Annotated in this window: 59 protein-coding genes, 1 tRNA gene and 2 pseudogenes (1 of these 62 cut by a window edge); 18 read left to right on the top strand and 44 right to left on the bottom strand. The window is 68.9% G+C overall.

Features of this window, described 5'->3' with window-relative positions:
• From AB0J87_RS37050 to AB0J87_RS37010, 9 genes are all read right to left on the bottom strand, one after another.
• On the bottom strand, nt 1-44 hold the 5' end (the start) of the coding sequence (locus tag AB0J87_RS37050) for a hypothetical protein (RefSeq protein ID WP_350738645.1). The gene continues 325 nt to the left of window position 1, outside the view; only the first 44 of its 369 coding nucleotides appear in the window; the start codon lies at nt 42-44; the stop codon falls past the left edge of the window.
• 113 nt (nt 45-157) lie between these two features.
• The gene (locus AB0J87_RS37045; protein WP_350738643.1) at nt 158-748 is read right to left on the bottom strand and encodes a hypothetical protein; all 591 of its coding nucleotides are present in this window, start codon (nt 746-748) and stop codon (nt 158-160) included.
• 91 nt (nt 749-839) lie between these two features.
• A complete protein-coding gene (locus tag AB0J87_RS37040) occupies nt 840-1187 on the bottom strand; it encodes a hypothetical protein (protein ID WP_319713235.1) in 348 nt (115 codons plus the stop codon).
• A complete protein-coding gene (locus AB0J87_RS37035; RefSeq protein WP_319713236.1) occupies nt 1184-1735 on the bottom strand; it encodes a hypothetical protein in 552 nt (183 codons plus the stop codon). The genes AB0J87_RS37040 and AB0J87_RS37035 overlap by 4 nt, the downstream gene beginning before the upstream one ends.
• Nucleotides 1732-2262 (bottom strand): MauE/DoxX family redox-associated membrane protein, encoded by a 531-nt coding sequence (locus tag AB0J87_RS37030; protein WP_363973103.1) that lies wholly within the window; start codon nt 2260-2262, stop codon nt 1732-1734. The genes AB0J87_RS37035 and AB0J87_RS37030 overlap by 4 nt, the downstream gene beginning before the upstream one ends.
• Nucleotides 2262-2696, bottom strand: coding sequence for a hypothetical protein (locus tag AB0J87_RS37025; protein WP_363973100.1), 435 nt, complete (start codon nt 2694-2696; stop codon nt 2262-2264). The genes AB0J87_RS37030 and AB0J87_RS37025 overlap by 1 nt, the downstream gene beginning before the upstream one ends.
• 222 nt (nt 2697-2918) lie before the next feature.
• Nucleotides 2919-4694, bottom strand: coding sequence for a selenocysteine-specific translation elongation factor (gene selB, locus AB0J87_RS37020; protein WP_363973097.1), 1776 nt, complete (start codon nt 4692-4694; stop codon nt 2919-2921).
• The gene (selA, locus tag AB0J87_RS37015; protein ID WP_350738626.1) at nt 4685-5947 is read right to left on the bottom strand and encodes an L-seryl-tRNA(Sec) selenium transferase; all 1263 of its coding nucleotides are present in this window, start codon (nt 5945-5947) and stop codon (nt 4685-4687) included. The genes selB and selA overlap by 10 nt, the downstream gene beginning before the upstream one ends.
• Nucleotides 5948-5991: 44 nt before the next feature.
• A tRNA-Sec gene (locus AB0J87_RS37010) sits at nt 5992-6085 on the bottom strand.
• An 18-nt stretch (nt 6086-6103) separates the two neighbouring features.
• Here AB0J87_RS37010 and selD point away from each other — a divergent pair.
• A complete protein-coding gene (gene selD / locus AB0J87_RS37005; protein ID WP_363973093.1) occupies nt 6104-7105 on the top strand; it encodes a selenide, water dikinase SelD in 1002 nt (333 codons plus the stop codon).
• Nucleotides 7106-7685: 580 nt separating this feature from the next.
• On the opposite strand, the gene AB0J87_RS37000 is transcribed toward selD, so the two are convergent.
• Genes AB0J87_RS37000 through AB0J87_RS36990 form a run of 3 tightly spaced genes read right to left on the bottom strand, consistent with a single transcriptional unit; the run spans nt 7686 to nt 8367 of the window.
• Nucleotides 7686-7832, bottom strand: a complete 147-nt coding sequence (locus AB0J87_RS37000; RefSeq protein ID WP_363974083.1) for a hypothetical protein — start codon at nt 7830-7832, stop codon at nt 7686-7688.
• Nucleotides 7820-8050 carry a DUF6262 family protein gene (locus AB0J87_RS36995; protein WP_363973089.1) on the bottom strand — a complete coding sequence of 77 codons (231 nt, stop codon included), beginning with the start codon at nt 8048-8050 and terminating at the stop codon, nt 7820-7822. The genes AB0J87_RS37000 and AB0J87_RS36995 overlap by 13 nt, the downstream gene beginning before the upstream one ends.
• Nucleotides 8047-8367, bottom strand: coding sequence for a hypothetical protein (locus AB0J87_RS36990; protein ID WP_363973086.1), 321 nt, complete (start codon nt 8365-8367; stop codon nt 8047-8049). Before AB0J87_RS36990 ends, AB0J87_RS36995 begins: the two co-directional genes overlap by 4 nt.
• A gap of 62 nt (nt 8368-8429) precedes the next feature.
• Between AB0J87_RS36990 and AB0J87_RS36985 the strand changes: the two genes are divergently transcribed.
• Nucleotides 8430-8594 carry a hypothetical protein gene (locus AB0J87_RS36985; protein ID WP_363973083.1) on the top strand — a complete coding sequence of 55 codons (165 nt, stop codon included), beginning with the start codon at nt 8430-8432 and terminating at the stop codon, nt 8592-8594.
• On the opposite strand, the pseudogene AB0J87_RS36980 reads toward AB0J87_RS36985, so the two are convergent.
• Nucleotides 8577-8939 (bottom strand): annotated as a pseudogene (locus tag AB0J87_RS36980) (hypothetical protein); the annotation flags it as partial. The gene AB0J87_RS36985 and the pseudogene AB0J87_RS36980 sit on opposite strands and share 18 nt — an antisense overlap.
• A 5-nt stretch (nt 8940-8944) precedes the next feature.
• Between AB0J87_RS36980 and AB0J87_RS36975 the strand changes: the two are divergent.
• The gene (locus AB0J87_RS36975; RefSeq protein ID WP_363973080.1) at nt 8945-9151 is read left to right on the top strand and encodes a hypothetical protein; all 207 of its coding nucleotides are present in this window, start codon (nt 8945-8947) and stop codon (nt 9149-9151) included.
• Nucleotides 9152-9704: 553 nt separating this feature from the next.
• The gene (locus AB0J87_RS36970; protein WP_363973077.1) at nt 9705-11069 is read left to right on the top strand and encodes an LCP family protein; all 1365 of its coding nucleotides are present in this window, start codon (nt 9705-9707) and stop codon (nt 11067-11069) included.
• Between the two features lie 320 nt (nt 11070-11389).
• Here the strand turns inward: AB0J87_RS36970 and AB0J87_RS36965 are convergent, their stop codons facing one another.
• Together AB0J87_RS36965 and AB0J87_RS36960 are read right to left on the bottom strand one after the other, a co-directional pair.
• Nucleotides 11390-11512, bottom strand: coding sequence for a hypothetical protein (locus tag AB0J87_RS36965; protein ID WP_363973074.1), 123 nt, complete (start codon nt 11510-11512; stop codon nt 11390-11392).
• Nucleotides 11513-11523: 11 nt separating this feature from the next.
• On the bottom strand, nt 11524-11760 hold the full coding sequence (locus AB0J87_RS36960) for a hypothetical protein (RefSeq protein WP_363973071.1): 237 nt from the start codon (nt 11758-11760) through the stop codon (nt 11524-11526).
• Nucleotides 11761-12053: 293 nt separating this feature from the next.
• Here AB0J87_RS36960 and AB0J87_RS36955 point away from each other — a divergent pair, with 293 nt between their 5' ends.
• Together AB0J87_RS36955 and AB0J87_RS36950 are read left to right on the top strand one after the other, a co-directional pair.
• Complete coding sequence (locus AB0J87_RS36955; RefSeq protein ID WP_363973069.1) at nt 12054-13394, top strand: hemolysin family protein; 1341 nt, start codon at nt 12054-12056, stop codon at nt 13392-13394.
• Nucleotides 13391-14404, top strand: coding sequence for a hemolysin family protein (locus tag AB0J87_RS36950; RefSeq protein WP_363973066.1), 1014 nt, complete (start codon nt 13391-13393; stop codon nt 14402-14404). Before AB0J87_RS36955 ends, AB0J87_RS36950 begins: the two co-directional genes overlap by 4 nt.
• 117 nt (nt 14405-14521) lie before the next feature.
• Here the strand turns inward: AB0J87_RS36950 and AB0J87_RS36945 are convergent, their stop codons facing one another.
• Nucleotides 14522-14899, bottom strand: coding sequence for a hypothetical protein (locus AB0J87_RS36945; RefSeq protein WP_363973063.1), 378 nt, complete (start codon nt 14897-14899; stop codon nt 14522-14524).
• 26 nt (nt 14900-14925) lie between these two features.
• Complete coding sequence (locus AB0J87_RS36940; protein WP_363973060.1) at nt 14926-15123, bottom strand: hypothetical protein; 198 nt, start codon at nt 15121-15123, stop codon at nt 14926-14928.
• 99 nt (nt 15124-15222) lie between these two features.
• Between AB0J87_RS36940 and AB0J87_RS36935 the strand changes: the two genes are divergently transcribed.
• Entirely contained in the window at nt 15223-15468 is a 246-nt protein-coding gene (locus AB0J87_RS36935; protein WP_363973057.1) for a hypothetical protein, read from the top strand.
• Between the two features lie 244 nt (nt 15469-15712).
• On the opposite strand, the gene AB0J87_RS36930 is transcribed toward AB0J87_RS36935, so the two are convergent.
• From AB0J87_RS36930 to AB0J87_RS36915, 4 genes are all read right to left on the bottom strand, one after another.
• Nucleotides 15713-16144 (bottom strand): nitroreductase family deazaflavin-dependent oxidoreductase, encoded by a 432-nt coding sequence (locus AB0J87_RS36930; RefSeq protein ID WP_363973054.1) that lies wholly within the window; start codon nt 16142-16144, stop codon nt 15713-15715.
• 462 nt (nt 16145-16606) lie between these two features.
• A complete protein-coding gene (locus tag AB0J87_RS36925; protein WP_363973051.1) occupies nt 16607-16828 on the bottom strand; it encodes a hypothetical protein in 222 nt (73 codons plus the stop codon).
• 13 nt (nt 16829-16841) lie between these two features.
• Nucleotides 16842-17924 (bottom strand): MFS transporter, encoded by a 1083-nt coding sequence (locus tag AB0J87_RS36920; RefSeq protein ID WP_363973048.1) that lies wholly within the window; start codon nt 17922-17924, stop codon nt 16842-16844.
• A 144-nt stretch (nt 17925-18068) separates the two neighbouring features.
• Nucleotides 18069-18830, bottom strand: a complete 762-nt coding sequence (locus AB0J87_RS36915) for an SDR family oxidoreductase (protein WP_363973045.1) — start codon at nt 18828-18830, stop codon at nt 18069-18071.
• Nucleotides 18831-18988: 158 nt separating this feature from the next.
• On the opposite strand from AB0J87_RS36915, the gene AB0J87_RS36910 reads away from it, so the two are divergent.
• The gene (locus AB0J87_RS36910) at nt 18989-21535 is read left to right on the top strand and encodes a BTAD domain-containing putative transcriptional regulator (protein ID WP_363973042.1); all 2547 of its coding nucleotides are present in this window, start codon (nt 18989-18991) and stop codon (nt 21533-21535) included.
• Entirely contained in the window at nt 21453-22280 is an 828-nt protein-coding gene (locus tag AB0J87_RS36905; RefSeq protein ID WP_363973039.1) for a hypothetical protein, read from the top strand. Before AB0J87_RS36910 ends, AB0J87_RS36905 begins: the two co-directional genes overlap by 83 nt.
• A 192-nt stretch (nt 22281-22472) precedes the next feature.
• On the opposite strand, the gene AB0J87_RS36900 is transcribed toward AB0J87_RS36905, so the two are convergent.
• Nucleotides 22473-22814 (bottom strand): DUF4158 domain-containing protein, encoded by a 342-nt coding sequence (locus tag AB0J87_RS36900; protein WP_363973036.1) that lies wholly within the window; start codon nt 22812-22814, stop codon nt 22473-22475.
• Between the two features lie 620 nt (nt 22815-23434).
• A complete protein-coding gene (locus tag AB0J87_RS36895; RefSeq protein ID WP_363973033.1) occupies nt 23435-23683 on the bottom strand; it encodes a hypothetical protein in 249 nt (82 codons plus the stop codon).
• A 76-nt stretch (nt 23684-23759) separates the two neighbouring features.
• Here AB0J87_RS36895 and AB0J87_RS36890 point away from each other — a divergent pair, with 76 nt between their 5' ends.
• On the top strand, nt 23760-24485 hold the full coding sequence (locus AB0J87_RS36890; RefSeq protein WP_363973030.1) for a hypothetical protein: 726 nt from the start codon (nt 23760-23762) through the stop codon (nt 24483-24485).
• A gap of 893 nt (nt 24486-25378) precedes the next feature.
• A complete protein-coding gene (locus tag AB0J87_RS36885) occupies nt 25379-25981 on the top strand; it encodes a DsbA family protein (protein WP_363974050.1) in 603 nt (200 codons plus the stop codon).
• Between the two features lie 377 nt (nt 25982-26358).
• On the opposite strand, the gene AB0J87_RS36880 is transcribed toward AB0J87_RS36885, so the two are convergent.
• The 7 genes from AB0J87_RS36880 to AB0J87_RS36850 form a co-directional block, all read right to left on the bottom strand.
• Entirely contained in the window at nt 26359-26697 is a 339-nt protein-coding gene (locus AB0J87_RS36880; RefSeq protein ID WP_363974047.1) for an ATP-binding protein, read from the bottom strand.
• A gap of 70 nt (nt 26698-26767) precedes the next feature.
• Nucleotides 26768-28057 (bottom strand): PP2C family protein-serine/threonine phosphatase, encoded by a 1290-nt coding sequence (locus AB0J87_RS36875; protein WP_363973027.1) that lies wholly within the window; start codon nt 28055-28057, stop codon nt 26768-26770.
• A 491-nt stretch (nt 28058-28548) separates the two neighbouring features.
• Entirely contained in the window at nt 28549-31968 is a 3420-nt protein-coding gene (locus AB0J87_RS36870; RefSeq protein WP_363973024.1) for an alginate lyase family protein, read from the bottom strand.
• A 102-nt stretch (nt 31969-32070) separates the two neighbouring features.
• Complete coding sequence (locus tag AB0J87_RS36865; RefSeq protein ID WP_363973021.1) at nt 32071-33693, bottom strand: extracellular solute-binding protein; 1623 nt, start codon at nt 33691-33693, stop codon at nt 32071-32073.
• Nucleotides 33694-33726: 33 nt separating this feature from the next.
• Nucleotides 33727-34683, bottom strand: coding sequence for a carbohydrate ABC transporter permease (locus AB0J87_RS36860; RefSeq protein WP_363973018.1), 957 nt, complete (start codon nt 34681-34683; stop codon nt 33727-33729).
• Nucleotides 34684-34694: 11 nt separating this feature from the next.
• Entirely contained in the window at nt 34695-35606 is a 912-nt protein-coding gene (locus tag AB0J87_RS36855; RefSeq protein ID WP_350740490.1) for an ABC transporter permease subunit, read from the bottom strand.
• Complete coding sequence (locus tag AB0J87_RS36850; protein WP_363973015.1) at nt 35599-36888, bottom strand: polysaccharide pyruvyl transferase family protein; 1290 nt, start codon at nt 36886-36888, stop codon at nt 35599-35601. Before AB0J87_RS36850 ends, AB0J87_RS36855 begins: the two co-directional genes overlap by 8 nt.
• A 79-nt stretch (nt 36889-36967) precedes the next feature.
• Here AB0J87_RS36850 and AB0J87_RS36845 point away from each other — a divergent pair, with 79 nt between their 5' ends.
• A complete protein-coding gene (locus AB0J87_RS36845) occupies nt 36968-37972 on the top strand; it encodes a LacI family DNA-binding transcriptional regulator (RefSeq protein WP_363973012.1) in 1005 nt (334 codons plus the stop codon).
• Between the two features lie 84 nt (nt 37973-38056).
• Here AB0J87_RS36845 and AB0J87_RS36840 read toward each other — a convergent pair whose 3' ends face one another.
• From AB0J87_RS36840 to AB0J87_RS36830, 3 genes and pseudogenes are all read right to left on the bottom strand, one after another.
• Complete coding sequence (locus AB0J87_RS36840; protein ID WP_363973009.1) at nt 38057-38455, bottom strand: integrase core domain-containing protein; 399 nt, start codon at nt 38453-38455, stop codon at nt 38057-38059.
• 67 nt (nt 38456-38522) lie between these two features.
• A pseudogene (locus AB0J87_RS36835) lies at nt 38523-38861 on the bottom strand (helix-turn-helix domain-containing protein); the annotation flags it as partial.
• Nucleotides 38862-39102: 241 nt separating this feature from the next.
• Nucleotides 39103-40179 (bottom strand): LacI family DNA-binding transcriptional regulator, encoded by a 1077-nt coding sequence (locus AB0J87_RS36830; protein WP_363973006.1) that lies wholly within the window; start codon nt 40177-40179, stop codon nt 39103-39105.
• Between the two features lie 152 nt (nt 40180-40331).
• Between AB0J87_RS36830 and AB0J87_RS36825 the strand changes: the two genes are divergently transcribed.
• The 4 genes from AB0J87_RS36825 to AB0J87_RS36810 are packed head-to-tail and all read left to right on the top strand — an operon-like array spanning nt 40332 to nt 46725.
• Complete coding sequence (locus AB0J87_RS36825; RefSeq protein WP_363973003.1) at nt 40332-43505, top strand: hypothetical protein; 3174 nt, start codon at nt 40332-40334, stop codon at nt 43503-43505.
• Nucleotides 43506-43520: 15 nt separating this feature from the next.
• Nucleotides 43521-44891 carry an extracellular solute-binding protein gene (locus AB0J87_RS36820; RefSeq protein ID WP_363973000.1) on the top strand — a complete coding sequence of 457 codons (1371 nt, stop codon included), beginning with the start codon at nt 43521-43523 and terminating at the stop codon, nt 44889-44891.
• A gap of 14 nt (nt 44892-44905) precedes the next feature.
• A complete protein-coding gene (locus tag AB0J87_RS36815; protein ID WP_363972997.1) occupies nt 44906-45838 on the top strand; it encodes a sugar ABC transporter permease in 933 nt (310 codons plus the stop codon).
• Entirely contained in the window at nt 45835-46725 is an 891-nt protein-coding gene (locus AB0J87_RS36810) for a carbohydrate ABC transporter permease (protein ID WP_363972994.1), read from the top strand. Before AB0J87_RS36815 ends, AB0J87_RS36810 begins: the two co-directional genes overlap by 4 nt.
• A 55-nt stretch (nt 46726-46780) precedes the next feature.
• On the opposite strand, the gene AB0J87_RS36805 is transcribed toward AB0J87_RS36810, so the two are convergent.
• Together AB0J87_RS36805 and AB0J87_RS36800 are read right to left on the bottom strand one after the other, a co-directional pair.
• Nucleotides 46781-47629 (bottom strand): phytanoyl-CoA dioxygenase family protein, encoded by an 849-nt coding sequence (locus AB0J87_RS36805; RefSeq protein WP_363972991.1) that lies wholly within the window; start codon nt 47627-47629, stop codon nt 46781-46783.
• 72 nt (nt 47630-47701) lie between these two features.
• A complete protein-coding gene (locus AB0J87_RS36800) occupies nt 47702-48562 on the bottom strand; it encodes an AraC family transcriptional regulator (RefSeq protein ID WP_363972988.1) in 861 nt (286 codons plus the stop codon).
• Nucleotides 48563-48603: 41 nt separating this feature from the next.
• Here AB0J87_RS36800 and AB0J87_RS36795 point away from each other — a divergent pair, with 41 nt between their 5' ends.
• Nucleotides 48604-49635 carry an oligogalacturonate lyase family protein gene (locus AB0J87_RS36795; RefSeq protein WP_363972985.1) on the top strand — a complete coding sequence of 344 codons (1032 nt, stop codon included), beginning with the start codon at nt 48604-48606 and terminating at the stop codon, nt 49633-49635.
• Nucleotides 49636-49999: 364 nt separating this feature from the next.
• Here the strand turns inward: AB0J87_RS36795 and AB0J87_RS36790 are convergent, their stop codons facing one another.
• The 8 genes from AB0J87_RS36790 to AB0J87_RS36755 all read right to left on the bottom strand — a co-directional run bounded on the left by AB0J87_RS36790 (nt 50000) and on the right by AB0J87_RS36755 (nt 54380).
• A complete protein-coding gene (locus tag AB0J87_RS36790) occupies nt 50000-50296 on the bottom strand; it encodes a tyrosine-type recombinase/integrase (protein ID WP_363972982.1) in 297 nt (98 codons plus the stop codon).
• A 315-nt stretch (nt 50297-50611) separates the two neighbouring features.
• Nucleotides 50612-50788 (bottom strand): hypothetical protein, encoded by a 177-nt coding sequence (locus tag AB0J87_RS36785; protein WP_363972979.1) that lies wholly within the window; start codon nt 50786-50788, stop codon nt 50612-50614.
• 15 nt (nt 50789-50803) lie between these two features.
• Nucleotides 50804-51481, bottom strand: coding sequence for a bile acid:sodium symporter (locus tag AB0J87_RS36780; RefSeq protein ID WP_363972976.1), 678 nt, complete (start codon nt 51479-51481; stop codon nt 50804-50806).
• A 40-nt stretch (nt 51482-51521) separates the two neighbouring features.
• Nucleotides 51522-51728 (bottom strand): hypothetical protein, encoded by a 207-nt coding sequence (locus tag AB0J87_RS36775; RefSeq protein WP_363972973.1) that lies wholly within the window; start codon nt 51726-51728, stop codon nt 51522-51524.
• Nucleotides 51729-51989: 261 nt separating this feature from the next.
• A complete protein-coding gene (locus tag AB0J87_RS36770; protein ID WP_363972970.1) occupies nt 51990-52274 on the bottom strand; it encodes a DUF6461 domain-containing protein in 285 nt (94 codons plus the stop codon).
• On the bottom strand, nt 52271-52570 hold the full coding sequence (locus AB0J87_RS36765) for a DUF6461 domain-containing protein (protein WP_363972967.1): 300 nt from the start codon (nt 52568-52570) through the stop codon (nt 52271-52273). Before AB0J87_RS36765 ends, AB0J87_RS36770 begins: the two co-directional genes overlap by 4 nt.
• Nucleotides 52571-52689: 119 nt before the next feature.
• A complete protein-coding gene (locus AB0J87_RS36760; RefSeq protein WP_363972964.1) occupies nt 52690-52845 on the bottom strand; it encodes a hypothetical protein in 156 nt (51 codons plus the stop codon).
• Nucleotides 52846-53900: 1055 nt separating this feature from the next.
• Nucleotides 53901-54380 carry a MarR family winged helix-turn-helix transcriptional regulator gene (locus AB0J87_RS36755; RefSeq protein ID WP_363972962.1) on the bottom strand — a complete coding sequence of 160 codons (480 nt, stop codon included), beginning with the start codon at nt 54378-54380 and terminating at the stop codon, nt 53901-53903.
• 88 nt (nt 54381-54468) lie between these two features.
• On the opposite strand from AB0J87_RS36755, the gene AB0J87_RS36750 reads away from it, so the two are divergent.
• Nucleotides 54469-55317: an LLM class flavin-dependent oxidoreductase gene (locus AB0J87_RS36750; RefSeq protein ID WP_363972959.1), complete on the top strand. Its 849-nt coding sequence runs from the start codon at nt 54469-54471 to the stop codon at nt 55315-55317.
• Nucleotides 55318-55644: 327 nt separating this feature from the next.
• Here AB0J87_RS36750 and AB0J87_RS36745 read toward each other — a convergent pair.
• Nucleotides 55645-55975, bottom strand: a 331-nt coding sequence (locus AB0J87_RS36745) for a helix-turn-helix domain-containing protein (protein ID WP_363972956.1), incomplete at its 5' end; no start/stop codon positions are given.

The following is a 55975-nucleotide window of genomic DNA, read 5'->3' as shown; positions in this document are numbered from 1 at the left end:
TCCCGCGGAACCTCCTTCGCCGCGCGGATGGTGTCGTCACACACCGCCGGTGCCTCTCTTTCGGCGTCGGGCCGGGCCGCGGCACCGCACCCGCCGCCGCACAGAACGGCGACGGCCACGGATGCCGCGACCCGGATGATCGACCGGAAACTTCGTGTCACCATGTCCAGGCCGTCCACAGGGGCAGGGCCAGCATGACGACGATTCCGAGCATCTGCGCACCTCGAACGTTGGTCCACATGCGCTGGCTGCGCATGAGCCCCGTGCTGGTCGGGTCGCCGAGGCTGACGGAAAGGATCAGCGGTATCGCGAAGGCCAGGCCGTAGACCGCGCCCAGCCATGGAGGCGCCGCTCCCGTCAGGGCCGCAAGCAGCAGGACCCACGACGTGAACGAGACCCGGTAGGTCGTACCGATGATGCCCGTGTCCCCGCCCCACAGCAACGGTGTCACCCACCAGGTGTCCGTCGTGTGCGCCAGTTCCTTGGCCGTCTGACGACGCAGGCCCAAGGACATGCGTCCCCGCGCGGCCGCGACGATGTCGACCACCAGCCCGGCCACACTCGCGACGCCCAGGATGACGGTGACCGCGAAGGTGGAAAGCACACCGGAGACCAGCTGACCCAACTGCGACAGGACGAACACCGTCAGAGTCGCGGTCGAGACATGCGCGGCGGTGAGGATGAGGATGAACGACCGGGCTCGTTGCCGGCCGAGTTCAGAATCCCCTTGCACGAAGGGGCGGATCACTCCGATGAATGACTGGCCTCAAGGACTGTACAGCTGGGCGAAGCCCGCCACAGCCGCGAGGGAGAGTACCCAGTAGGTCAGCATGCCGGGGTCAGTAGTACCAGATGGAGCAGTAGTACGAGCCGGACCAGCACGAGGAGGACGTGGTGCATTCGCCGCAGTACACCGTGCGGTTGCTGCCGTCCTTGCAGGTCCAGTAGGTGCGGTTGTATCCGGACGGGCAGTACCATCGGGGCCGGTCCACCGGGTACGGGCACCACCGGCTCGTCGCCAGCGCGCAGCACGGCGAGCCGAGCGGGTCGGCCTTGGCCTCCTTCGGCTGGAGGAGGGTGGCCAGCCCGGCGATGATGGCGCCGGCGGCCGTGTAGATTCCGGCGCGGCGTAGCGGGTCCTTGAGCGTGCGGATGGTCTCCGGCTCGGCGTTCTGCATGGTGGTCATGCCACTCCTGCTTGTCTCTCAGGGACGGTGATGAGTTCTGGCGCGGCCAGGAGCGCTTCTAGTTGCCGGAACGACGGGATGGTCTGGGCTGACACGGCCCTCCCGTCCTGGAACACGACGGCCGAGGGCGCCACCGTGATGTCGAGCGCGGTGGCGATCTTGGCCTCCTCGTCGACGATGACCCGGTCGGCGGGCATCCTCGCCGCGACCAGCCACGTCTCGGCGTCCTCGTGCGAACGTGCTTCGATGACGAGCCGCACGCCGTGCGGCACCTCGCCGCGGAGCCGTTTGGCGATGGTCTGGCAGGTGGAGCACATCGTTGACAGGATCAGCACGATCAGGCGATCGTGCCCGTCGAACTCGGCCGGCAGCCCGGCCGCGGACGGCGGCGTCGGCAGTCCCTCGGGAAGGGCGATCGCCTCGGGGGTGTCGTTCAGCCCCAGTTCGGAGCGCACCACTTCGAGCGTGCGGTACTGGTCGACCAGCGCCAGGACGCAGATCAACACGACGATGGTGAGAATGCACACGGCTATGGTGAGCGCGATCACGAAATGTCCTTGTTGACGACAGCCCGGGTGAACACGCGGTTCTCCCGGGCGAGGGGGAAGCCTCGCAGCCCGGCCAGGACGGCGAGGCCCAGTGCCAGGGCTGCCAGAGTCCACAATCCCTGCTCGGCGCGCAGCCCGCTCTGGTCCACCAGCACCAGCACGGCCAGGGCGCCCCACAGGGGCAGGTACGCGATCTGCCTGACGCCCAGCGGCCGCGAAGAACGGCCCAGGCAGGCGCACCCGATGTTCTTGCCGCCGAGCAGCGCGATGGCGCCCGCGCCCGCGAAGGAAAGCCCGAGAACGCCCACCATGAAAGCAGTGAGCATGGGCCATGGCATTGCTGCCAGCATCATCGCGGTCGCGATTTCCAGTAACGGCACGGCGTACGCCAGCGCACCTTTCCCGGGAACCGCCAGAGCGGCCAGGGTAAGACGGAAGTCGCGCGGTTCGGCGAGTTTTCGGGTTCCGGCGTAGAGAAGGAGAGTGGCCGCGGAGAACCGGACCAGGAGGGAGAGAAGTTCCGGCATCAGGCGGTGCTGGGCGATCTGACGTCGAGCACCTGAGCGTCCGGCAGTGTCGTGCCCATGAGCGCGACGAGGACGGAGCTCTGTCCCGCGGCGCTGAGTTGCTGTGAGGGGGCGGCCTTGACGCCGTTGAGGCTCACGACGCCCTTGCTGTCGCGGCTCGGCGTTCCCGTGGTCCAGGAGCACAGGGGAAGGGCTACGAGCCCCAGCTCGGAGACCCGGTCGGTGACGGTGACGAGGTCCCCGACGCGCGGCAGCACGCCCTCGGGAAACCCGGTGTAGGAGACGCTCTTGAAGGTACGGCCGTCGCGCTCGGCCACGGCCGTGACCGTGCCCGCCGCGATTTCGGTCACTCTGGCGGTCTCCTCGACCGTCGTGGCCGACGCGAGCGCCTCGCTCGCCAGAGCCCCGGCGGCCACTGTGGAGACCGTTGCCACGGTGCCGGTTCTGAGAAGGTTCCGTCTGGACAGGAAACGACGCTGCTCACCTGACATAAGGCCTCCGCCGAAAACGAAACATCACCGGGCATTTCACGGGATATCCGGGAAATTTACGACGCCGCCCGGCGCGCGAATTCAGTGTGAGCCGCCTTGATCATGGCTGTCAATATGGTGTCCAAAAAGTCTGACAGCCGACCGAAAGCCCCGTTCCCGGCGCCCTCAGCGCGGGCGGTCGTCCGTACGTGCCGGAGGCTTCGCCGAGCCGTGACGGGCCTGAAAGATCCGCAGGTCGTCGCTGATGCGCCGGGTGACGCCTCGCGCGTCGAGGTGCTCGAGGAGGGCGAGGGCGACGCGGCGGCTGGTCGCCAGGGCGAGCCGCGCGTCCCTGACGGTGAACGGCGAGGCGAGCCGCGCCAGTGTGTCGGCGGCCCGGTCCAGCGCATCGGGCAGGAGCACGACGTTCTTCCCGACCGAGGTCAGCGTGCCGGAGCGGATCGCCGCCGCCAGCGCCTTGCCGGTGAGGCCGAGCTCGGCGAGCCGCTCGGGTGTCGGGGCGTCGAACGGATGCTCGCCGAGGTGGGCGGTCAGTTCGGCCACCGCCTTGACGACGGGCGCGGGCAAGGTGCCGCCGGCCGACACCACGCGGCCCGACCGGAGCGCCAGCGGCGACGCGACCAGCGCTTCCGCGAGCCTGCGGTCCGGCAGTCCGAGCACCTGCGCGGCGGCCTCCAGCGTGATCCCCGGATCGAGCGGGGGCCGGCGCGCGACGTGGTCGGCGAGGCGGCGCCGCAGGGCCGACCAGTGCTCGGGGTCGGCGAACCAGTCACCGGTCACGGGCTCGCCGATCGGCGGGCAGCCCATCGCGGCCAGCTCGGCCCCCGACAGCACGCCATGCCAGCGCAACAGGGTGACGAAGTCGGGCAGGCCGGCCTCGCCGAGCTCGGCGGCCCGCGCGGCGGCGGCCCCCCGGCGCCGCAGCGGAGCCGGGCGCACGTCCAGCACGTGCACGCCGGCGATGATCTCGCGCAGTCCCGGTTCGCGGAGCAAGGCGCGATCGCCCGTCCTGAGCGGCAGGGCCCGGTCGAACGTGAGCCGGGCCGTGCCGGCCCCCAGCGCCCGGACGTGGACGGGCACGGCCGCCGATCCGACATGCAGGGTGGCCGCACCGCGCCGGCCCGCGTCCGGCGCCAGCCGGACGTCGGCGACCTGAGTCCGCAGCCAGGCGTCAGGCGTTACCAGCGCCATGCCGCGGGACAGGTCCGCACGGTCGACGCCGCGAAGGTTCACGGCGACCCGCGCGGTCGCGTGGACCACGTCCGTTTCCTGGTTGAGCGTCTGCAGCCCGCGGACTCTGACCCGGTGGCCGTCGACGTCCAGTTCGTCGCCGGTGCGGAGAGTCCCCTGAGCGAGCGTCCCGGTGACGACGGTCCCCGCGCCCTTGACCGTGAACACCCGGTCGATCCACAGCCGGACCGCTCCCTCGACGTCCGGGCCGGGAAGCCCGGCGACGAGCTCGGCCAGGGCTCTCTCCAGTTCGGGAAGGCCCGCGCCGGTCAGCCCGCTCACTGTCACGATCTCGGCCCCCGCCAGCCCGGTGCCGTCGAGGTGCTCCCGTGCCTGCCGTACCGCGGGCGTGGGGTCGGCCAGGTCGCAGCGGGTGACGACGACGAGGCCGTGCCGCACGCCCAGGGCGTCGAGCGCGGCCAGGTGCTCGGCGGACTGAGCCTGCCAGCCGCCGTCGGCGGCGACGACGAACATCACCGCCGGGACCGGCCCCACCCCGGCCAGCATGTTGGTGACGAACCGCTCATGCCCCGGTACATCGACGAACGCGATCCGCTCACCCCCGGGCAGCGTCCTCCAGGCGAACCCGAGGTCGATCGTCATGCCGCGGCGCCGTTCCTCCGCCCAGCGGTCGGGCTCCATCCCTGTCAGTGCCCTGACCAGCGTCGACTTCCCATGGTCGATGTGGCCGGCGGTGGCGATCACATGCACGCGCGCTCCACGGCCGCGGCGATGATCTCGTCCTGGCCGGGGTCGACCGTGCGCAGGTCGAGGATCAGCCGCCCGCCGGTGACCCGGCCCACCACAGGGGGGTGGCCGGTGCGCAGCCGCACGGCGAGTTTCCCGTCCACGGCGATGCCCGCGCTGGGCAGTTCCACTCCCGGAGCGCCACCACCGCCGACCCTGGCGACGGTCTCGACCGCTTCCGCGCGGTCGCCCAGGCGCGCGGCCAGCCGCCGCGCGCGCTCGGCGAGCTCTTCGGCGGGTACGTGCAGCGCGACCTGCACCGGCGGGCGCGGGCCGCGCAACGTGGCCTCCAGCGCGGCGAGGGTGAGCTTGTCCACCCGCAGCGCCCGGGCGAGGGGGTGACGGCGCAACCGGTCCACCAGTGCCGCGTCGCCCAGCAGCAGACCCGCCTGCGGGCCGCCCAGCAGCTTGTCGCCGCTGGCGGTGACCAGCGCGGCTCCCGCGCGCAGGGTGCCGGCGGCGTCCGGCTCGCCGGGCAGCAGCGGCTCTGCTCGCAGGAGCCCCGAGCCGATGTCGGCGACCACCGGCGGGCCTGCCGTGGCCAGCTCCGCGACGGACACCTCCGAGGTGAAGCCCTCGATGCGGAAGTTGGACGGGTGCACCTTGAGGATGAAGCCGGTCTCCGGACCGCAGGCGTCCAGATAGTCCCGCAGGGACGTCCGGTTGGTGGCGCCGACCTCGCGTAACCTGGCGCCGGTCGACTGGAGGAGCTCGGGGATGCGGAAGCCGTCGCCGATCTCCACCAGCTCGCCGCGGCTGATGACGATCTCCTTGCCCTGGGCCAGGGCGGTCGCGGTCAGCACGAGCGCCGCCGCGTTGTTGTTGACCACATGGACCGCCGCCGCCTCCGGGACCGCCGCCGCCAGCGCCGCCAGCGCCGTACGGCCCCGTCGCGCCCGCCCGCCCTCGGCCAGGTCGAACTCCACGTCGGCGTAGTCGGCGGCGGCCCCGATCGCCGCCACCGCGGCACGGGACAACGGCGCCCGACCCAGGTTGGTGTGCACGATCACGCCGGTGGCGTTGATGACGGAGCCGATGCCACTGGCCGTCGCCGGCAGCAGCGTCAGCACCGCGTCAACCGCCTCGTCCGGCTTGAGGACGCTCTCGCGAACACGCTGCTGCGCCGTCCGCACCGCGGCCTTGACCAGGTCGCGACCGAGTGCCTCCTGGGCGGCGACGAGCCGCGGGTCGGACAGCATGCTGTCGGTTCGCGGCACGCGACTGCGTAGATCCACTGACGGCTTCCCCCGCTGCTCGATGAGCGGAGGCGGACGGGAATCGAACCCGCCGCGCTGAGATCCTCAACGCCACTGGTTTTGAAGACCAGGAGGGCCACCAGGCACCTAAACGCCTCCAGAGGTGATCATAGTTTCATGACAGAGTTCAGACTGACGCAGTACGGCACCGGCGGTGGTTGTAGCTGCAAGATACCCCCCAATGAGCTGGAGACGCTGGTGGCCGGGTTCGCCCGCACCGGCTCCGGCGGATCCCCGGCGGGGGACTTACTCGTGGGCATCGACCACGGGGACGACGCGGCCGTGGTCCAGGTGCCGGGTGACCCGTACGCCATGGTGGCGACAACCGACTTCTTCCCTCCTGTCGTCGACGACGCCTACGACTTCGGCCGGATCGCCGCCACTAACGCGCTGTCCGACGTGTACGCCGTCGGCGGCGAGCCGGTCATGGCGCTCAACCTGCTCGGCTGGCCTCGCGGGGTCCTGCCCCTCGAACTGGCTCGCGAGGTGCTGCGCGGCGGCTTCGCCGTCACCCAGGCCGCCGACTGCCATCTCGCGGGAGGTCACAGCATCGACGACCCGCACCCCAAGTACGGTCTCGCCGTCACCGGCCGCGCCCACCCCGACCGCCTGCTGCGCGTGGACGCCGGCGCGCCGGGTGTCCCGCTCACCCTCACGAAGCCGCTCGGCGTCGGAGTGCTGAACACCCGGCACAAGGCCACCGGTGAGGTGTTCGCCGAGGCGGTCGCCGTGATGACGACGCTCAACCGTGACGCCGCCCGCGCGGCCGTGGCGTCGGGGGCGCGCTGCGCCACCGACGTCACCGGCTTCGGCCTGCTGGGCCACCTGTACAAGCTCGCCCGCGCGAGCGGGGTCACCGCCGTCATCGACAGCGGCGCGATACCGTACGTCGCAGGCGCCCGTGAGGCCGTCCGTGACGGATACGTCAGCGGCGGCTCCCGCAGGAACCTGGACTGGGTGGCGCCCCACTGCGACTTCGGTGACGTTCCAGAAGACGAACGCCTGCTGCTGGCCGATGCGCAGACCTCGGGCGGGCTGCTCGTCGCCGGAGAGATCCCGGGCCACCCGATCATCGGCGAGCTCGTTCCCCGCGCCGAGTCGGTGCTGATCGTGAAATAGACCGGTCCTCCGGGGCGGTGCCGCGGCGTCAGGTCGGACGGCCGAAGCCGGATCGAGCCGGTCGCTCCGGCCTGGCGCCTGCCGCTGAGCTTATTGACGCCCCTGTAAGGTCACCGCCGGGCAGGCGGCAGCCAACCCCGACGATCGCCACGCCCCGCTCTCTGAACATGCTGTCGTACACCGAACCTCCGCCCATCGACTACGGAGAGCAAGATGAAACTACTTTCCGTTTTGACGATGTTGAAGATATCGCTGCCCAGCCATCTGCGCAGGGCGATTGCGGCCGGTGACCCTCGTCCACCGGTTTCCGCGTAGAAGGTTTGGGAACCCCGCTGGTGCAGGAGCAGGCGACGAACAGGTCGAGGCCGCGCTCCCTGACCGCGTTGTCCAGCAATCATCGCCCAGCATGGGCGCCAAAGTGTCAGACAGTTCGACCAGCGGGTGGTGGTGCAAGACCCCGGCGGCGTGCACGACACCGCGCAGCGAAGGCGCCCGCGAACCAGGCGAAACCTTCCACCTTGCGCACGCCCGCGCGGTGCACCCCTCGAACCCCACGCGAACGCGGGCGTCCGTAACCACTTCAGCTGCTGCCTGCACTCCGGTACGCAAGCTGCCGACGCAGCTCCAGGTTCTCGCCATGGGCGCATTCCAGAGCCTCGCGCAGCGCGGCGATCTGCCCCCGGTGAGCACGCTTCAGCCGCGCGATCTCCGCCGTCAGAACGAGCACAACCTGGTCACTGTCCGCCTTCTCGGACGCTGTGCGATCCGTTTCGGAGCCTGCCGCACGCGCAGCTGCTCGATCCGCCGACGCAGGACGGGATGGCCGTACAGAAAGGAATGCGACACCCCGGCTTCCCGCTGCACGGCCTGAAATGTCACCGCGGCGCCGTCCCTGATAAGCCGTTTGATGGCCTCCTCGGCGGCCGCGGATGGTGTCGTGGTCATGGCGTGCTCCTGCGGTGCCGGGTGGTGTCGATGGTGATCGGGACGGGCCCGCCGGTGGGGGCACTGGCACCTTGGACCGCGCGCCCCGGCGCGGCGGCCATCGCGGCCAGGAGCTTGACCAGGGCGTCGCGTTCGGCGCTGCGCTGGCCAAGCCAGACGTTGTCGGCCGGCATCGGCACGCCGTGGCGGACCTCGAACGCGGCCGTTGTACGTTCGATGAGCTCGTTGGTCTCGGCCAGCTGCCTCTGCAGGGAGTCGATATGGCTGTCGTCGGTGACGAAGACGCCGCAGGTGAGGCAGGCGTGCCCTTGTCGCACTGCTGCAGCGGCGGCAGGAGGCAAAAGCCGTTGGGCAGGAAGCGGTCGGCTCGGTTGAACAGGTGCAGGCCATCGTGGTCTTCGCGGGTGAAGGCGATCAGCGTGCCATCGGCCTTGAACTTGCGGGTGGCCACGAAGGCCTGTTCGGCGTCCCGGTGAGCGATGTAGTGCATCGACATGGTGAGGCTGGCGTGGCCGGCATAGCGTTGCAGGACGTGGATGGGTAGACCGAGTTCGGCCAGGCGGGTCGGCCGGGTGTGCCGGAAGCGGTGCGTGTGGCTGAGATGCACGCGCCGTCCGGTGCTGTCGGTGATCTGGGCGAGGTCACTGAAAGCGGCAAGGGCTTGGTTGTAGGAAGCCCCGGGGAAGGCTTTGGTGCCGCCCGCGTTGGCCTTGCGCTGAGGGAAGAGGTAACGGGTTTCGGCACGGAGGTGCCGACGGACCCAGTCCTGCTGCTCCTCGATGAGGGCGACAACCTCGGCGTCGACGAGGATCGTGTCGGGCGCCCGCCCGATCTTGCTCTGCGCGTAGTGGAAGCGCGACCTGCTCTCTCTCGGCTGCCTGCACCGCACGATCCGTGGCCGGCGACAAGCAGGCGAACTCGCAACGCAGGATCTCGCTGGCGCGGCGGCCGGTCAGGATCTGCAGCAGCAGCATCCGCATGACCTGCGGCTCGCCTTGCCCGGCCAGCTCGTACTGCTGTCTGCTGATGGTCACCCTCACCGTCTCGTCGGCGGCGGCGCCCAGCACCGGCAGGTACGCAGTGATGTGGGCCAAGGCGTGATCGTAGTTGCCCTCGTTCAGGACCGGTGGCGTGGTCAATCTGGAGGTGGGCCCAGGTCGCTGGGTGTGCCGGATCGAGGCGGTCCCACGGTGTGGGGCCGAGAATTCTCCGGGACGCTGTCCCAGAGGCGGAAGGCCGCCGCCAGGCGTGCAACCTGGCTCAGATCGGTGGCCGGCGCGGAAGGGTCGGGCAACATCTGTAACCAGTGATCGAGCCGCAGCAGCGCGTGCACACAACAAGCTCCCACTGTCTCCGCAGGGACGAGCAGGGCGGCTACTCGGATGTTCGGCTCCGTCCCGTTGTTCCGGGCCGGAGCACGGCGTATATCCCCTGCGAGCTCTCTCCACATCGCCAGGCAAGAAGCCACTTCGATCTATGTCGGGTCCTCCCCGCCCCGATTTGCTAAATTCCTTGCGCAATGTGGCAAATGTTGCTTAGGGGAGGGCGGATGCGCAGGTGGACTGCCCCATCCGTGATCGGCTGGACGCTCGCGTCAATCGTTGTGCCGGGTGCCGCGCACTTGCGCGCCGGGCGCAAGCGTACCGGTCTGATCATGGTGGGCATCTTCGGTGTGCTGCTGATCGGTGCCGTGGTCGCGCTGGTCAACGCCCAGGCACTGGCTGGTCTGTTGCTCGATCCGACCTGGCTGGGCGTGGTCATAGGCTTGTGCGTGGTGGGCGGGCTGGCCTGGGCCGGGGTCGTGATCAGCTCCTATGTAGTGCTGCGCCCCGGCAGGCTGGGCAGCCGGGGTCAACTCGGCACGGGCGCCGTCGCAGGCGTGCTGGCGGTGGCCGTGGCGCTGCCCTTCGGACTGATCGCCACGACCGCCCACACCTCTGACGACGCGCTCGGCGAGGTCTTCAAGTCCTCGCCGACCCGGCCGATCGATCACAAGGATCCATGGCAGGGGCGCGATCGGCTCAACATCGCGCTGCTGGGCGGCGACGGCGCGGGCTCACGCAAGGGGGTGAGCATCCGTACCGACAGCATCAACGTGGTCAGCATCAATGTCCGCACGGGCGACTCGGTGGTCTTCGCGTTGCCGCGAGAGATGGAGAACGTGCCGTTCCCGCCGGGTTCCGCGCTGGCCAAGCGGTTCCCGCCGCCGAAGAACTTCTGGCTGCCGCCGGGCCAGGGTCGCGGCTCCGCCGACCTGATCAACGGCATCTGGGCCTACGCCGACACGCACCCCGAGGTCGCCGGCCACTCCCCCAGCCGTGCCCCGGAGGCGGTCAAGGGCGCGCTCGGCCAGATCCTCGGCCTCAAGGTCGATTACTACATGCTCGTCAACATGTGGGGCGTGGCGCGCCTGATCGACGCCCTCGGCGGCGTCACCATCCATGTCGAGCAGGACATCTGCTACGGCGTGGGCCGCTCCGACGGCGGCGTGGTCAAGGCCGGCACCCGCACCCTCGACGGCGCCCAGGCTCTCTGGTACGGCCGGGCCCGCGACCATCCGGGCAGCACCTGCGCGGGCGCCGACAACCACACCAGGATGCGCCGCCAGCAGTGCGTGATGAGCGCCATGCTCACCCAACTCAACCCGAGCAACGTGCTGCTGAAGTTCAACGCCCTGGCCAGGGCGGCCAAGCAGACCTTCCGCACCGACATCCCGCGTGACCTGCTGCAGGACCTGGTCCCGCTGGCTCAGCAGGTCAAGACCGCCCGGGTGTCCAAGCTGAACTTCGTTCCGCCCGCCTACAACCCGGCCTACCCGGATTATGTGCGCATCCGTAAGTCGGTGAGGGCGGCCATCGCGCGCTCCCGCGGCTCGGGCAAGGTCGTCCGCGCCGAGGCCGCCTCTCCTTCCCCTGTGAGTACGGCGACCGCCACGCGCTCGCCACGTCCGCTCACCCAGCAATCCGGCCGGCTGGACACGCTGAACTCATCGTGCGTGCCCGCGAAGAAGGGAACCTAGCTACATGCCCTGAAAAAGGCGGTGACCCTTGATCAAATAGCCGTGGATGTCAGTGAAGCGCGGGTGTGGAGGTGCCGCACCTGGCCTCAGGTCCCCGGCGCTCGCCCGCTGATGACCGTCATCCGCTGGAGGCTGTAGGCGAAGATTCCGGGCCCTGCGCCGGTTCGGGCGCCTGCGTGGTGGCAAAACCGGGTGCGGCGCAGTCCGAAGGCGCGCTTGAGATGGTTGAGTGGCGGCGAATCACGACACCCGTCTGCTCCCCAGGACCAGCGCCATGGCGCCCAACGCGCACGATCCGGCCGTGATCGCACGGCCGGAGTTCACGCACGAGCTTCCCGAACAGCTACGCGGCGACGCCGGAGGTAGATCATCAGCACCAGCAGGCCCATGATGTGGGTCATCCCCGGCAGGGCGGTCAGCAGCGCACCCACCACACGCCGCATGCTGGGCACCGCTAACTAAGACCACCAGCGGCGCCCGCGGCGCTGACATAGATCCAGAGACCGAGAGGAGCGTGATCACCACGATGGCGGTGTCGAACCAGTTCCACGGGTGCTGATGAACGCCTGCGGTAGGCATGCAAGCACGCGACGATCTCGACCGTGAAGACCGCCAACGCGATCCGGTCGATCAGGTACGTGCCCGTCTCGCAGCCGATGATGATCGCATTGATGACCGCCCGCTGCGTCACACTGTGCTCCAGGGGCGGCACTAACGCGTTCCTGCTCAGACGAACTCCAGCCCCCGGCCGATGATCGCCAGGTTCGAGCATCGTAGTGCGGGCCATTGGGCTCGAGTTTCCGACAGCCAACCGGTACGCCCCGGTTGGCTACGGTAGGTACGCATCGGCTAGCGTCCATGGCAGCGCGCACGGGCGCGGCCCCCCGCGCCATCCGGTGCCGACCGGGGCACGGCACGACGGGAAGGAACGATGACAGCGAACCCGGGCAAGTCTCGCTGCACACCCAAAGGGGGATCGACCCGGTGAGTGTAGCTCTGGGCCTGCTGGCCATTTTCCTGCTCACCGCGGCCACCGGCTACTTCGTCGCTCAGGAGTTCGCCTACGTCAGCGCCGACCGCCTCGCCCTGTCCGCGCAGGCCACATTGGGCGACAAGAAGGCGGCCAAGGCCGTCAAGGTGATGGAGCGGCTGTCGTTCATGCTGTCCGGGGCGCAGCTCGGCATCACCGTCACCGCACTGGTTGTCGGTTTCATCGCCCGCCCGGCGCTGGCCGAACTGATCGCGCCAGGGCTGACCGCGCTCGGCATGCCGTCGGGCATGGTCGGAGCAGTGGCACTGGCGATCGGCTTCGCGCTGGCCACCGTCATCCAGATGGTGCTGGGCGAGCTCGCCCCCAAGAACCTCGCCCTGGCCAGGCCCGAGCCGCTCGCCCGCGCCCTGGCCGCCTCCACCCTGGTCTACCTGACCGTCGCGGGCCCGATCATCAAGCTGTTCGACGCCGCGGCCAACAAGCTGCTGCGCGCGGTCGGCATCGAGCCGGTCGAGGAGCTCCACCATGGCGCCACCCTGGAGGAGCTCGGCCACATCATCGGCGAGTCCGAAGCCCACGGCCACCTGCCCGGCAGCCACGCCGACGTGCTGGAGCGGGCACTGGCCTTCTCCGACCACACCGCAGAAGAGGTCATGGTCCCCCGCGTCGAGGTGATCGCCATCAGCGGCACCGCCACCGTCACCGACCTGGACCAGCTCATCGCCGCACACGGCCACACCCACTACCCCGTGCTCGGCACCACCCTCGACGACGTGATCGGCCTGGTCAGCCTGCACGACGTGGCCGCCGTCCCGGCCGACAAGGCCCACGAGACCCGCCTCGCCGACCTCGCCCACGACGTGCTCATCGTCCCCTTCTCCCTTTCGCTTCCCGACCTCGTCCAGCAGCTGCACGAGCGCGGCGAGGAGGTGGCGTGCGTCGTCGACGAGCACGGCGGCCTGGCCGGGCTGCTCACCTGGGAGGACGTGGCCGAGGAGCTCGTCGGCGAGATCGCCGACGAGAACGACCGCGCCACCCCCACAGCGGTACGCCGCGACGGCGGATGGGAGCTGGACGCCGACCTGCGCATCGACGAGATCGCCCTCTCCACCGACCTGCAACTGCCCGACGAGGACGAGTACGACACCCTCGCCGGGCTCATCCTGCACCGGCTCGGCCGCTTCGCCGCGCCCGGCGACGTCATCACCGTCGAACTGCCCGCCACCCTCGACCCCGACGCGCCCACCCACGCCCGCGTCGAGGTCCTGACCCTCAACCGGCACGTCCCCGAACGCGTCCGCCTGACCCCCTACCGCGAAGAGGAGCAGTCGTGAGCCTGTCCACCGGCCTCGTGCTGACCCTGCTCCTGCTGCTGGGCAACGGCTTCTTCGTCGCCGCCGAGTTCGCCCTGGTCGCCGCCAAGCGCCACCGCCTGGAGAAGGCCGCCGCCCAGGGCAGCAAGGCCGCGGCAGCCGCCCTGGCGGGCATCAAGGAGCTGTCGCTGATGCTCGCGGGCGCCCAGCTCGGCATCACGCTGTGCTCGCTCGGCCTCGGTGTGGTCTCCGAGCCGCTCATCGCCGGTACGCTCACCCCGCTGTTCAACGCCGTCGGCCTGCCCGAAGCCGCCGCCCACACGGTCGCCTTCGTCATCGCGCTGGCCCTCGTGACCTTCCTCCACATGGTGCTCGGCGAGATGGCGCCCAAGTCCTGGGCCATCGCCCATCCCGAACGCTCGGCCACCATCCTGGCGCTGCCGTTCCGCGGCTTCACCCTGCTGGTCCGCCCGCTGATCAGCGCGCTGAACGCCATCACCAACGGCCTGCTACGGCTGTTCAGAGTCCACCCGCGTGAGGAGGGCGCCAATCCGCGCACCCCCGCACAGCTCCAGCACCTGGTGGAGGAGTCTCGTCGGCTCGGGCTCATCGAGGCCGACGACCACGCCGTGCTCAGCCAGGCCCTGCGTGCCCCGAGCACCGACATCGCCCCGCTGATCATCCCGGTGGAGAAGGTCGTCACCGTGCCCGCCGCAGCGACCCCCCAGCAGGTGATCGACGTGGCCGTGCGCACCAAGCTCTCCCGCCTGATCGTCGGCCCGATCACCGACCCGGTAGGCGTGGTCCACGTACGCGACGCGTACCTGGCCCACAGGCGCAACGCTGCATCGACGGCCAAGCAGCTCGCCTACCGCCTTCCGGTGCTACCGCCCGGCGTCTCGGTCGCCAAGGCGGTGGCCGGGCTACGTGAGGCGCACAGCCAGATAGCCCTGATCCGGACCGAGGCGGGCCACGTCGAGGGCCTCATCGCCCTGGACGACCTCCTGACCACCCTGCTCGTCCCCGCCTGACACCCCACGCCAAGGCGCGCAGATCACCCGCAGGAACTCATAGAGATCCAGCACCCACACCAGCAGCCATAACATGGTGTGCCGCTCGAATATTGAGTTACGTGTCCTGAGCTGCGGTTACGCGGCGTGGCGGTATTCGCTGATCATGCCTGCGACGACGGGTTTCCGGCGGACGGATCGCAGGTCGTTGAGGTCGGTCACGTCGCGGGCGGCCTGCGTTGCGGTGTCCGGGGGCCGTTGGTGCCGGGACTGGTGCGGCCGGTGCCCGTTGTAGGGGATCAGATACTCCTGGAGCACGAGGGCCAGGTGGAGTTCATTGAGGATCAGAATCCGGTCCAGAAGTTCACGGCGCAGGGTGGTGATGGTCCATAGCCCTTCGGCTGTGAAGACCTCCCGAAAAGCGACGGTGAAGAGCGGGTCCCGATCGTGGATCAAGAACCGTAGCCCGGCGATGCACTCCCCCAGGCCCATCACCAGGTTGCGGGCCTGCTGCACCCTCCACGCCCCGGTCGGGTGCGCGCTCACCCCACCAGGTGCAGCCGCCGGGTACCGTGCTCGATGAAGACCAGCACATCCAGCCGTTTGAGCAGCAGTGTCTCGACTACCAGGAAGTCACACACGATGATCGCATGGGCCTGAGCGGTCAGGAACTGCCGCCAGCTCGGCCCAGCCCGGCGGGGCGCCGGATCGATACCGGCCGCGCCCAGGATCTCCCACACCGTGGAGGGGCGATCGGGAACCCCAGCCGGGCCAACTCGCCCTGGATTCTCCTGTGCTCCCAGGTCGGGTGCTCCCGCGCCATCCGAACAATCAGTGCCTTGACCGGCCGGCGGGTGCAGTGCCGCCCCGGGCTCCGCCTCCCGGTGAAGGTCCACTTCCGCGCCACGAGGTTGCGATGCCAGCGCAAGATTGTCGCCGGGGTGACCGGGAACACCTCCGCCCACCGGCGGCGCTGGACCAGCCGCGACAACGCCGCAAGCCAGAGCCCTGGCGGCGTGACCCCGCTGCGGCCGGACACCGAGCTGACGTCGAAGCACCTGGCTCTCGTGACGCAGCACCAGTAGCTCAGCTTCCTTGGACAAATCAGAGCGGACCAGCACCGCCACAAGGCTGCACAAGCACCGAACCACCCTGTAGATCAGCGACAACGACACCCCGCGATGGTGACAGCCGCCGCACTGATCGCGCAGCAGAACCCCAGCTCAGAGCCCGAAACCGTGTTTTCGAGCGGGACACGGTGCATGCGACTACCGTGGCTCCCCGCCGCGGATGAGCTGGTGCGGGGCGGGCGCCGTCGGCCCGGCTCGGTCAGATGTGCTCCAGGACGACCACGGGGATCTGCCTGCGGCTTTTGGCCTCGTAGGTCCGGTAGACCGGCGCGAGCTCGGTCATCATGCGCCAGAGCCGCTCCCGCTCCGGCCCTTCGGCGGTACGCGCTCGGGCGGTGAACCGCTCGCCGAGGATCTGCACTCCGACCTCCGGGTTGGCCACCACGTTGAGGTACCACGCGGGGTGCGTGTGGGTGATGGCCGAGCCGGACGCCACCAGCACGTAGCGGCCGTCGTCCTCACCGAAGAACAGCCCCGTGCGCAGCCACCGGCCCGACTTCCTGCCCTTGACGGTGAGGACGAGGTTGGTCACCCCTCCTTCCAGATAGCCGTCACGGCCGTCCGTGGCCAGGTAGCGGAGGACGTGCTCGGCGACCGAGGGGTCAGGGCTGTCGGCGGCGTCGTCCCACATCAGCGGTCTCCGGCGATGCCTTGGGCGGACCCGGCATCGGCCGCGAGCTCACGCTCGGCCGTGCCGCAGGCGTATCCGGCGTTCGAGACGAGCACGCCAGCCGTGCCATTTGCAGCGGCATGGGCGGTATGACCTGTAAGTGCGCCGGCGCCTATTGCGTGGTCACGTGCAGTTGTACCTGTTGCGTTGAGGTCGAAGCGCGGAGTCGCGTGCCGTTGGGTGGTGCAGGGTCGAGGAGTCATTTGAGTGCCTTTCTGTGCACAGGTTCGAAATCTTCACTGATCTCCGTGAGCTGTTTGAGCTGGTGGAACGCTGGCTAACCGGTGGAGAACCCGGTGCCTGCAGGGTGATGGGAAGGTCTGCGTGCGCCCCTCTGTGAGGAGAACGAACTGGTCCCGGTGTGGCGCCGTTCGAAAGGCGCCAGGGCCGGGCCCGAGACACATGGATTCCTGCCGATCCCACTCAGACCGGCTGTTCATCTCGGCTTGCACCGTCGACCTTGAGGGGGATCGCCTCGGTGGTCTCCGCAGGCTGCGCCGTGGCCGCGTTGGCGGGAGGTACGTGGCAGAGCATGGTGAGGGCGAGGATCGTAAGTGCGGTGACCAGAATCGCTCCGATGAGGGCTACGACGTTGAGGCCGGATGCGAAGGCCTCGCGGGCGGGTGTGATGATCTGGTCGGCCATCGATCCGGGCAGGTCACGGGTGGCGTCCAGGGCCCGGGCGAGGGTGTCTCGGCTGGCGGCAGCCACCCAGGCCGGGGTATCGGCGGGGAGTTCGCCGGCGACGCCGTTGCGATAGACGGTGGTGCCGAGGCTGCCCAGGGATCAGTCCGACGGCGGTGACGTTGCCAGGGCGGATCCGGCGGGCCGCGATCGGGGCGAGCATCGACGAGGCGATCAGGAGCCCCGCGGCGGGCAGCAGCCACAGGCCCGCCTTCAGCGGCGTGAGTCCGGCGACCATCTGCAGGTACTGGGTGACGAAGAGGTAAATGCCGCCCATGGCAACGGCGGCGAAGAGCATCACGCCGAGGGCGACGCTGAAGGCCCGGCTGCGGAACAGGCTCAGGTCCAGCATCGGGTTCTCGAGCCGTAGTTGACGGCGGGTGAAGACGATGCCGAAGGCCAGGCCGACCACCAGGGCGATCAGGGGCGCGCTCTGCACACCGTGCTTGGCGATCTCCTTGACGCCGTAGATGGCGGCCAGAGACAGGACGACGCTGATCAGATCGATCCGGCCTGCGTTCTCGTCCTTGTACTCCGGCAGCAGCAGCGCTCCGGTGATCAGCAGCAGAGCCATCACGGGGACGGCGAGGAGGAAGACCGAACCCCACCAGAACGCCTCCAGCATGGCTCCGCCGACGACCGGGCCGAGCGCGATGCCCACGGAGAAGCTGGCAGCCCAGATCCCGATGGCGGTGCCTCGCTGCTTGGGGTCCTGGAACATGTTGCTGATCAGGGCAAGCGTGGAGGGCATGAGGGTCGCGCCCGCGATGCCGAGCAGAGCCCGGGCGGCGATCAGCATCTCGGGGCTGCCGGCATAGGCGGCGAGCAGCGAGGCGGCGCCGAAGGCCAGCCCACCGCTGAGCAGCAGCTTGCGCCGGCCGATACGGTCGCCCAGGGTACCCGCGGTGACCAGAAACCCGGCGATCATGAAGGCGTAGATATCGATGATCCACAGCATCTGGGTGCTGCTGGGTGCAAGCGCCGCTCCCAGGTGCGGCACCGCCAGATGCAGGAGGGTCACGTCCAGCGACAGCAGGACGCTGGGCAGGGCCAGCATCGCGAGCCCGGTCCACTCCCGCCGGCCGGCTCGTGTACGGCCCACGGCACTACTCGAAGTCATGGGTCTGACCTTTCGGTTCTTCAGATCACAGGCCGCCGCCCCGCACATGGGCCGGGCGGCGGCCGGAAGCGGGGGCTAGCCTCAGTGCGCGCTGCTGAGGCCCTGGGCGAACCCGCCATCGACCGGGAACTCGGCGTTGGTGGTGAAGGTCGCGTCGGCGGCCAGGAAGAGCGCGGCTGCGGCAACCTCCTCGACGGTGCCATTGCGCTTCAGCGGAGTGGTCTCGCTGCCCTGCCGCTCGAACTCGCGGCGTTCTTCCTCGGTCAGCCCGGCGACGCCCATGGTCGGGGTCTTGATGTAGCCGGGGGCGACGGAGTTGACGCGAATCTTGCGAGGCAGGAACTCAGCCGCCAGGACGTGGGAGATCGCGCGCACCGCTTCCTTGGAGCCGGAGTAGGCGCTCAGGCCGGGGAAGATCAGGTCGTTGGCGACGGTGGTGAAGACGATCGCCCCGCCGTCGTTGATCAGCGGTGACAGGCTCTGCACGGTGAAGAAGGCGCCCTTGGCGTTAACGGCGAAATGCCGGTCCCAGGAGTCCTCGGTGACCTCCTCGAGCGTCTGAACCTCGGCGATGCCGTGGTTGACGAAGAGATAGTCGATCCGGCCGAGCCTGTCCTGCACGGTGGCGCCGAGGGCGCGGATGTCGGCCATGCTCGCCGCGTCGGAGCGTACGACGTGCGCGGCGTCGGGCTTCAGCTCCGTGCGCGCCTGCTCGATCGTCGTCTCGTTGCGGCCCGTGAGGACGACCTCGGCCCCGCCGTCCAGGAGCGCCTTGACGATGGCCAGGCCCATTCCGTGGGTACCGCCCGTGACGACGGCCTTCTTGCCTGCGAACTTGCTCATCATTGACTCCCTGGTCATACGGTGTGCGAGGTGCGTGTGGCGCGCCGGTTCCGACCGCCACGCACAGAGAGTGCGGGCCTGGACTCGCGGTTTTCTGTCGGTCTTCTTGCGGTGCGCTGACACGCCGGGCGATGACCACGTGGCCGTACGGTGAGTCCATGCGTTTCGGGGTGTTGGGTCCGCTTGCCGTCTGGTCAGCGGACGGTGAACTCGTGGTGGTGCCGGAGTCGAAGGTGCGCGCGCTGCTCGCGGCGTTGCTGACGGCCCGGGGGCAGGTGGTCTCCGCCGACCGGCTCGTGGACGAACTGTGGGGCGACGCGGCGCCGGCGAATCCCACGGGTGCCCTGCAGACCCTGGTGTCGCGGCTGCGGCGGGTGCTTGCCGGGTCCGGGGAGCAGGGCCTGGTGGTGCACCGGGCCCTCGGCTACGTCCTCGACGTGGCGGACGAGGCCGTGGACGCAGGCCGGTTCACCGCGCTCACCACACAGGCCCGTATCGCCGCCGACCCCCGCGAGCGTGCCGACCTGCTCACCGAGGCGCTGGCGTTGTGGCGCGGCCCCGCCTTCGCCGACTTCATCGACGAGGATTTCGCGCGCGCCGCCATCACGCGCTTGGAGGAGCAGCGCCTGCTGGCCCTCGAGGAACAGGCCGAGGCCCGCCTCGAGCTGGGCGAGCACGGTCTTCTTGCCGGGGAGCTCGGCGACCTGACCGGCCGCCACCCGCTCCGGGAGCGGCTGCGCGCGGCCCATATGCGGTCCCTGTACGGCGCGGGCCGGGCGAGCGAAGCCCTGGACAGCTATCAGGATCTACGCCGCCGTCTGGAGGAGGAACTGGGCCTCGAGCCGGGCCCTGAACTGGCCGCCCTGCAACGGAAGATCCTTCAGCAGGCCCCAGCCCTGCAGACCGTCACGGCGCCCACGTCCACCCCGCGCCGTCACACCAACCTGCCCACCCCGGCCACCGGCCTGATCGGACGGTCGGACTCTTTGAAGGAGGTCCGCGCCCTGATCGCGGCGGGCCGCCTGGTGACGTTGACGGGGCCCGGCGGGGTCGGCAAGACGCGCCTGGCGGTGGAGGTGGCCTCCGGCCTGACCGGTACCTACGCGGACGGTGTCTGGCTGGTGGAGCTGGCCGCGCAGGCCTTCTCGACGGAGTCCGCTGCGGCCACCACGGGCGATGAACTGGCCGAGGTGGTGGCTGCGACGCTGGGAGTCCGGGACGACGCCGGTCCTGGCCCGCTGTCGGGCAGGCGGCCGCGCACACTGCTCGACCGCCTGTCCGACGCGCTTCGCAGCCAGCGCCTGCTGTTGGTCCTGGACAACTGCGAGCATGTCATCGAGGCCGCCGCGGGCCTGGCCCGGGCCCTGCTGCGGGCCGCCCCGGGAGTACGGATTCTCGCCACCAGCCAGGAACCGCTGAGCATCTCGGGCGAGCAGGTGTGGCTGGTGCCCCCACTTGATATGCCTGCGGACTCGGCCGACCAGGCGGTGCTGCGCACGTCGAGCGCGGTGCGGTTGTTCCTCGAGCGTGCTGTCGCGGCCTCGCCCGGCTTCGCCTTGTCCGACGACAACGCCCATGCGGTCGCCTCTGTCTGCCGCCGGCTCGACGGGATTCCGCTGGCCCTGGAGCTGGCATCGACACGGGTACGGGTCCTTGGCGTGCGTGAGCTGGCCAGGCGTCTGGACGACCGGTTCCGGCTGCTCACCGGCGGCCATCGGGGTGCCCCGGCGCGGCAGCAGACCTTGCGCGCGATGATCGACTGGAGCTGGGAACTGCTCACCGCGGCCGAGCAGGCGATGCTGCGCCGGCTCGCCGTCCACTCCGATGGCTGCACCCTGGAGGCCGCCGAGGCCGTCTGCGCCGGTGCCGGTGTGAAGCCCGCCGAGGTCCTGGACTTGCTGACCCGTCTGGTCGACCGTTCCCTCGTGCTGGTCGCCCACGAGGCCGACGGCACCCGGTACCGGCTGCTCGAGTCGGTCTCGGCGTACCTCCTGGAGCGGCTGCGGGAAACCGAGTACGACCGGGTACGGCGCGCCCACGCGCACTACTACGTGGAGTTCGCCGAGCGGGCCGACTCTTTTCTGCGCGGTGCCGATCAGCAGCACTGGCTGCGGCGCCTGGACGCCGAGTCCGCCAACATCCGCAGCACACTCGACAGCGCCGCCGCCGACGGCGACGGTCGGCTGATGCGCCGGCTCGTCCACGCGATGGCCTGGTACTGGTTCCTGCGCGGCCGCCTCACCGAGGCCAAGCGCTACCTCACCCTGGCCCTCGCCCTGCCGCACAATCCTCCCGGATGCGGTGAGGGCGCGGCGGACTCGGCGGCGGGTTCCACGGCCGGCCGGGTGCCGGACCGGTCGGGGACCGTCGCCTGGCAAACCGGGATGAGCCTGCTGTCCGGCGCCCCGGACGGACCGGCGCGCCACAGCCGCGCCGTCCTCGACGTGTACGAGGGCATCCGCGACCCGCACGAGCGGACCAGGGCGGGCTGGCTGCTCGGCTTCGCGGTCACCCGGTTCGGGGACTTCGCGGTAGGCGAGGAACTGCTCAACCGGGTACTGACCGAGTCCCGCGCGCTCGGCGACCGCTGGGCACTCGCCGCGGGGGCTCAGCACCCGGGGCATGCAGACGTACGTGTGCGGCGATCTGAAGGCTTCCCGGCGCGACGGCGAGGAGAGTCTCGATCTCTTCCACCAGGCCGGTGACCGGTGGGGGCAGCTGCAGGCGACGGCCGTGCTCGGGCGGCTCGCGGAGATCGAGGGCGACTATCCGCAGGCCGCTCACCTGCACCGGGAAGGGCTGCGGATAGCCGAGGAGCTGGGGTTGTGGACCGATGCCTCGATGCGCTGGTCCGAGCTCGGCAGGATCACCCTGTTGACCGGCAACTACGCCAGGGCCGAGGAGCTCCACGAGAGGGGCCGACGCCTTGCCGTCGAGCAGGGAGACAAGCCTGCCGAGGAGTTCGCCGAGATCGGGCTCGCCCTGGGGGCGCGCCGGCAGGGTCGGCTCGACCGAGCGGAGTCGTATCTGCGCCGCTGGCTGGAGTGGAACCGGCAGTTCGACGCGGAGTACGGGGCGGCGCTGATCCTGGCCGAGCTCGGCTTCGTCGCGGAGCTGCGCAGGGATGCGAAGACGGCACTGGCGCTGCACCTAGAAGGGCTGGCCGCGGCCCGGGACACCGGGGATCCGCGGGCGATCGCCCTGGCCTTGGAAGGGCTCGCCGGGGCGCGGGCCCTCGCCGGACACCCCGCGCGGGCCGCGCGCCTGCTCGGCGCGGCGTCCGCGGCCCGCGCCTCGGCAGGCGCCCCGCTGCCGGCGGCCGAGAGCGGAGACGTGAACCGGATCACCGCGGCGCTGCAGGCGGCGCTGGGAGAAGCAGGCTTCGAAGCCGAATTCGAACAGGGCACGGCCCTGGACCCGGACACCGACGCAGAGTTGCTCAACGCGTGACGGGGACGCCGGGACACATACCCGGAATCCTGGTGCACGGACGGCTGGACGTGAGCACGGCGCTGGAAACCACATGGCGGTTGTCGCATGCGTGGCCCGGCTGCGAGCTGATCACCCTAGGCGGCGCCGGCCACGGCCCAAGCTCATCGTCGTGCTTGCCCAGGTCGGCTCGTGAGCACGACGATCAGCGCGTTAGCCGCAGCTCGTGCAACGGCTCGGGCCGCTCTTCCAGCCCAGATAGCCGACCACCAACCGCAGATGATCGCTGCGTGTCTGCTCCCGCTGACCGTACTCGGCGAGAACGGCCGGATCCACCCCCAGCCGCTCGGGCAACCGAGCCACGGCCACCGGCGGAGCCGAGCCCACCTCATCCGGCACGAACCCCAGCCAGGGCAACGTGGCGAGCTGCACAGCAAGGCCGAGGCGGTCGGTCGGGCCCCGGCCACGGCCCGGGTCGATGAAGGCGACGTCGGCGGGGGTCAGGGTGAAGTATCGGATCAGATCGTCGCGGCCGATGTCGGGGTATGACCGCAAACCGCTCCAGCTGGTCTTCGGAGAACATCCGGGTCGACATCGACCACCCCCCACACCGCCACCGGCCAGGACCGTACGAACCGTAGCGGAGGTGATCAACAGACGGAACAGGGCCGCATCAGCGCAGGTCGGGCAAATCCGTTGGAAATTTCCTAGGACTACAGCGAGGCCTTCCCCTCGCCTGTGGCCCCCGGACGGATCGGGTGCTCTTGGGCTTTTCCTCTGAGCTCCGCACCCCGCAGTTACCCGCGACGCACGTCAGAGTGGGGACAGATCTTGGACTCTGGTCCGAGCTATGACCACGGCTTCATGCCGGACCTCCTGTCATAGCTGCTCATCGAGTGCGGCCTCATGTCGCACCACGTCAGGCAAGTAGGTGGCGCTGACGTCAGGTGTGGGGGGCCATCTTGATGGCTGAGATCAGCCTGCCGCCGGCGTACTACCCCGCCGTCCTTCCCAGCCGCCGAAGGTCGGCAGCAGCTCCTCCAGCTCCGTCATGGCGTGGGTGATGTTGATGCAGATGAAGCCCCCGCGTGGAGACTGCTTGGACACAGTTGGGACGGACCCGCACCGGAGATTGTGGTGCTCGCCGACGTGGACGCCGACGCGTTCCCGCCCGGTCACTCGGGCCTGATGGCCAGCACGGCGTCGGAGACCGCTGGGAGGGTGGCGATGGGGTCGTCGCCGAGGGGGTAGACGCCGACGTGGTCCGCGCCGGCATCGAGGTGCGCGGTCAGGCCGCGCGCGAGGTCGGCCGGGTCGCCGTAGGCAAGCAGTGCGACGATGACGCGGCCGCTCCCGGTGCCGGAGAGGTCCTCGTCGGTGAAGTCCAGCCGCCGGAGGTTGCTCGCGTAGTTGGTGACCTGCAACGCCTTCCCGGGCGGTGCGTGTGCGGTGCCAAAACTCGTCCATGACATCTGGCCTGGCCTTCTATCCTCGGCACTCGTGTTTCTACGCCTGCTGTATCTGATGATGGTCCGGTTGTTCAGCTGGTTGACGCTACTCGCGCGGGGCGGCACATCCAAGGACGTGGAGATCTTGGTGCTGCGTCATGAGGTCGCCGTCCTGCGTCGTCAGGTCTCCCGTCCACGACCAGACTGGGCCGACCGCGCTCTGCTTGCCGCACTGGCACGACTGCTGCCCACTCGGCTTCGCCTCCACCGGATCGTGACGCCGAGCACCTTGCCGGCCTGGCACCGCCGACTGCTCAGCCGACGCTGGACCTACCCGAACGCGACCGGGCGTCCGCCGATCCCGGATGAACTGCGTGAGCTGGTGATCCGGCCGGCCAGAGAGAACCCACGATGGGGGCACCGGCGGATCCAGGGCGAACTGCTCGGCCTCGGCCATCAGATCGGAGAAGGCACCATCCGCCGCATCCTCACCGCGGCCGCCCTCGACCCAGCACCACGCCAGACCTCACCGACCTGGCGACAGTTCCTCACCTCGCAAGCCTCCGGCATCTTGGCCTGCGACTTCCTGCACATCGACACCGTATTCCTCAAACGCCTGTACCTCTTCTTCGCCATGGAGATCGAGACACGCCGCGTGCACCTGCTGGGCCACACCTCCAACCCGACCGGCGCATGGACCACCCAGCAAGCCCGGAACCTGCTGATAGACCTGGGCGAGCGCGCCGGCACCTTCAGGTGTTCACCGCCGCTGGTGTAAGGGTCATCAAGATGCCCGTCCGATCGCCACGGGCCAACGCGTTCGCTGAACGGTTCGTGGGAACGCTACGCCGCGAGTGCCTCAACCACCTGCTCATCCATGGCCAGCGGCACCTGCGTAAGGCCTAACCGAGTACGAACGCCATTTCAACCATCATCGCCCGCATCAGGGCCGTTCCCTCCGTCCTCCATTGCACGACCCCAGCCAGGTGATCGACATGTCCTCCCGGATTCACCGCCGAAGGACCGTCACAGGACTGATCAACGAGTACCGCAGAGCAGCCTGATCGCTCTACGAACGCCCAGCTCAGGAGCAGTATCCACGTTTTGGCACCGCACAGGGTGATGATCGATCCGGCAAACAGGAGAAGGACGCAGTTCGCAGGCAGTGAGCGTGCAGACTGAGGAGGATCCAGCGCCCTCAGCTCAAGAACTGTTGCTTACCCTGCTCGGTTGCCTGGCGCGGGCAGCCCAGCCGCGCCGCCCCTGGCTGCGGGTGACCGTCTCGCCCTGGTGGGCTCGGGTCCTCCTCGCCGCCGGCACGCCTGGCGCCCGTCTGCACGCTGACCGCCAGCTTTTCCTTCGTGCCTACGATCGGCCCCGGGCCAGGACCTGCGCGGCGCGAACCTGTGACGTGCCACGGTTTATGTCGCTGTTTCGGCCACGCTCTTGTCGTGATTCAGACCAGTCGAGCGGGACACCGCGGCCGAGGCCAGCAACTGCCCGGGTTCCGCCACCGCGTGGATGAGTATCTCGGGGACACGGGCTGACTGGGCCTGGCAAGCTCTGTGGTCGCGCACCAGCGGGCGTGGCGGTTGGCCCAATCAGATTGCCAGGAATCGGCTCTTCTGTAGGGTCAATGCGCTGAGATTGAATGCCGCTGTGCAGATAGACATGTGGTTCGACCCGAAATGCCCTTGGGCGTGGAACGCCTCTCGCTGGCTGCTCGAAGTGGAGCAGGTTCGCGACGTTCAGGCCCGGTTCCATGTGATGAGCTTGGCCATTCTGAACGAGCGTCGCGATGATCTGGAGGACTGGTATCGGGAGTGGCTGGGTGACACCCGCGCTCCTGTGCGGGTTGCGATCGCAGCTGAGCAAACCTTTGGAAACGGCGTGCTCAGTGATCTCTACACGGCACTCGGCAACTTGATCCATCACGTCAAGATGCCTATCGGCCGGGAGCTCTTCACGAAGGCGCTGGTCGCGGTGGGACTGCCCGAACGGCTGGCGGATGCCGCCGACTCCACAGAGTACGACGAGGCGCTCCTCGCCAGTCACCGCGCGGGCCTGGACCCTGTCGGGGAGAACCTCGGCACACCGGTGATCCACGTCCCCACCCCAGACGGGTCGGTGAACGCGTTCTTCGGGCCGGTGGTAACCCCGGCGCCTCGCGGCGAGGCGGCGGGACGGCTGTGGGACGGAATCCTCCTTACTACGGCGACCGACGGGTTCTTCGAGCTCAAGCGCGGTCGTACCCGTTCCCCACAAGTGGGCTGATGAGCCTCCGAGCGCACGCTCGGGCTCGCCGAGTTTGAGCAACTCCATCGGCGACGGCATGTTCTTCGCGACGTCGGCCCTGTACTGCACCGTGATCGTCGGTGTGTCGGTGGCGCGGGTCGATTGTTGTGCGCCAGGTTCCACGGGCCTGGGGAGTGTCCCCGTCTGATCCTCGCGGCGAGGGCCGGTAGGCAGGTAAGGCGCTGGCAGGCGAGGACGAACGCCTGGGCGCCCAAGGCCAGGTGCGCTCAATCCGCAGCTTCCGATGCCGGGCGTCGGAAGCAGAAGCCACGGTCAACACCCCCGACCGCATCCTAAAGCGGGATATGACGGGTGTCGGGCCGTAGTGCATGTGCAGGCTCAGCATCGATCCCCGGCTAGTCTGCTGCACGCCGACGTCGTCGCACAGCTGCTGGATCACCCACAGGCCGTACCCGCTGCTGACGGTGGCATCGATGTGGGCGCGGGCGAGGTGGCCGGCGGTGAGCCGGCCATCGGTGTCGAGGATCTCGACGGTCAGGCCGTGCCGGTGGCTGCGCGCGGTGACCCCGGCCGCCGTGGTCGAAGACGTTCGTGATCGCCTCGTTGACCGCCATCACCAGGTCCTCCAGCCGCTCACCAGTCAGGCCGGTGTTCCTGGCGAAGATGCGGATCAGGTCGCGGATCCATCCGAGATCGGCGCTGACCGGGCACCGCAGTTCGAACTGCGCATTCATCATGGGTGTGGGCCGCGGGCCGGGGGCCGGGAGGTGTAGCGCTGAGATAACCGCGGACTCACCACCGCCGTCACCGCGGTCGGGGTGCCAGGGCGCTCGCCGGGTTGGCCGGGTCCGGGCCGGCGAAGTGTTGCTGGGCGCGCCATTCGACCAGGAGCACGGTGGCGTCGTCTTGGAGGCGGCCGTGCTGGTGGTCCAGGATGGTCTGGATGAGCCGGCGCAGGGTTTCCGGCGCGCTTAGGCCGTCGGCTTCGCGGCGGATGATGAAGTCGGTGAAGCGGTCCAGGCCGAATAGTTGGCCGTCGGGGCTTTGGGCTTCGATGATGCCGTCGCTGTAGAGCAGCAGCCGGTCGCCGGGTTCGAGCTGGTAGCCGGCCGGGGGCTGGTGTGCGCCGAGGTTGAAGCCCATGGGCGGGTCGGGCGGGGCGTCCAGGACGGCCACCACCCGGCCGCGGCGGATGATCAGCGGCGGGTGATGGCCGCGGTTGGCCCAGGTGAGTCGGCCAGTCCGCATGTCGAGCGTGGCCAAGATGGCGGTGGCGTAGCGCATCTGGCCGAACTGCTCGGCGATCACCGCGTCGATGGCCTCGCCCGCCTCCACAAGATCGGCGTCGCGGCGCCGGTGGTTGCGGTAGGCGGCCAGGGCCAGGGTGGCGGTCAGCCCGGCCGCGGTGTCATGGCCCATCGCGTCGAAGATGGCCAGGTGCAGGGTGTCGCCCGCGACGGCGTAGTCGAAGGCGTCCCCGCCGACCACGTAGGCGGGCTCCAGGGCCGCGCTGATGACCACCCGTTCGTTGGCGAAGGCCCGCTGGGGCAGCAGCGACCACAGCACCTCGGCCGACAGCTCCATCGGCCGAGTGCGCACCAGTCGGGCGTAGGTGTCGCTGGCCTGGCGCTTGCTGACCAGGATCACGGCCAGCAGGGCGGCCAGCTGCCGTACCCGTAGCTGGGTGGCCTCGTTCAGGCCGGGGACGGTGATGGCCAGCACGCCGATGCGCTCGGTGCCGTCCAGCAGCGGCACCCAGACCCGCTGCGGCCCTCGCTGCGGCCCGGCGGCGGCCGGCGTCCCGCCGGAGGCCGGGTCCTGAGGGGCCGCGGCGGGCACGAGTTCCACGCTGCGAAAGGCGCGCCCGGCGACGGTGGTGTCGATGCCCAGGGGCAGCAGTTCCTGACCGGAGCCGTCGTGCTGGCCGGGCAGCGGCACCAGGAGCTGCTCTTGCAGGTCGGCCACATAAATCCAGGGATGAAAGAAGCCGGCCCGTGCGCCGCATTCGGCCACCTTCCGGGGCATGTCTTCGAAGGGGACCGTGTGACCGGCCAGAGCCAGCCCGCCCAGCATCTGCTCGGCCTGATCCGTCACCCTGCCCCCGCCTTTCTCTCGACAGATCGGCCGCAGCCGCTGGTCTGTGCCCTACCCGTTTCGCGGCGATCGATCTACACCGCCGCCACTGCTTTGGCCGCGCCTCCGGTGTGAAGGAGGAGGTGGCCCGCTCGTCCTGGCCTGCGAGCGCCTGGCTGGCCGCCGGACGGTGAACGCATCTGCCGGGCTGACGCTGCCGATGTTTCATAAGCGGTCATTACCTGTAGCACCTGAGCTGCTGTCCACGACATCCATGACGAACGACTCTTCCCCAGTGATCCGAGTGTCAATTCACGGTTCCAGGAGGGCTGCGTGATGTTGTCCAGAGCCGATGTTCGGCGCTTGTTTCGAGGCTGGATGGTCCGGTCGTTCAACCACCGCCACACGATGCGCCGACCGGAAACCGTGTGGTCGACGACCTCTTGACGTACGGGAGCCTGCCGTACTCGCCTCAGCCGCGTAACCCCCGAAGGATTTACGAGCGAGACCACTTAGTCGTGGTGGTCCCAGCGGTTGCTGGCGCCGGGGGCACTTGGCCGCAGGCGCTCCCGCCCCCCGCAGGACCGATCGACAGTGACGTTCTCGAACGAGCTCTCCGTGGATGCGTAAAGCCCGACGCCGCCGCTGCGCACAACGGTGTCGCGACCCTTCAGGACCTGAACGCCGTTCAACGTCACGGTGATGCGGTCGCCCTGAATCGCCGCACCCAGTCGCACGGGACCTGTCAACGGGTTGCTGATGGATGCCGTGGCCACTGTGACGGGACCCGACGCGTGAGCCTCGCGGATGATGCTCGCGTACTGGGTTCCGTTGCTCGTCTTGCCGACGTGGATCCGATACCCGTACGCGTCCGTGGTGTCTCGCAGCGAGATTCCTGCGTTACCGACGGATCCGTCGATCGTGACCGTGCTCTCCACGACATAGTCGCACGCCTCGGAGAAGCGCGTCGGCAGTGTCGAGTCGGCCAGTACGTGCGCCCGGCCACCGGCAGGCGGCGTGAGGTGCAACTTGCCCGAGACGACGGACACAGACCCTGTTATTCCTCGCCAACTGGCCTGATCGAGCCCTTCCCTGATCACGATGTTGTCGAAGGTCGCGGCCCGCCGATGCGTAAAGGCGGCGGCACCACCCGTCGGCAGCTGTCCGTCGTCCGCGGAGATCGACGTGTCGCCGACCTTGGCGCTCAGATGCCTCCCGATCGCGGATACGACCAGCTTGTGCGGGGAGTTGGCGCCGATCGGCAGTGCGGTCTCCGCGAGAACCGTGGTCGTCGAGTCGTATATCTTCACGAGCTGCAGCGTCGCTCCCGACGTGGAGTTGAGCACTTCGGCCCGGTAGTAGTTGCGGGAATCGTGGTAGCGGAACGCGAGACCGGTACGGGCGGTCGTCTGGCCGCGTACCCCGGGAACGATGTCCGCGGCCATGACCACGTCATCGGGTACATCCTGCAGCGCCGCGAACGACACCATGTCCGCAGTCGAGGTCTGTGCCAGCTGCGTGTCCGGCTGTGCGCCGGTGAGCGCCCAGGTGCCCTGCACCGGCGTCCAGCCGCCAAAGGATCCGTTGAAGTCATAGACGGTGCGGTCCAGGCTGGCATCGTCGAACTCGTCGTTGAGCACGGGTGCCGGGGCAAAGTGTTCCTCGAGTGACACGGTGGTGAGGTTGCCCGTGCGGGTGAACGCGATCGGGGTGTCGTTCACCGTCACCGCGTTCGCGTTCGGCGCGTTGATGGAGAGCGTGCCGGTGAACGGGTCCCCAAGCGAGATCCGGGCGGTCGTGCCGCGCAGTTCCACACTGATATCGGACACCGGTGCGGATGCGCTGATAACGGTGTTGCCTTGGTCGATCAGCGACGACCCTCTGGTCAGCGCGTACCTGGTAAGCCCGCCGCCCGAAGCACGCTCGAGGTAGGCGGTCTCGGCGTTGGTGGTGGCGGCCCCGAACGCCCTCGACGAGGGAGTCGCCTCGCGCGAAAGGTAGAAGAGTCCGGTCGCGTCTGGCAGGGCGATCTCCATCGCCGTCGCCACGGAGTGACTCACCCCGGGCATGGCGATGCGCTTCGCCGTCACCGAGGGCGCCGGGCCGGCCTCGCCGGGAACCACGACCGTGTCCAGTCCCGTCGGCCCGGTGGAGGACCAGTCGTACGACAGGTAGTCGACGTTGGTGAGTACCTGCTCGCCGACGCGTACGGCGCCATTCTTGTGGACCCTGGGGGTTACCGCGGCGCCGGCCGTCGCCACCGGGATGAGCCGCACGCCGGCAACGGGCGCGGCTCCCGGCACGGTGTCGAACCCGACCGTGGCGACCTTCGTCGTGGGATTGACGGTCACCGGATCCCCGGGGAAGTGCCAGAGCTGCCGGTAGTCGTGCGCGGCGGTGTCGCCGGTGAGGTCGTCGGAGACCACCCAGAAGCCGGGCTTGACGAAGTAGACCGCGCGATCGTGCGCGACCGGCCGGTAGCCCATCGCCGCACCGCGGTAGATGTCGAGGCCCGCGTTCGAGCGCCACAGCGACGTTGTGCGGGGGACGCCGGCGGTCTGCGGGACTCCGTCGACCTCGATGGTGTTGTGCGCCTCGGTTTCACGGCGCATCCAGTCGTTCGTCTGAGTCGCGCTGTAGTCCCCCACCCCGGAGTCGACGATCAGCGGACGCCCGTACGCCGCCATCACCAGGCTGAGGTCGTCCGGATGCCGATGCGAGGCAGTGTAACTGGAATTCTGGTTGTTGATCAGCATGTACCGGGCATCGGCGTCCCACCCGGAACGCTGAACCGCGAAGCTGATCGGAAACACCGTGGACGACAGCGTCGGGGCGGTTCCCTCCGTTCGGCCGGAGGCGACCCAGGTGAAATCGGGCCAGGAGTTGCGTACACCGCTCCTGCGAATGGCCGACGTGCCCGCGTAGTTGTTCGGCGTGTCGCCGATCGCCGCGGGTTCAAGATTCGGCTGACGGGTCGCGAACAGCGAATCCGCGATCCAGTCCGCCCCCTGGACGAGCGAATCAGGAACGGTTCTCCCGTTGGCATCCGCGACCGCTATGACGGAGTTGAGCATATCCGCCACGTATGCCTGATAGTTGAACGCCGGCTCGCGGTACACACCGTCGCCCTTCAAGTACGCGCGCAGGAACCGCTCGGCCGAGCGCACCGCGAACCACTCCCAGCCAGACGATGACGAGAACTCGGGCAGGAACACGGCTGCCGCGTGGACGGAGCGGGCCATCGACATGTACCAGTTGTTTCCGACATGTATCTGCATCACGCCGACGAGGAAGTCCGCCGTGGCGTGCACGCCGGACAGGTACGCCACGAGATCACTCGGGTCGATGCCAGGATCGGTCCGGAACACGGAGAACGCGCTGACCAGCTGGGCGAGCCGCTTGGCCGCCGACAGGTTGCGGCCCTGCGGCCAGCTCTGATTGTCGGCGAAGAAGTCCAGCGAGATGTCCATCCACGCCGCCGCGTACGCCGCACGCTTCGCCGGGTCACTCTCGGACACGTAAGCGAATGTCAGTTTGGGCATGAACGTGAAGTCGCTCATCAAAGTCTGCGCGCTGCCCGGGGTGGTCTGCGTCCCACCCCAAAGGTCCTGCCAGTCGATGTCGATCCGCTGCTCGGCGCTGTTGTAGAAGTTGCGGGTCTCGCCGCCGAACCGGAAGATCCCCGCCGCGAGCTCGTCGGGGCCCGAGTCGCCACCGCCCAGGCCCTCGGCTGGAGCCGGGTAATGGACGTCGGCGCGGCCCGCGTAATACGCCTTGAGCTCGCTCGCGGCGCCCGCTTCATCACCGGCGGCCAGCTCAGCCGCCACCGCGCCGAGCCCCGGGCGCGTCAGGTCGAGCAGCCTACCGAGATCCGACATATCGGCGACGGCGGCACTGCCCGGCGACAGAACCGCCGCCACCAGAGCCAGCACGACCGCCGCACGGGCCCGACCACGCGTGTACCAACGTAACTTGCTCCGTCTCACCACTGTCTTCTCCCTAAGCCCGTGAGAGTGTCAGCTGAGTCCAGCGCGTCAACCACCCGCCTGCTCCTCGTACTCGGCCTTGATCTTGTTGCCCACCCGGTCCATGAACTTCTTGATGGCCGGCTGCCACGCCGAGACGGGCTTGTTCCCCAGCTGGATCTCCAGCAGCACCGCGTCCAGTTCCTGCTGCTCGCTGGCAGCCTTGCTGGCGGCGGTCTCCGAGTACAGCCCGAGGGTCGGGTCCGCGACGGCGAGCGGGACGCCGGCGACCTGGTGGTCGTGCTGGTCCTGTACGGCCTGTCGGTTGCCCGGCTCGTAGATGACGGGCGATGCTTCGGCGAGGTACCGCACCGGCAGGAATACCTGGCTGCGCCCGCCCTCGGTGAGGGTCGGGTCGGAGCCGTTGCGGGTGAACGTCTGGCCCTCGACGCCGTACCGGAGGGCCAGGTACTCGCTGCTGCCGAAGGGTGAGCACAACCAGTCGAGGACCTTGAGGATCTGCTTGATCCGGTCAGCGTTGTCGGTCTTGGTTATAGCGGTGAAGCTGGACAGGGTCGGACCGGGCGTGCGTACCCGCGTCCCTGTGCCGTCGCGGGTGGGCGAGAGCATGCCGGTCAGGCGGAAGCCGGGCACGTCTTTCGCCTGGCCGTAAAACTTGCCCCACCCGGCGTACCCGCCGATGGTGAACGCGGTCGTGCCGGCCAGCATCCACGCGTTGCGCTTCGTGTTGGGCGCGCCCGCGTGGTCGGGATGTATCACCCCCGACTTCACCAGCTCGACGGTGTCCTCGAGGGCCTGCGTGAACTGCGGTGTCGTCCCGGAGTGGGTGAAGACCCCACCTTCGGCCTGCCAGGCGCCGGTGCCGCCGGGCCAGTTGCCGGTGATCCCGTTCATCTCAAGGATCGTGTTGAACGGGATCTGTCCGAACGCCCACCGACCGGCCCGCTCGTCGGTCAGCGCGGCCGCCATCTCCTTGAACTCGGCCCACGAATCGGGCTGGAGGCTGAGTCCTGCCTTGGCCAGCAGGTCGGCCCGGGTGTACAGCACGGTGCCGATCCGTGCCCGCGGCACGGGGATGCCCCAGATCCGCTGGTCGTAGACGGTGCTGCGCCAGGCATCGGTGGGCAGAGCGGCGAGGTTCGGGTAGGCGAGGACCGCGTCCCCGGACAGGTACTCGGTGAGGTCGGTGAATGTCGCCTTCAGCATGGCGGGCATCTGCTGGACAACGCCCTGGATAGCCACCATGTCGGGCAGATCGCCACCGGCGATGGTCGTGGCGACCTTGCTCTTGTAGTCGGTCGAGGGGACGTACGTGATCTTCAGTTCGGTGCCGAGTTGCCTGTTGAGGTTCTGCCAGTAGGGATTCGAGCCGAGCGCGGGGGCGATCGGGTCGTAGGTGTACGTCAGTGCCGTGACGGCTTCGCCCTTCACCGGTTGTGATGCGGCGCTGGAGGAGGTCGGGTAGGTGAAGTATCCCGGCGACACCCCGGCCGGCTCGGCGGCCAGGTCGGGCGTGGCCGCGGTGACGGGCTTGTGGGTGGGCAGCTTGACCGACCCGGTCGAGCTGTTCGGCGAACTCGGGCTGCCGTCACCGCAGGCCCCGAGCAGCGGGGCCAGCCCCGCTGCCGCGCCGAGTGCCAGGACGTCGCGGCGGCTGAAGGTGGGTGCCATGACGTCTCCTTTCCGCATTGCGTGGACGACCGGTCAGCCCTTGACGGCGCCGACCATGAGTCCCTTGGCGAAGTGCTTTTGGATGAAGGGGTAGATGAACAGGATGGGCAGGACGGAGATGACGAGAATCGCCATCTGGACGGAGATTTGTGGTGGCAGGTTCTCCAGGTTCGAGCTGAGCTGGTCGGACCCGATCGGGGTGTTGTTGACGACGTAGGTGCGCAGCACCAGTTGCAGCGGCCACTTCTCCGACGACTGGAGGTACAACATCGCGGAGAAGAAGGCGTTCCAGTACGCCACCGCGTAGAACAGCCCGATCACGGAGACGACCGCCTTCGACAGTGGCAGGACGATCCGCAGCAGGATGCGCATCTCCCCGGCACCGTCTATATAGGCGCTTTCCCGCAGCTCGCCGGGGATTTCCTGGAAGAAGGCGCGCATGACGATGACGTTGAACGCGTTCACCAGCACCGGCAGGATCAATGCCAGGTAGCTGTCCAGCAGGCCGAGCTGTTTGACCGTCAGGTACATCGGGATGATGCCCGGGTTGAACAGCAGGGTGAACACCGTCATCAGCAGGATCGGCTTTTGCAGCAACGAACCTGGCCGCGACAGCGCGTACGCCAGAGCGATCGTGGCGACGAGGCTGAGTGCCGTGCCGACCACGGTGATGCCGGCGCTCACCAACAGCGCACGGGTGACGATTCCTCCGGACAGGACGGCCCGGTAGGAGTCCAGCGTCGGTTCGTTCGTCCACAGCACGAAGCCGCCCGCCCTGTTGACCTCCTCCGGGGAGGCGATGCTGGTCATGAGCACCGCCCAGAACGGCACCAAGACCGCCAGGCAGCCAAGGCCGAGCACGAGTCCCCGCGCACCGACCCCCAGATTGCTGGGCTCGCCCATCCAGACCGGACGCCGGCTGCGGCCCGAGCGTGGCCGCCGCGGCGCCGTGCCCGCGGCGGGGCGCGCCACGGACACCGCAGTCGGCACAGATCGGCTCGTCACTTGGCGTACACCCCCTGCTCGCCCAGGGCGTGGGCCAAGCGGTTGGCGCCGAGCACGAGCGCGACACCGACAATGCCTTTGATCAGCCCCACTGCGGCCGCGGTGCCCCAGTCGCCGCCGACGATCCCGTGGTTGTAGACGTAGGTGTCGAGTACTTCGCCGGCGCCGGCACCGACCTGTGCCTGCTGCAGGATGATCTGCTCGAACCCGACGGACAGCGAGTCACCGAGCCGCAGAATCAGCAGCAGGACGATCACCGGGCGGATGGCGGGCAGGGTCACGTGCCACAGGCGGCGAACTGCCGAGGCGCCGTCCACCACCGCGGCCTCCATCTGCGCCGGATCCACTCTGGACAGTGCGGCGAGGAAGATGATCGTCGACCAGCCGGTGTCCTTCCAGATCACCTGTGATGTGATCATGAGTTTGAACAACTCGGGTACGCCGACGATGTGGAACGTGGACAGGTCGGCCGAGCGCAGCCAGGCGTTGAGCATCCCGCCGTTGCCGAACATCTGCTGGAACAGGGCGACCACGATGACCCAGGACAGGAAGTGCGGCATGTAGAGGATCGACTGGGCGAGGCGTTTGAGCCGTTCGCTGATGGTCGCGTTCAGGATCAACGCGAGGCAGATCGGCAGCGGGAACACGAAGACCACCTGGATCAGCGTGATGATCAGCGTGTTGACGAGTGCGTTGAGGAACACCGGGTCGCCGGTGAGCACCGGCTCGAAGTTGTCCAGCCCGACGTACGGGCTGTGCCAGATTCCGAGGAACGGCTGGAAGTCCTGGAACGCGATGATGTTCCCGCCGAGCGGCAGATAGTGGAACAGCAGCAGCGCCGTGACCCCGGGAAGCGCCAGCAGCAGCAGGACCCGGTCGCGCCGCCAGCGGTCGCGCAGGCTACGCATCGCCGGTCTCCACCGGTGCAGGCAGGCCGATGGGCCGGCCCGTGACGCAGGCTCGCACCGCCGCCCGCAGCCGGTCGTCGGCATTGGCCGCGGCCCTCCTGCTCCGGGCGACCGCGGGCGCCGGGTCGGTGGCGATGTCGGTGACCGCCGCGACGACCGTCGCCGCGGCACGATGGTCGAGCTCGATCACCAGGTCTGGAGCGCCGAGGTCGGCGAACATCTGAGATTTCGTGGTCTCGGTCGGCTGCCGAAGGTAGACGGTCGGGGTCGCATGTCGTGCGGCCAGGATCGGCGAATGACACTCCATGCTGACCACCAGCGACGAGACGGCGTAGACCCCGGTCGCCTCCTCCAGCGGCCAGTACCGGTCCAGGAGCCGGACCTGATCGAGCGTCTGTGGACTGAGCAGGCTGGGAAGCTGCTCGTGAGCGAGCTCGACGGCATAGCTCATCTCGGGCACCACGACGGCCGGCAGGCCGCTGACGCGTACCCAGGTCTCGATCGCCGCCGCCAGCACCGCCAGGTCGTGCGTCACGGTGGCCCGGTTGACCGCGTCGCGCCGCATCTGCTCGCGGGTCGGTTCCGTGCCGTAGATCTTCGCATAGGGGGCGTAGCGCAGCCGCGGAACGAAGCAGGCGAACCGACCGGGCTGCAGGCCGAAATTCTTCAGCAGGCGAGCGGCGGCGACGGCGTCAGTGTGGTCGAACGCGAACGTGCCATCCGGCCCGAAGGCGAGGTCGGGCCCGGTTATCTTCTGGCTGCGCAGGGTGGCCAGGGTCAGCGTTTCGCGGCAGTACACGAAGTCGGCGCTGTCGAAACGGTCTTTGACGTCGTCCTCGAGATAGGACGGTGGGAGCAGATCGACCATCTGTGCCAGCTCCGGCAGCGTCGCCATGGTCGGTGGGCACAGCGGATCCACGGTGATCCCGAAGTACCCGTACGGGCGGCCCACGTGCTCGCGCCACCAATCGATCTCGGTGCTCTGGAAGGCGTCGGCGCCCGATCCGTGCATCAGGACGTCCGCGCCGTCGATGGCGGCGGCCAACTCCGGGGTGCTCGGCCCGTCCCCGCCGAGAGTGCCATCGACGACGCGCAGGTCGGGAAACGCGTGCCGCAGCATGGATCGTTCGCGCTCCCCCAGCCGCACCGGCCAGAGGATGACCTCGACCTCGGGGGCGAACCGCTGAAACGCCCGCACCACGCCAGGGGAGTGAGCCACGTCGCCGATGTTCACCGTCGCCCAGGAGGACCGCAGGAGGACGGTGCGACGTGTCGATGTCATATGTACTCCTTGTTGACGTAACGTTAAATCAAAATAGGGATGGTGAGACGTTACGTCAAGAACCTAGTAGGCTTCCACCATGGCAACGCAACGTGACGTCGCACGGGCGGCTGGGGTATCACTCGCCGTGGTGTCGGCGGTGGTCAACGGCACGAGCCACACCCGGATGAGGGAATCCACCCGCACCCGGGTGCTCCGGGCGATGCAGGAATTGGGTTACCAGCCGAACCAAACGGCGCGCTCGCTGCGGCTCAACCAAACCGACATGATCGCGATGATCCTCAACAAGATCGACAACCCGGTCTACGGACCGCTGCGGTATGGGGTCTACGAGGCGGCGGCGGAGCACGGCGCAACGGTCCTGCTGGGCGATGCCGAGACGATGCGCTCCGGCAGCCAGTTCCTGACCCGGCTGCTCAGCCAGGGCACGGTCGATGGCATTCTGATCCGCGGCGAAGGGCTGCTGGACGACGACGTGATGGCCGAACTCAGCTCCCACCCCAAGCCGATCCTCATCCTGGAACATGCACTGGACCATCCCTGGATCGACATAGACGATCGCCGCGCAGGCGAGATCGCTACCCGATTCCTGGTCAACCTCCACCACCGCCACATCGTCTTCGTCGGGGGTTCTGGATACATCTCCCAGCAGCGCTACCTGGGCTACCAGCAGGCGATGGCCGCCGCCGGGCTGACACCGGCCCCACACCTGGCCACCGGGTTCGGTGAGCAGGCCGGCGCCGACGGGCTCCGGCAGGCCATGCAGGCGCCAACCGCGCCGACCGCCATCGTCGTCAACAACATCATGAGCGCGGTCGGGGTCCTGGCCGCCGCACGCGACCTCGGCATCACCATCCCCGACCAGCTGTCGGTGGTCGGCATCCACGACGTCGACCTGATGCAACACCTGCGCCCGGCCGTCACCGCAGTCCGGATGCCCATGTACCAACTCGGCCGGGCCGGCGTCGAGGCGCTTTACGACCTGATCGCGGGGCGGCCAAGCGCAGGCGGTGTCATCACCGACCCCGAACCCGAACTGGTGATCCGTGACTCAGCGACTGCTCTGACCCGGATCCGCGATTAGCGTTCGCATGATCGCCCGCGGCTCATATCGATTGTCGTCAGCCTATGTGATGGGGCCCGGGTGGCTATGATCGGTGGCGCCCGTCTAGGCGGCCCGCCGGTACTGGTTGATCAGGCCGTCGAGTACCGGTCGGCGTTGCAGGCGGACCTGATCGAGATCGGTGAGTGTAGCCGGGGCATGTGACGGTTGAGGCGGCCGACGATCTCGTGAGCGATGGGGACGGTGCCGGTTGTAATGCCGTTCGTATGCCTTCAGGGCTCGGCGGAGATGGCCTGCATTGTAGATCAGCAGCCGGTCGGTGCATTCCCTTCGAATAGTGCCGACCCAGCGCTCGGCTATCGCGTTGGCCTGCGGTGCGCGGACCGGTGTTTTGATGACGCGGGCGGCGAGTGAAGTGAGCACCTCGTCGAAGACCGCGGTGAACGTGGCGTCGCGGTCGCGAATGAGGAATCGGATGCCCTCGGCCTGCTCTCCCAGGTTCATGACCATGTTGCGGGCCAGTTGAGCGACCCAGGTTCCGATCGAGCCCGGCTCTTTTGAGGATGTCGCGCACGGTACTGGGCGGTACCCGAAGGCCGACGCCGGCCAGCTCTCCGCTGATGCGCTGATAGCCCCACGGGGGATTCTCACAGGCCAGGCGCAACACCGCCTCCCGGACCTCCGCGCGGGTAGAGGGACGACCCGGGCGCTTGGAGCGGTGGGTCCATTGGCGCTTCACCAGCGTGCGGTGCCAGCGCGGCAACGTCGCGGGGGGGGGGACGAAGAAGACATCCCACGACGAGCAAGGAAGCAGCCGCGCCAAGGCCGCGAGCACGACCCGATCCTCCGGTTGGAGATCGGGCCGGTTCACCTGACGGCGCAATACGGCGACCTGATGGCGAAGCACCATGATCTCGGCCGTCTTGGCCCGAGCATGAGGAAGAGGGAGGACCACGACACCGCCAGCAGGATGCCCGAGCCCTCATCATGCTCGAGCCACGAACCCCCAGGTCAACCTCGGCGGCTGAATTTCCGCACCTCACACGCTCCTCAACGCCGGCGGCGCCCAACCAGTGGAGGGCGAGCCGACGATCCGCCGACCGAGCGGTATCGCGGCGCGGGATCTCAGGGGCCGGTCGCTGCTCTGGACATCATCGACGGCAGCCGGACCCCCCAGCGCTGAACATGGTGCGATCCGGTGTACTGCCGCCGAGATGGATCTTCGGCGACGGCGTCGGGATGTCGCTTGCCAGCGGATCAAGCGCAGCGCTCACCGCGGCGGCGCCCATCTCCTCCAGGGGAGACCGGATTGTGGTGAGCCAGTCGGCCTCGTCGCCGAGCGGGCTGAACATGCGATGGCCGTACCCGGCGACCGCGATGTCGTCGGGCACCACCAGGCCGCTCTCCCGCAAGCGATGAATCGCGCCCCAGGCGACCACGTCCTCCGTGCTGACGATGATCTCGGCATCGGGTCCATCCGCCAGATACGCGGTCGCGGCCTCCATCCCGCCCGCAACGCTGTGCACGGCTCGGTAGACGTGGCTGTCCGGCAGCGCTACGCCGCCGGCGGACAGCCCGACCCGGAAACCGTCGAGCCGATCGCGCTCCGAGGGGACCGCCTCGTCGGCGAGGAAGACGACGAAACGCCGGTAGCCGAGGCCGAGCAGGGCGCCGGCGAGCGCCTTGCCACCGTCGAAGTCCGGCGGCCTGATCGCCAGGACCGGCTCGGAGGCCTCGCCGACGATCACGACCCGGCCGCTCTCGCGCTGGAAGCCGAGCAGTTGCTCCATCAGCCTGGAACCGGCCTTCGCGGTCGTGTCCCGCTTCCTGGCCAGCACCAGCGCCTGGGGGCGCTGCCGGCGCAGATCCTGCACCAGATCGCGCTCCCGTGACTCGTCGCCGTCGGTCGAGAGCAGGTTCAGGATGTACCCGCGCCTGGACGCCTCCCCCATCGCCCCGAAGGCGATCCGGGCGAAAAACTGGTCGCGAATGTCGCCGACCACCAACGCGACCGCGGGATAGCGACCGCGCACCATCGCCTGCGCGGCGAGGTTGGTGGTGTATCCAACCTGCTCCGCCGCGGCCAGCACCCGCTCCCGGTACTCGTCGGCGACCTGCCGGACACTGCCGTTGAGCACGCGGGAGGCCGTGGACGGCGATACACCCGCCGCGCGCGCGACATCGGCCAACCGGGGAGTCCCATTCGGTTCCTTCGACACGATTGTCATGATAACCACCTGGAGCGGGACAGCGCTGTCCGACGCTACATTCCGAGCTTTGCCCAGCTATAGCAGCAAAAAAACCAATCTGATGCTCTTGTCGGGAAAGCGCTAGCCGGGCAGTATGACGACCCAACGCGCTGTCGATCCGGAGGTTCGCCATGCACCATTGCAGAGTCAGCAGCGGACGTCGCAGGCTTCTCACCTTCGTCGCGACCGTGGTGCTGACCGTCACCCAGCTGGTGGCACCGGCATCAGCCGCGGCTGACCCCGAGATCGTCTTCACGAACCCGGTGGCCGCGGACGGGATCACCGCCTGGCCGGGAGACCGGGACAAGACACCCGAGCACGCGGCGTCGAGCCGGCTCGGGGTGCCGTGCTGGCAGACCAGCGACGACCTGAAGGACCAGTACATCTACCTGAACATCGACGCGGCCCGGATCCCGGCCGGCGCCACCGACGCGGTGCTCACGGTGAACTACTTCGACAGCCCGGGCCAGCAGCTCACCGCGCAGTACGACAGCGTCAGCGCGCCCTTCACCCCGCTGCCGTGGTTCTCCTTCCCCGGCTCCGGAGCCTGGGCGACCACGCAGTTACGGATGTCCAACGTCAACTTCCAGAACCGCGCGAACGGCGCCGACATCCGCCTGATGGCGAACGCGCCCGGCGGTGTCATCAGCTCGGTCTGCGTCTCGTCGGTCAGCGTCTCGTTCGCCGACACCACCGGCATCACGGTGACCAACCAGAGCCTGGTCTTCACCCAGGGCGCGGGCAGCGTCACGCTCACCTCGACCGCGTCCTCGGTCGCCTGGAGCATCACCGATGACCAGTACCTTCCCGTGGCCTCGGGTAACGCTGCGATCGCAGCCGGGGCGGGCTCGATCAGCACCAGCGGCCTGAAGCCCGGCTTCTACAACCTCCGCCTCACCGCCGGCCAGACCGTCGTCGGTACGACGCTCGCCGTCATCCCGCCGCTCCCGGCAGGGATCCAATCCCCAGCGGGCAAGTGGGGCGTGAACACGCACATGTCCCACTACTACGACCTCAGCGGCGCCCTGATCCGCACCCTCGCCCTGGCCGGCTTCTCGCACATCCGCGACAGCCTCGAGTGGCCGCGCGTCGAGTCGGGCTCGCCCGGCAACTACGCGGTCGACCCGCGGTTCGACGCGATGATCGCGGACGCGAAAGCGAACGGCATCATCCCGCTGCTGGTCACCGGATACCGCAACCCGCTGTACGACGGCGGCCGGACCCCGAGCACACCCGACGGCCTGGCGGCGTACGGCCGCTACCAGAGCTGGTGGCTCAAGCACTTCGCCGGCACCACCAACGACATCGAGACCTACAACGAGTACTACATGGCCGGCTTCAACGACAGCGCCTGCGGCATCACCGGCGCGTGCTTCCTCCAGCTGATCAAGGCCGCGTACGAGCAGACCCACAAGGACAACCCGAACGCGAACGTCATCGCCGACGTCGGCCCGAACAAAGGCGACACCACCTTCCGCGACCAGCTGTTGTCCCTCGGTGGGCTGGCCTACGTGGACTCGATCAACGCGCACATCTACACGTTCCCCGGCCCGGAAGGAGACCTGGACACCCAGATCCAGAGCCTGCGCACCGCGGCCGACGCGCACGGCGGCGCCGGCAAGCCGATCTGGATCAGCGAGGAGGGCTACCCGACCGCGCCGAGCTTCGGCGGCTCGATGCTCGACCAGGCGCGCAAATCGATCCGCAACGACGTGATCATGATTGCGAACGGCGTCAGCCAGTTCTACTGGTACGACGCCCTGAACGACGGCACCAACCTGGACGACAAGGAGAGCACCTTCGGCCTCCTGCAGGCCCCGGCCGGGCCGATCGCCGGCATGGCCCCGAAGCCGGGCCTGGTCGCGAAGGCGACCACGATCCGCGCCCTCACCGGCCTCGCCTACAGCGGCCGCGACACCCTGCCGTCCCCGCTGTACTCCTACCGCTTCGGCTCCGGCGCCTCGACCACCCGCGTGCTCTGGTCGACCGGCACCGGCACCTCATCCGTCAACCTCACCACCAGCAGCCCGCTCGAAGTGACCGACATGTACGGCCACAAGACCACCCTGACCCCGGTGGGCGGCGTCGTGAACCTGACCGTCGACCAGGATCCGCTCTTCGTCAAGGGACCCGCCACCGCGGTCTCCCAGCAGTCGAAGCCGGAGTTGAAGGTCGCGGCCGCGGATCCGTCCAACTCGATAGAGCCGACCGCGGTCACGGTGACGCTCAAAGGCACGGCCCGCAACCTCGGGCCGCGCGCGGTGACGATCGCGGGCCGGACCAAGCAGGTTCTGGTCACCCCGGGCAAGGACGCCACGGTCACCATCCCGGTCCCCGCGAGCGACACCCTCGGGTCGCGCCACCTGGTGGCGACCGTCGCCCGCAACGGGAGGCCGACCGCCCGCCTGGTCGCGTGGACCAGCGTCGAACCGGCGACCAAGATTCGCATCATCCCCCAGATCGCCCAGGTCTCACCGCTGCAGGCCGGCCTCGGTGTCGAGCTCACCAACACCAGAGCGACCGCGGCGGCGACGATCCAGGACCTGACCTGGACCATCGCGGGGCAGAAGGGCACAGCCGGCGCCGGCCAGTCGATCGCACCGGGACAGAAGGCGACGATCAGCGTCCCGGTCAGTGGCCTCCAGCCCTGGAAGGCCTACGCCTACACGGTCGACCTCACCACCTCCGACGGCAACAAGGTCTCCGCGAAGGGCACCACCGCCTTCAACCCGATCGTGCCCTCGGCGACGACCCCGAGCAGCTCGATCAACCTCACCACCGACGCGGGCTGGATCGCCTTCACCCGCCCCTGGGGCGGGCCCGCCGACCTCTCGGGTGCGGCGAGCCTCCAGTACGACGCGACCGGCCTGACCATCAACGCGGCCGTCACCGACGACGTGTTCTCCCAGACCGGGACCGCTGCCACCCTGTGGCGGGGCGACAGCCTGCAGTTCGCGATCAGCGACGGGCTGCCGGGTGAGAGTCCGTCCGCCACCGAGATCGGTGCCGCCCTTCTGCCGGCCGGGCCGGCCGTATACACCTTCGGCACCTCGGACGGCAGCCCTGCCGGGACCACGCCCGGCGCCACCGCCGCGATCGCGCGCGCTGACGGTGTCACGTCGTACCAGGTCAAGGTGCCCTGGGCGGCGCTCGGGTTCCAGTCCCAGCCGGCCGGACCGGTCGCGATCGCCCTCGCCCTGAACGAGGACGACGGCGCCGGGCGTGCCGGCGCCCTGCAGTGGGCGAGCGGGATCGTCACGGGGAAGACCACCACCTTGTTCCTGCCAGGAACGTTCACCCGCTGAAAGAAGGAGCGAAGAGTGCTGACCACACGATGGAGGGCGGGGGCCGTCACCGCGCTGGCGATCCTGACGGCCACCGCCTGCTCGTCAGGATCCGGAACGGCAGTCAGCGACGACGGCACCGTGACGATCACGGTCGGGCAGAAGCCCACGCCGGACCAGGCGGCGGCGCTGAAGACCTGGACCGACCGGGTCGCGCAGTTCGAGAAGGCGAACCCGAAGATCAAGATCGAGGGCTCGGAATACGGGTACGACGTCCAGACGTTCCAGGCCGACCTGGCCGCCGGGACGCTGCCGACCGTGGTCGCGATCCCGTACACCGACGTTCAGGGGCTGATCGAGCGCAAGCAACTCGCCGACATCACCGACGTGGTGAAGGCGTCGTCGGCGGGAAGCAAGATCAACCCAGAGGTGCTGAAGACCGTCCAGGACTCCAGCGGCCACATCTTCGGCCTGCCGGTGCAGGCGTACACGATGAGCCTCAACTACAACCGCGCGCTTTTCCAGCAGGCCGGGCTCGACCCGGACAAGCCGCCGGCCACGTGGGAGGAGGTCCGGCAGGACGCCAAGGTGATCGCGGACAAGACCGGCAAGGCCGGCTACGCGATGATGACCACCAACAACACCGGCGGCTGGGTCCTCACGGCCATGACCTACACGTACGGCGGATCCATCGAGAAGGTGAACGGCGGCAAGGCCTCGGCCGCCTTCGCCGACACCCCGATGAACGGCGCGCTCACCACGCTCCAGCAGATGCGCTGGACCGACAACGCGATGGGCAGCAACTTCCTGTTCAACCAGAAGCAGCTGCAGCAGGAGTTCGCCGGCGGCAAGGTCGGGATGTACATCGGTACCCCGGGCGACTACCGCGACGCGGTCACCACGATGGGCGCCAAGGGTGAGGACTTCGGCGTCGCGCCGCTGCCGCTCGGCTCGCCGGACGGCGGCACGCTGACCGGCGGCGCCGTGCAGATGTTCAACCCGAAGGCGTCGAAGCAGCAGATCGAGGCCGCGGTCAAGTGGGCCGAGTTCTTCTGGCTGGAGAAGTTCACCGACCGGGACCATGCGGTCACCGACGCCAAGGCCGCGAACGCGGACAAGCAGTACTCCGTCGGACTTCCGATGCTGTGGTTGTTCGACGAGGCGTCGAAGAAGCAGTACGACGAGTGGATCAAGCCGTATGTGAACACGGTCCAGGCTAACTTCACGCCGTACACGTCCAAGGCCGCGTCGCTGAAGCTCATGATCGAACCGCCGGTCGCCGGGCAGAAGGTGTACGCGAACCTCGACTCGGTCGTCCAGACCGTACTGACCCAGAAGGACGCCGACGTCGGCAAGCTGCTCGCGGACGCGTCGAAGGCGGTCGACGGGCTGCTGGCGAACTCGTGATGGCGTCGAAGGCGGTGAGTCTCCCGCTCTCGCCCGAGGACGGCCGGGCCACGCGCGTCATGCGGCGCGTGGCCCGGTGGGTCCGGCGCGGCGGGATCAGCACGCTGGTGTTCCTGATCCCGACGCTGGTGGTCTTCGGGCTGTTCTCGTGGTGGCCGATCGCGCGCGGGCTGGTCCTGGCGTTCCAGCAGACGAACCTCGTCACCGCGGCGGAGTGGGTCGGGCTGGACAACTTCCGCAAGGTCCTGGCCGATCCGCTGCTCGTCACCGCGGCGCGCAACACCGCGTGGTTCGCGTTGCTGGCCTTGGTGTTCGGGTATCCGGCGCCGCTGGCGCTCGCGGTCTTCGTCCGCGAGCTGCGCCGTGGCCGGGCATTGTTCTCGGTGCTGGCGTATCTGCCGGTGGTGCTGCCGCCGGTGGTGGCGATCCTGCTGTGGCGGGTCTTCTACGACGCGAGTGACTCCGGCCTGTTCAACACCCTTGCCCGGGGCATCGGCCTCGGCCCGTTCAAGTGGCTGCAGGACGCGCAGTCCGCGATGCCGAGCATCGTCCTTGAGGCGACCTGGGCCAACGCCGGCTCGACGATGATCATCTACCTGGCCGCGCTGTCCGGCGTCCGCACGGATCTCTACGAGGCGGCCGAGATCGACGGAGCCTCGATCTGGCGGCGGATCGTGCACGTGACGCTGCCGCAGATGCGGACGATCCTGCTCATCACCCTGCTGCTGCAGATCATCGGCACCTTCCAGGTGTTCACCGAACCGTTCCTGTTCACCGGCGGCGGCCCGGCGAACGCGACCACCACGATCCTGATGCTGCTCTACAACTACGCCTTCATCAACGGCGACTACGGCGGGGCGACCGCGCTGTCGGTGCTGCTCGCCGTCTTCCTCGGGCTGCTGTCGCTGCTGTACTTCCGGCTCACGCGGCGCTGGAGCACGACGTGAGCGCCCGGTCCGAGGACCGCGGCCTCATCTCCGCGGCGGATCGACGGCGACCGGTGGTGCGCTGGACCCTCGGCGGCGGCCAGGCGCTGATCCTGATCCTGCTCGCCCTGGCCGGCCTCGGGCCCATCCTGTGGCTGGCCAAGGCGGCGATCTCGCAACCGCACGACATCGCCTCCAACCCACTCGCTCTGTGGTCCGGGCCGCCGCAGTGGCAGAACATCGAGACCGCCTGGTCCAGGCTCCGGGTCGGTCCGGCGCTGATCAACACGGTCCTGATCGCCCTCGGCAACTGGGCCGTGTCGGTGCTGGTGGCGACGACCGGAGGCTACGCGCTGGCGATCCTGCGACCCAGGTATGCCAAGATCATCAACGGCGCGCTGTTGGCGACGATGTTCATCCCCGCCGTGATCTCGCTCGTGCCGCTCTACCTGACCGTGCTGGACGTTCCGATCGTCGGCGGGTCGCTGATCAACAGCTACTGGGCGATCTGGCTGCCCGCCGGCGCCAGCGCCTTCAACGTGATCATCACCGGCCGGTTCTTCGCGCAACTGCCGGCCGAGCTGTTCGAGGCGGCCAAGATCGACGGCGTCGGCAACTTCCGGATGTTCACGTCGCTGGTGCTGCCGCTGTCCGGGCCGATCATCGGCGTCGTGTCGCTGCTGTCCGTCATCGCGGCCTGGCGCGAGTACCTGTGGCCGAAGCTGGTCCTCCCCGACCGCGCCAAACAGCCGTTGTCGGTGATGCTTCCGGCGATCCGCGACAACGTGCAGATCAACCTGTTCATGGCGGGACTGCTGATCTCCGTGGTGCTGCCGATCGTCATCTTCCTGCTCTTCCAGCGCTACTTCATCCGCGGTGCGGGGCTGGCCGACGGGATCAAGGGCTGAAACCGTGCGAGTACGGCCGGAGCCGAGCGAGCCGCCGGGCGACCTCCCCGCGGGCTCACAGCCCGTCGCGATCGTGCCAGTCATCCTGCCAGCGAAGGTCGATGGGCTGGTCGGCGCGTTGGTAGCGGATGTCGGTGGACAGCCGCATGACCCCGTCCGGATCGACGTTGTCGAGTGCGGCGTGAACGATGTGAGCCGTGTGGATGACCATGTCGCCGGCCCGGTAGTCGGCCACCAGCCAGCGAGCGCCGTACTCCGCCGCCAGCGCCGGGAGGTCGGCGGTGATCGATGCCGCGGGACGCTTGAGGGTGCCCTCGGCTTCCGCGCGCATGACCCGCCGGTGGCTGCCTTCCAGGTACGTCAGGCCGCCGCGGGAGACCGGGCAGTCGCCGAGCGGGATCCACGCGGACAGCACGCGGTCCGTTCCCTCGCGGATGTAGACGAGGTCGTAGTGCGCCTGGGTGGCGGTGCCGATCCCGGACTCGCCGGGCGCCGTGTGCCGGATGATCTTACGACGGTGCAGGTGGGTCGTCCCGCCGAGGAACCAGGCGAACCAGTCCCTGATCGCGGGCTGCGTGCAGAAAGCATGGTAGGTGGAGCCCGGAACGATGTCGGTGAACAGGACCCGGCGGAGCGCTGCGGGATCCACCCGCCCGGCCGCGATCCCGTCCCCGGCCGCCGTTCCCGGTGCCGTGAGACCGGCGCCGGCCGCGCTGATCCGCTCGAAGTAGTACCGGCGGAACCCGAGCACGGCGGCCGGATCGAGAGCCTGCCTGAGGAAGAGGTAGCCGTCGCGGCGGATCCGCGTCAGCAGGGCATCGCGATCGTGACGTTCGGCGCCGGGTACGGCCTCGAGCTCGCCCAGCCGGGACTCGTCGAGGGTGTAGCCGTTGGAGGTGAGCATGGAGACGACCTTGCCAACCGCCGATCGGATCCGCCATGCACGGATCGACATGTCGGATGGACTTTCCGGCGGCTAGGGTTGCGGGGCTCCACCCATCTGACGCTGGCTCTCGCGGAACCGGCTCGGCGCGGTCCCGGTCCTGCGCGTGAAGAGGCGGCTGAAGTAACCGGCGTCGTCGTACCCGACGCGCCTGCCGACCGCGGCGACCGGCAGGTCCGTGCTCACCAGCAGTTCCTTCGCGCGGTTGAGCCGCAGCCGGAGCACGTACTCCTTGGGGCTGCAGCCGGCGGCGCGCCATACGGCGTTCCTGAACGCGGTCACCGACATGCCGAGGCGGCCGGCTTGAGCCTCCACGGACACCGGCCGGTACGCATCGCTCCGCAGGGAACGCAGCATCGGGCTCTGGGCCGGCCCCGCCGCGGAGATCGACTTGTAGGCGACGCTGATCAGCTGGTGCATCGCGCCGGCCGCCTCCACGTCGCTGCGCGGATCGTCCGGCCGGCTCGTCCTGGCCAGCGTGCGAAAGGCGGTCTCGAGCGCACCGGTGTCGTACAGGCGCTGCACAGGCTGGTCCAGATCGATGTAACCGAATCGCTCGTACACCTGGGTCGCGTCACCGTCGAAGAGCGCCCACCACTCGCTCCATCCTTGCGGGTCCGGGGCGTAGGCATGCCGTACGCCCGGCGGGAGCCAGAACATGGCCGGCGCGACAATGTCGTGGTGGTGGCCGTCCCACCGCAACCAGCCGCGCCCCCCGGTCACCAGCACGGCGGCGTACGACTCCAGGGCACGGTCGGGCTGCGACACGATCTTTCCCTCGATGGCGCCGACACCGAGGCACACGAGGCCGAGACGGAAGGACTCCGGCGCCGGCGTCAGATATCTGGCCCAGCCGGCAGCCCGCCGCGCTGTCATGACCGGCTGACGATCCATCCACGCAGCTTAGTGAACACCCACGAAGGAAGGATTCAGGGATGAACGTATCGACGGGCGCACACCTGACGTACCCCCACGCCAACGGCTTCCATGCCGGCGGAGAGAGGCTGGTTGTCACCCGCTGGGATCCCGACCGGCTGGCGACCGGGGTCGCCAGCGTGGCGTGGCGGAACCCCGGCGAAGCGGACGTGCGAGAGGTGTGCGGGCTGCCGGACGGGAGCGCGAAGGAGGGGACTGTCTGGTTCGACGTCGCGCGTGCGACGGAACGGCTGGCCGCGATGTGGGACGACGCGCTGCACCTCGTGGACCTCGCCGATCACACCGCCAAGCCCGAGACCGTGTATCGCGCCCCGGCGGGCCGTACCCTGCAGGGGCTGGTCAGCATCAGCGCGTCCGGCGAGCGGGTGCTGTTCTCCGAGGAGTCGCCGGGGGCGTACACGCTGCTCGAGATGGACGTCGACACGGGAGGCGTTCGCGAGCTGCACACCCGCGACTGGTGGGCGAACCACGCCCACTACTGCCCTGCCGACGAGGAGTGGATCGGCTTCTCCCACGAAGGACCCACCGAGACCGTGCCCGATCGCGTGTGGGCGCGGCACTCCGTCGAGATGCCCGAGGGCCGGTGCGTGCTCGAGCAGCCGGAGGGGCTGCACTTCGGGCACGAGCGGTGGGCGCATCACGCGGTGGGTGCGATGGTCGTGGCATACGGGGTCAGCCCGGCCGAGCCGCGCGGCCTGTACTGGACGTCGCCGGACGACCCCTCAGGACGCCTGCTGTCGCGCGGCGACCGCTACTGGCACTGCGACGTCAGCCGGGACGGCACGCTCGCGGTGGTCGACACGACCGGACCTGCGGACCGGCCCGGCAAGGGCTGGGACGGCGCCGACGGTATCGCCGACGTGCTGCTGGTGGACCTGGTGGAGGGCCATACGACGCCGCTCGCCCGCACCCGTGCGACCCGCCACCCCGCCCACCCCCACCCGGTCTTCGCCCCGGACGGCTCAGCAATCCTGTTCAACGATCTCGGCGCGGACGGCACCCTCTCCGTCACCCGCGTCGACCTCCCGTGACCCCACCTCGCCGTCACCGGGTAGGCGCAGTGGCGAAAGAGGAGAGTCTCATCCTGATGGATGAGGTTCTCTGGCGTCCGCTCCCGCAGGCGGTTCGTCCTGGAGGATGGGGTGGCAGGGCGATCGCGTCCCTAGATTCGTGACGTGTCCAAGAGAGCTGTGGTCGCCCGAGCGCTGCGCAGGGTCGCCGCCTGGTGCGCGGCGGTGGTCGTGCTGGTGGCCGTCACCGGGTTCTGCTACGAGTCGGCTCATAATCCGTGGGTCGTGGGTTCAAGTCCCACCCGCCCTACCACGCCGACCTGCGGCTTTACGCGGATCTGTAGTCACGTCGTCTGATCGTGAGTCACAGTGAGCCACATGTGAGTCACATCATCTCCCGGGTCTTGCCGATCTCCCAGTTGGTCGCCCGCACCGCACTCAGCACCAGCCGCGCGGTCGCCTTGGCGCTGTCGTGATACTGCCGCGGCAGCACCGAGACGTAGGTGTCGGCGGTCAACACGATGCCGGCATGCCCCAGCGTGCGCTGCACCACCTTCAACTCCGTCCCCGACGCCAGCGCCAACGTCGCAGCTCCGTGCCGCAAGTCGTGCAACCGCACCGGCGCCAACCCGCTGGCCGCCACCAGCTTGTGGAAACGGTGCGTGAGATAGCTCGGCTGCACCGGCGCTCCGCTCCCCAAGGTGAAGATCGGGCTGGCCGGTGACCACCCCTCCCCCGGCAGCCGGCGTGACCTCGCCACGCCGCAGCCCACGTGCCAATGCACGCCGATCCGTGCCTTCTCGAAGATGACGTCTGGCCACCGCACCCCGCCACAGAGGCCAGCCTCTCGGGGCCGAGCACGCAAAGCACCAACGGGGTGGCGACTCCGCGCCTGCGGGAGCCCGTACGGCTCACTCTCTGCGGCTCAGCCCGGTCCCGGGCGCCGCGCTTCACGCCAACCCGCTGCTCCTTCGAACCGTACTTGGGCTGCGGGCCTTCATGTCGTGGAGCAGCCCCGGCGACGGCTCAGCACCGCTGCAATCGGCAGGGCCGCGGCCAGGCCGCTCAGCAGGACGGCTGCGAGCGCGCCCAGAACGGCCGGCTCGTTGCCGAAGGCGATGCCGACGGCGGCGAGCGTCGGGCCGGCGTTGCGCACGGCCGCGACGCCGCCCATGGTGGTGCGGCGTGGTCATGGCCCAGTGGCCAGGACTGTGCCGAGCACGAAGGCGGCGGTGGCGAAGAGGAAACCCGCCAGCAGGCTGAGTGAGGCGATCAGCGCGACGACGTCGCGCCAGTTGCCCACGAGCATGCCCGCCAGCACGGCGAGGAATGTCACGTTCGACACGGTCGCGGCCACAGGATGCCACGCTCGTGCTGTGGGCGGCGCGTGATGGCGCACGATCAAGCCGACGGCGAACGGAACGAGCTGCAGGACCGCCACGGTCAGCATCAGGGTCGCAACGTCCAGCGAGACCCCGCCACCCACGTTCGCCGCACTGAGGAGAACGTTCGCCGTCGGGCTGAAGGTGATGCTGCCGATGGCGGCCAGCAGGACCTGCATGGCCGCTCCTGCGGCCACGTCACCGTGCTGCACCATGCCGAGCTTGGCGCCGAATGGCCCGCCGGGTGAGGACGCGATCAGCAGCAGCGCGACGAAGGCCGGCGCGGGCAGGCCGAAGAGCGCGGCGACGCCCCAGCCGAGCAGCGGCAGGGCGACCAGGTTGACCAGGAGCACCAGCGCGAGCAGTAGACCGTTGGTGAGGACGGCGCGCAAGTCCGGCAATGTCGTGCCGAGGCCGGCGGCGAACATGGTGGCCGCGATGAAGATGACGGTGACGGCGTTGAACAGCAGGTGCAGGGTGTTCATGAACACCTCCGGTCGTCGAGCCGGAGTGGCGCCATCACACTCAGCCCGTGAGGTCGCCGAGCCAGCGCAGTGCGCTCAGGCTCGGCATGAAGCAGTATTCGCCGCCACGCGTGACGACGAATCGGGGCAGGAAGCACAGGCGCCGCCGTACGGGACGCCGGGGAATGGTGAAATCGCCGGAGCCGTCGGCTGAGCCGGCGATGGGATCCCTGGCCTGGCCCGCGCCGAAGAAGGCGCCGTCGTTCATCCATTCGGTCTGGACGAACTCGAACTGCCGCCCCGAGATGGGCTCCGACGAAGGCGAACATCAGCCCTCGGTCGGCCCCGGTGAAGGTTCTTGGTCACCACACAAGACCACCACTCACCTCCTCAACGAAGGTGGCGGCGCATGGAACCGCTAGGCCGCCGGGCAACACGGACGGTCACCATCGAGCTCCATGGAGCCGACAGCTCGCGATAGTTGAATAGGCGAGAGACCGGTACCCCGGAAGGTGCGCCGTTCGCCGTATCAGGGTGTCTCGCGCTGAAGGTCTTCCTGCGGCGGATCGGCGATCGCGCCCACCAGGAGTGGTCCGTTCAGCAGGTCGGCGGTGACCCTCACGCCGGTGAGGCGGGCCGCCATCGCGAACATCCGCGCGATGCCATGCTCGGACAGGCCGTCGTAGCGCTGGTCCCACTCCTCGTCCGAGCTCTCCTCCAATGGCAGGCCGAACTCGCGCATGAGGCCAGCAAGCCGGTCGGTGTCGGCACCGGAGCGATGCTCGGGAGCGGTCGGGTCGAAAGCGATGATCACGATGCCGTCGACGGCGTAGTGGAAGTAGTCGCAGGCGTGTCATGTCGTAAGACGGACACCGCTCCGACATAGCCACCTCCGTCACCGCCGCCGGTCACCATGGCGAAGTCGGAGACCGCGAGGTCCAGCTCGGCGAAGCTCATCTGCGTGCTCGTGCGGGCGCCGAACCGGCGCAGCACCTCGGCCGGGTCGAGCCCGCGCAGCAAGGTCACGCAGTAGATCTCGCCGAGGAGGTTGCCGCGATCGCCGTACGGCGGTTGCAGCCAGCGGAACGGCGTCAGTGCGTCGATTGTCATGTCGCGATCTTGGCAGGCCCTACCGACATAGTCAGGCCCACTTCACCCTTCCGCGCGCACCTGCTGTTCCAGAGCGGGCCGAGACCCCATCGCACCGCCCCACCTTGCGCCGTTGGCCGTCAGGCGGCCAGAGCCAGCTCAGTGGCGTGGCCGGCCGCCCACTGCGCGAGTGTCCGGCCCTTCCTTCCGGTCACCTGCTCGAACGTGGGCGAGACCGCCGGGGGCTCCTCCGCGTACTCGGCCTGGTAGCCCAGGACGAACTCGGCGGCCTCCACCGGAAGTCCGCCCTCGATGTAGGCCCGGCGAGCCTGCCCGTAGGTCAGCCCCTCGAACGCGGTCGCACGGCCGAGCCCGGCGCCGATCGCCTCCGCCTGCTGCCGGTGGGTGAGCGCCTGCGGTCCGGTCAGGTCCTACGCCCGGCCCGCGTGACCGTCCTGGAGCAGGACGATCGCCGCGGCTGCTCATCCAGCGCTGCCCGCGGCAAGGATGGCCGCTACCGCGCCGGGGCGGAACGTCATCGGTGGCCTCAGCGGCCGGCCGGAGGTCGGCCGGTGTCCGTGCACCCGCCGTGACGCCGGAACTGTGCGGCTGGAGTCGGTCATCGTGTCGCCTTTCGCCGCGGCTGGTTGCCTAAACCGCAGCGGCATCTTGTCATTGTTCTTCAGTGAGTAGGGCAAAATGTCGACCAGCCGAGGTGGGCACATGAGGCCATGATCGGGCTCACCTCTGCCCCCGCTGATCAGCGTCGTCGGGATGTGAACGCTGTGCCTGCTGCTCTGCGCTGGAGGGCGCTGCTGAAGGTCCTGTTCCCTTGCGCTCGGCCGCCTCGAGGTCGGTCTTGGCCACGGCCAGGGCGACCGCGGCGCCGCCGGCTTCCCGCTGGACTGCCGTCAGCTCGCCGCGCACCTCCCTGAGCTCCTCGCGTACGTCCTTAGTCTCCTGCCGGGCTTCCTGGGTGCCTGCCTCCGCCTGCTCGGCCCGGCGCTCCGCTTTTGCCGAGCGCTCGGCCTCGGTCGTCTTCTACGGCCTCGCTGTAGCCCTGGGGAATTTCCAAAGGATTTGCCTGACCTGCGCTGATGCGGGCCTGCCCTTCCTGCGCAACCCGTGAACCGCTGACTTGGGGCGTGGCGGGCGAACGTTTCCGTTCCGCTGTTCCTTCCGGGCCGTACCCCCAACGACACAGCCCTTCAGCGTGAAGCCCGCGACGCTGATCTCGCCGGCCATGAACGGGCCGCACCATCATCATCCACACTGGTCTGGCCGCCGACACCGACCGCCCCGGAGTTCCGGCCGGTGCCCCGCTGCCGGCCGCTGTCGGCGTCGTACGTCGCTACCGCTCCATCCCCGACGCGCCGTCGGGGACCAGGTGGGCCAGCACGCTCTCGGCTATAGTGCCGAGGGCGTCAAGCTGCCCGGGGGACAGCAGGTCGATGAAATGCCGCCGGACGGACTCCACGTGCAAGGGCGCGGCCTCCTGGATCGTGCGCAGTCCATCCGGGGTCAGTACGACGACGGCGCCCCTGGCGTCGTTCTCGCACTCCTCGCGGGCGACGAGCCCGCGCTGCTCCATCCGGCTGATGTGGCGCGAGAGCCGGCTCTTGGACCAGAGCATCCGGTCGGCCAGCTCGGTGAGCCGTCGCCGGTGCCCCTCTGACGAGGTCAGCGCGGACAGCACGTCGTAGTCAGGCATGGACAGTCCCGAGTCGGCCAGCAGGTCGCGGCCGACTTCGGCGTCCAGCAGCAGTCGCATCCGCCGGTAGCCGATCCAGGCGCGGAACTCGGCGGTGTCCAGCCATCTCGGCTCAGCCATGCCTCCACCCTAGCGGGTTTAGTTGACATGTAACCAACTTCATTGCTTAGGTTTACATGTAAACATCCATGACGAAGGGTCGACGGATATGCGCATGTTCGGGCTGGGCCTGTCTACTTCGGCCGCGCCAGGCGCGGATCCGGTGGGCGACGCCAGAGTGGCTGAGGAACTGGGGTTCGATTTCGTGTCGGCTTCCGACCACCCCTGCGGCGCCGTACCGACGTACGAAGTGTGGACACTGCTGACCTGGGTCGCGGCCGCCACGTCACGCATCCAGGTGGCCACCAGGGTGCTCGGCATGCCGTACCGGCCGCCCGCGATGGTGGCGAAAATGGCCGAGAGCCTGCACCGGCTCTCGGGCGGCAGGCTCATCCTGGGCCTCGGCGGCGGCTATTCCGATGACGAGTTCCGGGCCTTCGGGCTCGGCGTGCCCTCGCCGGTGGAGAAGGTCGACGGCATGGTGGAGGGCATCCAGATCATCCGCGGGCTGTGGTCGGAGCCCACCTTCACCTTCCACGGCAGCCGCTATCACACCGAGTGTGCCGACCTCGAGCCCAAACCCGACCGGCCGATTCCTATCTGGCTCGGGACGTACGGCAAGCGCGCCCTGGAGGCCACCGGGCGGCTCGCCGACGGATGGATCCCGTCGTACGGATTCGCGCCGCCGGAGCAGGCCGCGGCCCTGCGAGCGCGGGTTCTGGCCGCTGCCGAGGCGAGGGGAAGGACGGTGACCTGCGTCTACAACATTCCGGTTCGTGTGGGGGAGTCTCAGGTGTCGGAAGGAGTGGTGTCCGGGAGCGCCGAGGAGGTGGCCGAGCGGCTGCTCACGTTCGCCGGGCTGGGGTTCTCCTCGATGAACCTCATGCCTGTGGGGGACTTCAGGCAGCAGGCGGAGCGGCTGGCGTCGGACGTCGTCCCCATCCTCAGGGCGGCATAGCTCACCAAGTCGGGGCGCTGTCTGGCCGCAGGCCCGCTTCCGCACGTCATGGCGACTGTCCTGCGCTCCTCCACCGCTCTTCGCACTTCGGCGAGGGTCCTGATGAGAGTTAGCGAGCTGCCGTCACAATGTCACAGTGCGCCGAGTTCCCCGGCACACCGACCGGCAATCAGCAGTTCTTAACAGATGCCCAAGCATCAACCACTGATTGCCAGCGTGATCTCGGCTGACCCGGCTGGGACCTTGAACCCCGCGTGCTGTTCAGTACACCGGGGTGCCGTTAACCAACGTGCCACCAACCGCCAAACCTGCTCTGAGCTGGGATAATCAGTGGCCTGCTTCGAGCTCCGCTGCCGACTGACCGATGGCAGGACGGGCCGTCGTCGTGAGCTCGGGGACATACTTGTAGATGGTCGAGCGGCTGACGCCAAGCAGCCGGGCGATGGAGGAGACGGTATTCACCGGACGGGTGAACAGGTCGCGGGCGTGCCGGATCTGCTCGTCGGTCGTCGCCGGCGGCCGCCCAGCGCCTCTCGTGTGGTCCCCAGCCGTCGCTGGTGACGGGAGCAATGCTTGAGATCTGTGGATCACTGGGAAGGGGTGTACCGTCCCGGTGATCATGTGAATCCACAAGCATGACCGACGCGCCAACGTCGGC

Source organism: Nonomuraea sp. NPDC049625, from assembly GCF_040675285.1.
Classification (GTDB): Bacteria; Actinomycetota; Actinomycetes; order Streptosporangiales; family Streptosporangiaceae; genus Nonomuraea; species Nonomuraea angiospora_A.
This window is presented reverse-complemented; position numbering and strand designations above follow the sequence as displayed.

Coding starts and splice junctions, on each gene's coding strand:
- AB0J87_RS37040 (WP_319713235.1), bottom strand. CDS start 1,187: ATGACCACCATGCAGAACGCCGAGCCGGAGACCATCCGCACGCTCAAG.
- AB0J87_RS37030 (WP_363973103.1), bottom strand. CDS start 2,262: ATGCCGGAACTTCTCTCCCTCCTGGTCCGGTTCTCCGCGGCCACTCTC.
- selD (WP_363973093.1), top strand. CDS start 6,104: ATGACAGAGTTCAGACTGACGCAGTACGGCACCGGCGGTGGTTGTAGC.
- AB0J87_RS36995 (WP_363973089.1), bottom strand. CDS start 8,050: ATGACCACGACACCATCCGCGGCCGCCGAGGAGGCCATCAAACGGCTT.
- AB0J87_RS36970 (WP_363973077.1), top strand. CDS start 9,705: ATGGTGGGCATCTTCGGTGTGCTGCTGATCGGTGCCGTGGTCGCGCTG.
- AB0J87_RS36965 (WP_363973074.1), bottom strand. CDS start 11,512: ATGCGGCGTGTGGTGGGTGCGCTGCTGACCGCCCTGCCGGGGATGACC.
- AB0J87_RS36930 (WP_363973054.1), bottom strand. CDS start 16,144: ATGTGGGACGACGCCGCCGACAGCCCTGACCCCTCGGTCGCCGAGCAC.
- AB0J87_RS36925 (WP_363973051.1), bottom strand. CDS start 16,828: ATGGCCGACCAGATCATCACACCCGCCCGCGAGGCCTTCGCATCCGGC.
- AB0J87_RS36920 (WP_363973048.1), bottom strand. CDS start 17,924: ATGCTGGCCCTGCCCAGCGTCCTGCTGTCGCTGGACGTGACCCTCCTG.
- AB0J87_RS36915 (WP_363973045.1), bottom strand. CDS start 18,830: ATGAGCAAGTTCGCAGGCAAGAAGGCCGTCGTCACGGGCGGTACCCAC.
- AB0J87_RS36910 (WP_363973042.1), top strand. CDS start 18,989: ATGCGTTTCGGGGTGTTGGGTCCGCTTGCCGTCTGGTCAGCGGACGGT.
- AB0J87_RS36905 (WP_363973039.1), top strand. CDS start 21,453: ATGCAGACGTACGTGTGCGGCGATCTGAAGGCTTCCCGGCGCGACGGC.
- AB0J87_RS36885 (WP_363974050.1), top strand. CDS start 25,379: ATGTGGTTCGACCCGAAATGCCCTTGGGCGTGGAACGCCTCTCGCTGG.
- AB0J87_RS36880 (WP_363974047.1), bottom strand. CDS start 26,697: ATGAATGCGCAGTTCGAACTGCGGTGCCCGGTCAGCGCCGATCTCGGA.
- AB0J87_RS36865 (WP_363973021.1), bottom strand. CDS start 33,693: ATGGCACCCACCTTCAGCCGCCGCGACGTCCTGGCACTCGGCGCGGCA.
- AB0J87_RS36855 (WP_350740490.1), bottom strand. CDS start 35,606: ATGCGTAGCCTGCGCGACCGCTGGCGGCGCGACCGGGTCCTGCTGCTG.
- AB0J87_RS36850 (WP_363973015.1), bottom strand. CDS start 36,888: ATGACATCGACACGTCGCACCGTCCTCCTGCGGTCCTCCTGGGCGACG.
- AB0J87_RS36845 (WP_363973012.1), top strand. CDS start 36,968: ATGGCAACGCAACGTGACGTCGCACGGGCGGCTGGGGTATCACTCGCC.
- AB0J87_RS36840 (WP_363973009.1), bottom strand. CDS start 38,455: ATGAACCTGGGAGAGCAGGCCGAGGGCATCCGATTCCTCATTCGCGAC.
- AB0J87_RS36830 (WP_363973006.1), bottom strand. CDS start 40,179: ATGACAATCGTGTCGAAGGAACCGAATGGGACTCCCCGGTTGGCCGAT.
- AB0J87_RS36825 (WP_363973003.1), top strand. CDS start 40,332: ATGCACCATTGCAGAGTCAGCAGCGGACGTCGCAGGCTTCTCACCTTC.
- AB0J87_RS36805 (WP_363972991.1), bottom strand. CDS start 47,629: ATGCTCACCTCCAACGGCTACACCCTCGACGAGTCCCGGCTGGGCGAG.
- AB0J87_RS36800 (WP_363972988.1), bottom strand. CDS start 48,562: ATGGATCGTCAGCCGGTCATGACAGCGCGGCGGGCTGCCGGCTGGGCC.
- AB0J87_RS36795 (WP_363972985.1), top strand. CDS start 48,604: ATGAACGTATCGACGGGCGCACACCTGACGTACCCCCACGCCAACGGC.
- AB0J87_RS36785 (WP_363972979.1), bottom strand. CDS start 50,788: ATGGGCGGCGTCGCGGCCGTGCGCAACGCCGGCCCGACGCTCGCCGCC.
- AB0J87_RS36780 (WP_363972976.1), bottom strand. CDS start 51,481: ATGAACACCCTGCACCTGCTGTTCAACGCCGTCACCGTCATCTTCATC.
- AB0J87_RS36775 (WP_363972973.1), bottom strand. CDS start 51,728: ATGAACGACGGCGCCTTCTTCGGCGCGGGCCAGGCCAGGGATCCCATC.
- AB0J87_RS36765 (WP_363972967.1), bottom strand. CDS start 52,570: ATGACAATCGACGCACTGACGCCGTTCCGCTGGCTGCAACCGCCGTAC.
- AB0J87_RS36755 (WP_363972962.1), bottom strand. CDS start 54,380: ATGGCTGAGCCGAGATGGCTGGACACCGCCGAGTTCCGCGCCTGGATC.
- AB0J87_RS36750 (WP_363972959.1), top strand. CDS start 54,469: ATGCGCATGTTCGGGCTGGGCCTGTCTACTTCGGCCGCGCCAGGCGCG.